The 56,834-nt window shown below is 62.4% G+C and carries 55 protein-coding genes, 1 tRNA gene and 1 riboswitch (2 of these 57 cut by a window edge); of the genes, 27 read left to right on the top strand and 29 right to left on the bottom strand.

Translation table 11 applies throughout. From position 1 onward, the window contains the following. From FVE66_RS01810 to glyA, 6 genes are all read right to left on the bottom strand, one after another. Positions 1-1,007, bottom strand: partial view of a pilus assembly protein gene (locus FVE66_RS01810; protein ID WP_151445674.1) — the 5' portion only. 2,152 nt of this gene lie to the left of the window's left edge; 1,007 of the gene's 3,159 nt are visible here — the first part of the coding sequence; its start codon is at positions 1,005-1,007; its stop codon lies off the left edge, out of view. Continuing rightward, positions 995-1,624 (bottom strand): pilus assembly PilX family protein, encoded by a 630-nt coding sequence (locus tag FVE66_RS01805; RefSeq protein ID WP_241672966.1) that lies wholly within the window; start codon positions 1,622-1,624, stop codon positions 995-997. Before FVE66_RS01805 ends, FVE66_RS01810 begins: the two co-directional genes overlap by 13 nt. Next, positions 1,621-2,577 (bottom strand): PilW family protein, encoded by a 957-nt coding sequence (locus FVE66_RS01800; RefSeq protein WP_161993155.1) that lies wholly within the window; start codon positions 2,575-2,577, stop codon positions 1,621-1,623. Before FVE66_RS01800 ends, FVE66_RS01805 begins: the two co-directional genes overlap by 4 nt. 70 nt (positions 2,578-2,647) lie before the next feature. Further along, on the bottom strand, positions 2,648-3,229 hold the full coding sequence (pilV, locus tag FVE66_RS01795) for a type IV pilus modification protein PilV (protein WP_151445672.1): 582 nt from the start codon (positions 3,227-3,229) through the stop codon (positions 2,648-2,650). Positions 3,230-3,332: 103 nt separating this feature from the next. Next, complete coding sequence (gene nrdR, locus FVE66_RS01790; protein ID WP_151445671.1) at positions 3,333-3,803, bottom strand: transcriptional regulator NrdR; 471 nt, start codon at positions 3,801-3,803, stop codon at positions 3,333-3,335. A 205-nt stretch (positions 3,804-4,008) separates the two neighbouring features. After that, positions 4,009-5,256: a serine hydroxymethyltransferase gene (gene glyA, locus FVE66_RS01785; protein WP_151445670.1), complete on the bottom strand. Its 1,248-nt coding sequence runs from the start codon at positions 5,254-5,256 to the stop codon at positions 4,009-4,011. An 87-nt stretch (positions 5,257-5,343) separates the two neighbouring features. After that, positions 5,344-5,457: riboswitch (ZMP/ZTP riboswitch) on the bottom strand. Positions 5,458-5,643: 186 nt separating this feature from the next. Here glyA and FVE66_RS01780 point away from each other — a divergent pair. From FVE66_RS01780 to FVE66_RS01740, 9 genes are all read left to right on the top strand, one after another. Further along, complete coding sequence (locus FVE66_RS01780; protein ID WP_151445669.1) at positions 5,644-6,396, top strand: SDR family oxidoreductase; 753 nt, start codon at positions 5,644-5,646, stop codon at positions 6,394-6,396. A gap of 3 nt (positions 6,397-6,399) precedes the next feature. Continuing rightward, positions 6,400-6,831 (top strand): tol-pal system-associated acyl-CoA thioesterase, encoded by a 432-nt coding sequence (ybgC, locus tag FVE66_RS01775; RefSeq protein ID WP_151445668.1) that lies wholly within the window; start codon positions 6,400-6,402, stop codon positions 6,829-6,831. Positions 6,832-6,919: 88 nt separating this feature from the next. Next, on the top strand, positions 6,920-7,615 hold the full coding sequence (gene tolQ, locus FVE66_RS01770; RefSeq protein ID WP_151445667.1) for a protein TolQ: 696 nt from the start codon (positions 6,920-6,922) through the stop codon (positions 7,613-7,615). Then, a complete protein-coding gene (locus FVE66_RS01765) occupies positions 7,615-8,046 on the top strand; it encodes an ExbD/TolR family protein (RefSeq protein WP_151445666.1) in 432 nt (143 codons plus the stop codon). Before tolQ ends, FVE66_RS01765 begins: the two co-directional genes overlap by 1 nt. A gap of 10 nt (positions 8,047-8,056) precedes the next feature. Beyond that, positions 8,057-8,956: a cell envelope integrity protein TolA gene (tolA, locus tag FVE66_RS01760; protein ID WP_151445665.1), complete on the top strand. Its 900-nt coding sequence runs from the start codon at positions 8,057-8,059 to the stop codon at positions 8,954-8,956. Between the two features lie 32 nt (positions 8,957-8,988). Continuing rightward, complete coding sequence (gene tolB, locus FVE66_RS01755; protein ID WP_151445664.1) at positions 8,989-10,254, top strand: Tol-Pal system beta propeller repeat protein TolB; 1,266 nt, start codon at positions 8,989-8,991, stop codon at positions 10,252-10,254. A gap of 47 nt (positions 10,255-10,301) precedes the next feature. Continuing rightward, positions 10,302-10,841: a peptidoglycan-associated lipoprotein Pal gene (gene pal, locus FVE66_RS01750; protein ID WP_151445663.1), complete on the top strand. Its 540-nt coding sequence runs from the start codon at positions 10,302-10,304 to the stop codon at positions 10,839-10,841. Between the two features lie 5 nt (positions 10,842-10,846). After that, complete coding sequence (ybgF, locus tag FVE66_RS01745) at positions 10,847-11,617, top strand: tol-pal system protein YbgF (RefSeq protein WP_151445662.1); 771 nt, start codon at positions 10,847-10,849, stop codon at positions 11,615-11,617. Between the two features lie 67 nt (positions 11,618-11,684). Beyond that, positions 11,685-11,760: transfer RNA gene (locus tag FVE66_RS01740), tRNA-Lys, on the top strand. 207 nt (positions 11,761-11,967) lie between these two features. On the opposite strand, the gene FVE66_RS01735 is transcribed toward FVE66_RS01740, so the two are convergent. Then, positions 11,968-12,654 (bottom strand): urease accessory protein UreH domain-containing protein, encoded by a 687-nt coding sequence (locus FVE66_RS01735; protein WP_151445661.1) that lies wholly within the window; start codon positions 12,652-12,654, stop codon positions 11,968-11,970. Between the two features lie 385 nt (positions 12,655-13,039). Here FVE66_RS01735 and FVE66_RS01730 point away from each other — a divergent pair, with 385 nt between their 5' ends. After that, the gene (locus FVE66_RS01730) at positions 13,040-13,729 is read left to right on the top strand and encodes a DUF4197 domain-containing protein (RefSeq protein ID WP_151445660.1); all 690 of its coding nucleotides are present in this window, start codon (positions 13,040-13,042) and stop codon (positions 13,727-13,729) included. 62 nt (positions 13,730-13,791) lie between these two features. Here the strand turns inward: FVE66_RS01730 and FVE66_RS01725 are convergent, their stop codons facing one another. Beyond that, on the bottom strand, positions 13,792-16,323 hold the full coding sequence (locus FVE66_RS01725; protein ID WP_161993154.1) for a RhoGAP domain-containing protein: 2,532 nt from the start codon (positions 16,321-16,323) through the stop codon (positions 13,792-13,794). Between the two features lie 525 nt (positions 16,324-16,848). Between FVE66_RS01725 and FVE66_RS01720 the strand changes: the two genes are divergently transcribed. The 8 genes from FVE66_RS01720 to FVE66_RS01685 all read left to right on the top strand — a co-directional run bounded on the left by FVE66_RS01720 (position 16,849) and on the right by FVE66_RS01685 (position 26,016). Next, positions 16,849-19,212 (top strand): putative bifunctional diguanylate cyclase/phosphodiesterase, encoded by a 2,364-nt coding sequence (locus FVE66_RS01720; protein ID WP_206668699.1) that lies wholly within the window; start codon positions 16,849-16,851, stop codon positions 19,210-19,212. 136 nt (positions 19,213-19,348) lie between these two features. After that, positions 19,349-20,326 carry a LysR family transcriptional regulator gene (locus FVE66_RS01715; protein ID WP_151445658.1) on the top strand — a complete coding sequence of 326 codons (978 nt, stop codon included), beginning with the start codon at positions 19,349-19,351 and terminating at the stop codon, positions 20,324-20,326. A gap of 104 nt (positions 20,327-20,430) precedes the next feature. Next, complete coding sequence (locus FVE66_RS01710; RefSeq protein WP_151445657.1) at positions 20,431-21,435, top strand: sulfate ABC transporter substrate-binding protein; 1,005 nt, start codon at positions 20,431-20,433, stop codon at positions 21,433-21,435. A 134-nt stretch (positions 21,436-21,569) separates the two neighbouring features. Next, positions 21,570-22,439, top strand: a complete 870-nt coding sequence (gene cysT, locus FVE66_RS01705; RefSeq protein ID WP_151445656.1) for a sulfate ABC transporter permease subunit CysT — start codon at positions 21,570-21,572, stop codon at positions 22,437-22,439. Next, positions 22,436-23,365 (top strand): sulfate ABC transporter permease subunit CysW, encoded by a 930-nt coding sequence (cysW, locus tag FVE66_RS01700; RefSeq protein WP_151445655.1) that lies wholly within the window; start codon positions 22,436-22,438, stop codon positions 23,363-23,365. Before cysT ends, cysW begins: the two co-directional genes overlap by 4 nt. Beyond that, positions 23,362-24,432 (top strand): sulfate/molybdate ABC transporter ATP-binding protein, encoded by a 1,071-nt coding sequence (locus tag FVE66_RS01695; protein ID WP_151445654.1) that lies wholly within the window; start codon positions 23,362-23,364, stop codon positions 24,430-24,432. Before cysW ends, FVE66_RS01695 begins: the two co-directional genes overlap by 4 nt. 16 nt (positions 24,433-24,448) lie before the next feature. Next, positions 24,449-25,399, top strand: coding sequence for a CysB family HTH-type transcriptional regulator (locus tag FVE66_RS01690; protein ID WP_151445653.1), 951 nt, complete (start codon positions 24,449-24,451; stop codon positions 25,397-25,399). A 194-nt stretch (positions 25,400-25,593) separates the two neighbouring features. Next, positions 25,594-26,016: a hemerythrin domain-containing protein gene (locus FVE66_RS01685; protein WP_151445652.1), complete on the top strand. Its 423-nt coding sequence runs from the start codon at positions 25,594-25,596 to the stop codon at positions 26,014-26,016. A 1-nt stretch (position 26,017) separates the two neighbouring features. Here the strand turns inward: FVE66_RS01685 and FVE66_RS01680 are convergent, their stop codons facing one another. Together FVE66_RS01680 and FVE66_RS01675 are read right to left on the bottom strand one after the other, a co-directional pair. After that, entirely contained in the window at positions 26,018-26,512 is a 495-nt protein-coding gene (locus FVE66_RS01680; protein ID WP_151445651.1) for a thioredoxin family protein, read from the bottom strand. Positions 26,513-26,608: 96 nt separating this feature from the next. Continuing rightward, entirely contained in the window at positions 26,609-27,196 is a 588-nt protein-coding gene (locus FVE66_RS01675) for a DUF302 domain-containing protein (RefSeq protein ID WP_241672965.1), read from the bottom strand. A 218-nt stretch (positions 27,197-27,414) separates the two neighbouring features. Here FVE66_RS01675 and FVE66_RS01670 point away from each other — a divergent pair, with 218 nt between their 5' ends. Beyond that, complete coding sequence (locus tag FVE66_RS01670) at positions 27,415-28,401, top strand: Bug family tripartite tricarboxylate transporter substrate binding protein (protein WP_151445650.1); 987 nt, start codon at positions 27,415-27,417, stop codon at positions 28,399-28,401. 79 nt (positions 28,402-28,480) lie between these two features. On the opposite strand, the gene FVE66_RS01665 is transcribed toward FVE66_RS01670, so the two are convergent. Both FVE66_RS01665 and FVE66_RS01660 read right to left on the bottom strand, forming a co-directional pair. Further along, complete coding sequence (locus FVE66_RS01665) at positions 28,481-29,596, bottom strand: YihY/virulence factor BrkB family protein (protein ID WP_151445649.1); 1,116 nt, start codon at positions 29,594-29,596, stop codon at positions 28,481-28,483. An 83-nt stretch (positions 29,597-29,679) separates the two neighbouring features. Continuing rightward, positions 29,680-30,684, bottom strand: a complete 1,005-nt coding sequence (locus FVE66_RS01660; protein WP_151445648.1) for an LLM class flavin-dependent oxidoreductase — start codon at positions 30,682-30,684, stop codon at positions 29,680-29,682. Between the two features lie 195 nt (positions 30,685-30,879). On the opposite strand from FVE66_RS01660, the gene fnr reads away from it, so the two are divergent. Next, on the top strand, positions 30,880-31,641 hold the full coding sequence (gene fnr, locus FVE66_RS01655) for a fumarate/nitrate reduction transcriptional regulator Fnr (RefSeq protein WP_151445647.1): 762 nt from the start codon (positions 30,880-30,882) through the stop codon (positions 31,639-31,641). A 45-nt stretch (positions 31,642-31,686) separates the two neighbouring features. On the opposite strand, the gene FVE66_RS01650 is transcribed toward fnr, so the two are convergent. The 12 genes from FVE66_RS01650 to FVE66_RS01595 all read right to left on the bottom strand — a co-directional run bounded on the left by FVE66_RS01650 (position 31,687) and on the right by FVE66_RS01595 (position 45,190). Continuing rightward, on the bottom strand, positions 31,687-31,929 hold the full coding sequence (locus tag FVE66_RS01650) for a hypothetical protein (protein WP_151445646.1): 243 nt from the start codon (positions 31,927-31,929) through the stop codon (positions 31,687-31,689). Between the two features lie 3 nt (positions 31,930-31,932). Next, entirely contained in the window at positions 31,933-32,484 is a 552-nt protein-coding gene (locus FVE66_RS01645; protein ID WP_151445645.1) for a FixH family protein, read from the bottom strand. Positions 32,485-32,497: 13 nt separating this feature from the next. After that, on the bottom strand, positions 32,498-33,889 hold the full coding sequence (gene ccoG, locus FVE66_RS01640; RefSeq protein WP_241672964.1) for a cytochrome c oxidase accessory protein CcoG: 1,392 nt from the start codon (positions 33,887-33,889) through the stop codon (positions 32,498-32,500). Between the two features lie 82 nt (positions 33,890-33,971). Next, positions 33,972-34,910, bottom strand: coding sequence for a cytochrome-c oxidase, cbb3-type subunit III (gene ccoP, locus FVE66_RS01635; RefSeq protein WP_151445644.1), 939 nt, complete (start codon positions 34,908-34,910; stop codon positions 33,972-33,974). Then, entirely contained in the window at positions 34,903-35,088 is a 186-nt protein-coding gene (locus tag FVE66_RS01630; protein WP_151445643.1) for a cbb3-type cytochrome oxidase subunit 3, read from the bottom strand. Before FVE66_RS01630 ends, ccoP begins: the two co-directional genes overlap by 8 nt. A 2-nt stretch (positions 35,089-35,090) precedes the next feature. After that, positions 35,091-35,705: a cytochrome-c oxidase, cbb3-type subunit II gene (gene ccoO / locus FVE66_RS01625; RefSeq protein WP_151445642.1), complete on the bottom strand. Its 615-nt coding sequence runs from the start codon at positions 35,703-35,705 to the stop codon at positions 35,091-35,093. Positions 35,706-35,730: 25 nt separating this feature from the next. Next, positions 35,731-37,155 carry a cytochrome-c oxidase, cbb3-type subunit I gene (gene ccoN, locus FVE66_RS01620; RefSeq protein ID WP_151445641.1) on the bottom strand — a complete coding sequence of 475 codons (1,425 nt, stop codon included), beginning with the start codon at positions 37,153-37,155 and terminating at the stop codon, positions 35,731-35,733. Between the two features lie 207 nt (positions 37,156-37,362). Next, the gene (gene ccoS, locus FVE66_RS01615; protein ID WP_151445640.1) at positions 37,363-37,551 is read right to left on the bottom strand and encodes a cbb3-type cytochrome oxidase assembly protein CcoS; all 189 of its coding nucleotides are present in this window, start codon (positions 37,549-37,551) and stop codon (positions 37,363-37,365) included. Between the two features lies 1 nt (position 37,552). Continuing rightward, on the bottom strand, positions 37,553-40,045 hold the full coding sequence (locus FVE66_RS01610) for a heavy metal translocating P-type ATPase (protein ID WP_151445639.1): 2,493 nt from the start codon (positions 40,043-40,045) through the stop codon (positions 37,553-37,555). Continuing rightward, on the bottom strand, positions 40,042-40,860 hold the full coding sequence (locus tag FVE66_RS01605; protein ID WP_421829122.1) for a sulfite exporter TauE/SafE family protein: 819 nt from the start codon (positions 40,858-40,860) through the stop codon (positions 40,042-40,044). Before FVE66_RS01605 ends, FVE66_RS01610 begins: the two co-directional genes overlap by 4 nt. Positions 40,861-40,891: 31 nt before the next feature. Continuing rightward, positions 40,892-42,325: an oxygen-independent coproporphyrinogen III oxidase gene (gene hemN / locus FVE66_RS01600; RefSeq protein ID WP_151445638.1), complete on the bottom strand. Its 1,434-nt coding sequence runs from the start codon at positions 42,323-42,325 to the stop codon at positions 40,892-40,894. A 174-nt stretch (positions 42,326-42,499) separates the two neighbouring features. Next, positions 42,500-45,190: a bifunctional acetate--CoA ligase family protein/GNAT family N-acetyltransferase gene (locus FVE66_RS01595; protein ID WP_151445637.1), complete on the bottom strand. Its 2,691-nt coding sequence runs from the start codon at positions 45,188-45,190 to the stop codon at positions 42,500-42,502. A 257-nt stretch (positions 45,191-45,447) separates the two neighbouring features. Here FVE66_RS01595 and FVE66_RS01590 point away from each other — a divergent pair, with 257 nt between their 5' ends. Further along, positions 45,448-46,287: a universal stress protein gene (locus FVE66_RS01590; RefSeq protein ID WP_151445636.1), complete on the top strand. Its 840-nt coding sequence runs from the start codon at positions 45,448-45,450 to the stop codon at positions 46,285-46,287. A 906-nt stretch (positions 46,288-47,193) separates the two neighbouring features. On the opposite strand, the gene FVE66_RS01585 is transcribed toward FVE66_RS01590, so the two are convergent. From FVE66_RS01585 to FVE66_RS01575, 3 genes are read right to left on the bottom strand one after another with little or no spacing between them, the layout of a single operon-like run. Further along, positions 47,194-47,826 (bottom strand): hemerythrin domain-containing protein, encoded by a 633-nt coding sequence (locus FVE66_RS01585; protein ID WP_151445635.1) that lies wholly within the window; start codon positions 47,824-47,826, stop codon positions 47,194-47,196. 27 nt (positions 47,827-47,853) lie between these two features. Then, complete coding sequence (locus tag FVE66_RS01580) at positions 47,854-48,300, bottom strand: universal stress protein (protein WP_151445634.1); 447 nt, start codon at positions 48,298-48,300, stop codon at positions 47,854-47,856. After that, positions 48,254-49,465 carry an NAD(P)H-dependent flavin oxidoreductase gene (locus FVE66_RS01575; protein WP_421829120.1) on the bottom strand — a complete coding sequence of 404 codons (1,212 nt, stop codon included), beginning with the start codon at positions 49,463-49,465 and terminating at the stop codon, positions 48,254-48,256. The genes FVE66_RS01580 and FVE66_RS01575 overlap by 47 nt, the downstream gene beginning before the upstream one ends. A gap of 237 nt (positions 49,466-49,702) precedes the next feature. Here FVE66_RS01575 and FVE66_RS01570 point away from each other — a divergent pair, with 237 nt between their 5' ends. After that, on the top strand, positions 49,703-50,713 hold the full coding sequence (locus tag FVE66_RS01570; protein ID WP_241672963.1) for a Bug family tripartite tricarboxylate transporter substrate binding protein: 1,011 nt from the start codon (positions 49,703-49,705) through the stop codon (positions 50,711-50,713). Between the two features lie 127 nt (positions 50,714-50,840). Here the strand turns inward: FVE66_RS01570 and FVE66_RS01565 are convergent, their stop codons facing one another. Continuing rightward, positions 50,841-52,211, bottom strand: a complete 1,371-nt coding sequence (locus FVE66_RS01565; protein WP_151445633.1) for an MBL fold metallo-hydrolase RNA specificity domain-containing protein — start codon at positions 52,209-52,211, stop codon at positions 50,841-50,843. A 68-nt stretch (positions 52,212-52,279) separates the two neighbouring features. Beyond that, a complete protein-coding gene (locus FVE66_RS01560; protein WP_151445632.1) occupies positions 52,280-53,263 on the bottom strand; it encodes a serine/threonine protein kinase in 984 nt (327 codons plus the stop codon). A gap of 128 nt (positions 53,264-53,391) precedes the next feature. On the opposite strand from FVE66_RS01560, the gene FVE66_RS01555 reads away from it, so the two are divergent. The 5 genes in view from FVE66_RS01555 to FVE66_RS01535 are tightly spaced (at most 17 nt apart) and all read left to right on the top strand, a layout consistent with a single transcriptional unit that may run on beyond the window. Further along, a complete protein-coding gene (locus FVE66_RS01555) occupies positions 53,392-53,814 on the top strand; it encodes a type IV pilin protein (protein ID WP_151445631.1) in 423 nt (140 codons plus the stop codon). Between the two features lie 5 nt (positions 53,815-53,819). Next, positions 53,820-54,392: a type IV pilus modification protein PilV gene (gene pilV, locus FVE66_RS01550; protein WP_241672962.1), complete on the top strand. Its 573-nt coding sequence runs from the start codon at positions 53,820-53,822 to the stop codon at positions 54,390-54,392. A 1-nt stretch (position 54,393) separates the two neighbouring features. Next, positions 54,394-55,779, top strand: coding sequence for a PilW family protein (locus FVE66_RS01545; RefSeq protein WP_151445629.1), 1,386 nt, complete (start codon positions 54,394-54,396; stop codon positions 55,777-55,779). Continuing rightward, positions 55,776-56,306 (top strand): pilus assembly PilX family protein, encoded by a 531-nt coding sequence (locus tag FVE66_RS01540; protein WP_151445628.1) that lies wholly within the window; start codon positions 55,776-55,778, stop codon positions 56,304-56,306. Before FVE66_RS01545 ends, FVE66_RS01540 begins: the two co-directional genes overlap by 4 nt. Before the next feature lie 17 nt (positions 56,307-56,323). Next, positions 56,324-56,834, top strand: partial view of a pilus assembly protein gene (locus FVE66_RS01535; RefSeq protein WP_151445627.1) — the 5' end (the start) only. The gene runs 2,570 nt beyond the window's last position; only the first 511 of its 3,081 coding nucleotides appear in the window; it begins with the start codon at positions 56,324-56,326; its stop codon lies off the right edge, out of view.

Below are 56,834 nucleotides of genomic sequence, written 5' to 3'. Positions count from 1 at the left end.
CTACCCGTTCCGCTTTTGGCGAGATAGTCGAGCGACTTCCGGTAAGCGCTGTCGGGTTGCTGTCCGGCGTTGGCGGGCGGATGCCGGTACAGGTTCTGCAGTACGCCGCCACGACGGCCGCCGGCGAATGAGTGAATGCCGGTTTCCTCGTCCCACTCCGCAAGCTTGTTGGGCTGCCGGATCCAGCTTGCAGGCAGGACCTCATCCACCCCGATGAAGCGAGCCGGGACTTCCGTTGCCTCGCGTGCCGCGCCTGACAGCAGGGCCACCCTGAGCCAGGCTGCGGCCCGATGCAATGCACCTTCCGGTTTGCGCAGCGTGCCATGGGCAACACACAGCCAGTTCCGGTCCGCCTCATCCTCGTCGCACACCTTCACGCGCAGAGGCAAGTCGGCCAGCAGCTTGTTGCCGGCCATCTTGCGGCAATCGTCAGCGATGGGCCGCTCACTCAGCAGCAAGCGGTTGCCGCAGGATTGCAGGTACAAGGCCGCCACATTGAACGGCGTCAGCCGGCCGATGCTGGTTGCTGCAGCGACACCGGCGACGGACTTGCGCAGGCTGGCCACGGCACCTCTGGCGCCGACATCGGCACGCTCCAGCAGCGTGGCCGTATCGGAGTCCAGCGTGCGGTAGCCCCCGGCCAGGCCGTAACGCAGCGTGTCGATCACCGTCATGCCGGCCCAGTTCAGGAAGTTGCCGCTGTAAGCGCCGCCATTGCAGTAGTGGCTGGCATCGGCATTCGACTCGACGGTGAAATAGCCCTTGGTCGTGCCGCTGAACCGATAGCACTTTCCGTGATGGAAATACCCTTCGTATTCGCGGACCGGCGCGTACTCGCCCGGCCAGCTGCTCTCCATGCTCGCGTACCCCGGTTCGAGCGCCAGCACCAGCAGCGCAGGCACGACGGCACGGCTATCGAAATGCGTCTGGGCCAGGTCGACCACCGGTTGGGCGCAGGCGCCAGCGGCCAGCAACATGGCGCCAACGCTGGCCGTCACCCGCAGCATGACGCCTCCCTGCGGTAATGCGATTGCAGCACGACATGCGTGGACGGGTTCGCTCCGAAGCCGATGGCCGTAATGCGAAACAGCCAGGAATCGCCTTCACCGTCCGCAGCTGCGCCGGGCAGCCGGTATGGAAGCAATTCAATGATGTAGCGTGGCAGGCGCGCCGGCAGCGAGGCCAGTCCGGTCGCCAGCGTGCGGCCGGTAAAGCGGCCATAGGCAACCGTCCGGGCCGTGGCTCTCCCCTGGTCGAGCAGGTCGACACTGGCCCAGACCGGGATGCCGGCATCGGCTGGCTGGCACAGGCCCTGCGCCAGGTTGTCGTCGCCGGCACCGCAGCCGGCAATGAATGTCGCCGGGCCTGGCTGGGCGAAAGCGATGCTGCGGCTTCGGGCCGGATCGGGCGACGCTTCGATATCCAGCTCGGCATCGCGCAAGGCGGCTTGGGCAGCATGGAATGCCAGCTGGCGGTCGCGCTCGGCGCGTGCGCCTTTCTCGCCCTCGGTGGCAATGTTGGCAGCCGCTGCGCCAAAAATCATCACCGCGGCAAGCAGCACCAGGCAAATCACCAGGGCCAGGCCGCGCTGCAGCTGCGGCATCACGTGGCGAGCGCCTTTCATGTCGGTTGTGCCGCCGCTGATTTTTTCCCGGCGCGATGCTTGAGCGGGATCGCCAGCGAGAACAGCCGGCGCAGCCGCTTGCGCTGTGACGCCGGCAAAGCACGCTCGTCAAAGCGCACGCCACGGTCGACGCTGGCGTTCAGGCTGGAATAGCGTGCGCCGAAAAAGTCGAGCACCTTGTCGCCTGCTGCTTCGGACGCAAACCCGGTGCCGCGCACCAGCAGGGCAACGCGCACTGCCACCACATCCTTCCAGATGCTGGCTCCACCGTTCGCCGCTGCCGCGGTCGCCTGATCCATCTTGTACAGCACATCGGCGCGCGCGTAGCGATCGGGCAGGCCGTCGCCATTGGCGTCGATCCCGTACAGCACCTGCATGCCCTCGACGCCCGGAACGATCGCTTCACCGTCCCAGCTCTGGCCATTGCGCGCGCGGTACTTGCACCGCAATTCCGGCTCGCCGCTGCTGTCGCGAGCGACATGGAAGATACTCCAGCCACGCCCTGCGTCGAGGTCATCCCGCGCCGGTTCGGGCACGGCAGCGCCGGCGCAGTTGACCATCGTGCCGTCGCCGTCGCCACTGCTGTCACCGCTGCCGAAGAAGCGCAGCGCCAGCACATCGCTGCCGTTCACGCCGGGTGACGATACCGACTCCAGTGCCGGACTGGCGTCCTGCTGGAGGGCATCATCAAGGCCGATGATCGAAGGACTGGAGGCAAGCTCGTCGACCAGCGCAGCACCCTGCGCGCTCCAGTTCTCGTATCCCGCCTGGCGCACTGCACGCTCGATCACGGCCAGCGCATACAGTCCGCTCTCGTCCAGTCGCACGCCAGCATCCTGCGCGCTGAAGCCGGCACGCGATGACATCAGCAGGCCGATTGCAGCCAGCGCGAGCAACATTGCGAGCACCAGGCACACCAGCATCTCGACCAGCGTCATGCCCGCCGCTCTCATTCCGGACCTCATACCGGGCGCTCGCCGCGGCGCGGATGCCGGAGAAGTTTTCGCAAAGGCCATGCGCGACTCAATCAACAGGAAGGACCAGCGACGGCGCTGGCGCTGCGGCAGTCGCCGCAGCGCTGTCCAACGGCGAGCGCCATCCGAGCTTGACCAGCAGTGGCGCGTTGCCGTCAGCGGCCAGGCTACAGCCCCATTCATAGCGGCGCGCCGTCTCGCTCCATGGACTGGCATCGCCGCAAACCAGCGCGCGTGCGCCGGGCAGCACCTCCGCCACCCGACGCTGCCAGTCCTGCAACTCGAATTGCTCCATCTCGGCGAGGCTGCAATCAGCAGAATGGCAATCGACAGACTGGTCCGGGTCGGCTGCCACGCTGGCGGCCTGAATATCCAGGTCGACATGGATGCCGTGCGCACTTGCCGTTGCCCCGGCCGCACCGGATTGCAGGCGGCTGCGCATCCTGATTCGCTCGGCCAGCTCCCCGGCCAGCACCGCTGCATGGCTGAATTGGGCCGAATGCCGGCTCAGGCGACTGGACTGCAACTGCACCCCGGCCGCGCAAATGACCACGATGGACAGGACGAACAGACAGACGAGGATCTCGATCACCGTAAAACCTCCCGCTTCGGATCGGGTCCGTATTCGCATGCGGCCTCCCCCCTGTTGTAATTATCTTTTTATTAACATTTCAATCAAAAAAAGGGCGCTGCCCCAAAGAACCGCGCCACCTTGCCCTGCTCCTGCCGCTGCGCTACCTGCCGGTTGATTTCCGGTCGTGCCCAACCTCTGCAATTGCGTCCTGGAACTCGGCCAGGTCCTCGAAGCTCTTGTACACCGAAGCGAAGCGGATATACGCGATCTTGTCCAGCCGCTTCAGTTCGCGCATGACGAGTTCGCCGATCTGTCCGGACAAGACCTCGCGCTCTCCACTGGACAGCAGCTTTTCCTCGATCCGGTGGATCGCGGCATCGACCGCATCAGCGCTTACCGGCCGCTTGCGCAATGCCAGCATCAGGCTCGCGCGCAGCTTGGCCGGCTCATACTCGCTGCGGCTGCCGTTTTTCTTCACCACGGATGGCATCGCCAATTCGATCCGCTCATAGGTGGTAAATCGCTTCTCGCACTTGTTGCAGCGGCGGCGGCGGCGGATCGTGTCCCCTTCATCCGACGCCCGGGTGTCGAGGACTTGCGTGTCGTCATGTTGGCAGTACGGGCATTTCATCGGTCAGCCCCTGGAAGATTCTGCGGACAGGCCGCAATGGAACCGCGAGCAGCGGCCCAAGTATAGCCACGGCCGGCAAGCCGGGACAACCGGATTGCCGGTTTGTTTGGAGGGGGGTGTGGTATTCCGCGGCCAATAGCCGCGGATCGAACGAATGGCAAAACAAATGGCGAGCGGATCATGTTGCATACCCGCTCACCGCACATCAGGATTGGTAGACCGGGAATGCGTCGGTCAGTTTCTTGACTTCCGCCCGGACTCGCTCGATGGTTGCTGCGTCGCGCGGATTATCCAGCACGTCGGCAATCAGTTCGCCCACTTTGGCAGCTTCCGCTTCCTTGAAACCACGGGTCGTCATTGCCGGGCTGCCGAGGCGAATGCCGGAAGTGACGAATGGTTTTTCCGGATCGTTCGGAATGCCGTTCTTGTTGCAGGTGATGTGAGCGGAACCGAGGATGGCTTCCGCTTCCTTGCCGGTCATGTTCTTGGAACGCAGGTCCACCAGCATCACGTGCGACTCGGTGCGGCCGGAGACGATGCGCAGGCCGCGCGAAATCAGCGTGCGCGCCAGCACGTCGGCATTCTTTACCACCTGCTGCTGATACACCTTGAATTCCGGCGCCAGCGCTTCCTGGAAGGCGACCGCCTTGGCAGCGATCACATGCATCAGCGGACCGCCCTGTATGCCGGGGAAGATCGCCGAATTGATGGCCTTCTCGTGCTCGGCCTTCATCAGGATCACGCCGCCGCGCGGGCCGCGCAGGGATTTGTGCGTGGTCGAGGTAACGAAGTCGGCGTGCGGCACCGGGTTTGGATAGACACCCGCAGCGATCAGGCCGGCGTAGTGGGCCATGTCAACCATGAACAGGGCGCCGACATCTTTCGCCACCCGGGCGAAGCGCTCGAAATCAATGCGCAGTGCGTAGGCCGAGGCGCCGGCGATGATCAGCTTGGGCTTTTTCTCGTGCGCCAGGCGTTCCATCGCTTCGTAGTCGATCTCTTCATTGGCATCCAGGCCATAAGAAACGACGTTGAACCACTTGCCGGACATGTTCAGCGCCATGCCATGGGTCAGGTGGCCGCCTTCGGCCAGCGACATGCCCATGATTGTGTCGCCCGGCTTGAGCATGGCGAAGAACACGCCCTGGTTGGCCTGCGAACCGGAGTTGGGCTGCACGTTGGCGGCTTCGGCGCCAAACAGCTTTTTCAGGCGGTCGATGGCGAGTTGCTCGGCGATGTCGACGTACTCGCAACCGCCGTAGTAACGCTTGCCCGGATAGCCTTCGGCATATTTATTGGTCAGCTGGCTGCCCTGCGCTTCCATGACTGCCGGCGACGTGTAGTTCTCCGATGCAATCAGCTCGATATGATCTTGCTGGCGCTGGTTTTCTTTCTGGATGGCGGCCCACAGTTCGGGGTCGACATTGGCGATGGTTTGGTCTTTGGTGAACATGAGTATTCCAGTCGAATAAGAGGGTGTTCTCAATCGATTGAGGCCGGGAAAAACAGAGGGTACGGCAGCCTCAAACGTTCCTGCCATCTTGGCTGCCCAGGCGCACGGCTGACGAATCTTGACGACCCTCACGCTCCCCGGTGGTTGCCCACCTTTCTGCCCGGCCAAGGACCGGTGCATTCGCCAGTTACGTGAGAGAAAATGGTGCGGTATTGTAGTTTATGGGGCGGCATCGGGCAACCAGGCCGGCCGGCCGAGTGCGGGCCGAGTGCGGCCAACAAGCTGGCCGGTGGCCTTGGGCACGGCCTGACATGCTGCTGCGCCGGGCGTTGCCGGCCGGCCATCGGCTACAATGCTTGCAGCACAGACACTGAAAAAGAGGCACAAATGATTGTCCTGGTTACCGGCGCAACCGCCGGATTTGGCGCAGCCATGGCGCGCCGCTTCGCCCGCGAAGGCCATCGCGTGATCGGTGCCGGTCGCCGCACCGACCGCCTGCAATCCCTGGCGCAGGAACTCGGCGAGCGCTTCCTGCCCCTGCAAATGGATGTCACCAGCAAGGAATCGGTACAGCTCGCACTGGCCAGCCTGCCCGCCGGCTGGGACGAAATCGATATCCTTGTCAACAATGCCGGCCTGGCGCTCGGTGTTACCCCTGCCCACACCTCCCTGCTGGAAGACTGGGAAACCATGATAGAGACCAATTGCAAGGGTCTGGTCACGGTAACCCGGCTGGTCCTGCCCGGCATGGTTGCGCGTAACCGGGGCATGATCATCAACATCGGATCGATCGCCGGTGCCTATCCGTATCCGGGCGGCAATGTATATGGCGCAACCAAGGCCTTCGTCGACCAGTTCACGCTCAACCTGCGCGCCGACCTGGCTGGCACCGCGGTGCGGGCCACGAACATCGCGCCGGGACTGTGCGGAGGCACCGAATTCTCCAACGTCCGGATGAAAGGCGACGATGCCGCTGCCGCCCGTGTCTACGAGGGAACGACGCCCTTGACCGCAGACGACATTGCCGAAAGCGCGTACTGGATTGCGACCCTGCCCGCCCATGTGAATATCAATTACATCGAGATGATGCCGACCTGCCAGGGTTTCGGCCCCATGAACATCAAGCGCGTGCAGCCCTGAGCGATGCCGGATTTTTTCTGGGACCTCCGTGTTTATTACGAGGACACCGACGCCGGCGGCATTGTCTTTTACGCAAACTACCTGAAGTTTTTTGAGCGGGCGCGCACCGAATGGCTGCGCGCTGCCGGGATCGGGCAGGACAGCCTGATGCGGGAGGAAGGCCGGATGTTCGTGGTTCGCAGCACCGCCGTCGACTACCACCGGCCAGCACGGCTGGACGACCAGTTGCGGATCTCGGTGGTGGTCGAAAAGCTGGGCCGGGCCAGCGTCGAGTTCTACCAGGAAGCCCGCCGCCAGGGCGAATCCGAGGTGCTGTGCAGCGGGCGGATCCGGGTCGGCTGCGTCGACATCGCGTCGCTGCGGCCCGGTGCGATACCGGCCAGCGTGATGCAGAAAATCGCCGCGCGGCCAGCCGGGCACCAGGCTACCGCGTGAAAACTTTCGTTACACATCGGGGAAAACACGGGTCGGAAGACTATTGTTTTGCCTCTACAATTGAACGACAAGACCAGAAGACACCCACATGACAGTCACTCAAGACCTTTCCTTCCTCAGCCTTATCTCCAATGCGTCCGTGCTGGTCCAGATGGTGATGGCGCTGCTGCTGCTGGTGTCGGTAATGAGCTGGACCTACATATTTCGCAAATTTTTCACGATCCGGGCGGCGCAGCGCCAGACCGAAGAGTTCGAACGGATTTTCTGGTCGGGCGGCAACCTGAACGCGCTCTACGAGCAATCGACCGCGGCCCATCCGCACCAGCACAAGGGTGCCCTGCCCCGCATTTTCGAAGCCGGCATGCGCGAGTTCAACAAGGCCCGCGCCGCCTATGCCGGCAAAGACATGCACGACAGCTCGGCCCTGCTGGACGGCGCCCGCCGCGCCATGCGCGCCGCCTACCAGCGCGAAATGGACGCACTGGAATCGCACCTGGCGTTTCTCGCTTCGGTCGGATCGGTGTCTCCCTATGTCGGACTGTTCGGCACCGTCTGGGGCATCATGAACGCCTTCCGTGGCTTGGCCAACGTGCAGCAGGCAACGCTGGCATCGGTAGCGCCCGGCATCGCCGAAGCGCTGATCGCGACCGCCATCGGCCTGTTTGCCGCCATACCGGCCGTGGTTGCCTACAACCGCTACTCGCATGACATAGACCGCCTCGCGATCCGCTTCGATACCTTCATCGAAGAATTCTCGAACATCCTGCAAAGGCAGGCGCGCTGATGAGCATGAACACCACCCGCGGGCGCGGCCGCCGCTTCAAGGCTGAAATCAACGTCGTGCCGTACATCGACGTGATGCTGGTGCTGCTGGTCATCTTCATGGTCGCCGCACCGCTTACGAACCCCAGCGTGATCAACCTGCCGCAGGCCAGCCGCTCGGCGCTGCCACCCACCGAATACATCCAGATCTCGCTCAAGCCCGACGCTGCCGCCACCATCGGCGTCAATCGCGGCCGTGGCGGCACGGTGGAAACGCAAGCGGCAAAAGGACGTCCGGACCTGCTCGGCAAGCTGGAAGCGCTGCACAAGGCCAACCCCGAGATGCCGGTAATGATCGCCGCGGACAAGGACATCCGTTACGACGAGGTGATCCAGACAATTTCCGAAGCCAAGAAAATTGGCATTGACCGGGTCGGCCTGGCCACCCGGTGAACCAGGCGTCATGACAGAAACCGCTCCTTACCGCATCCCCAGGGAACCCGGCCGCTGGCGCTCCTTGCTGCTGGCTGCGCTGGTACATCTGATGCTGGTCGGTTTCCTGTGGTTTGGCATCCGCTGGCAGAACCAGACACCGGTGGCGGTCGAAGCCGAAGTATGGGACACCCAAGTGAAGGAAGCCGCGCCAGCGCCGGCGCCCACCCCACCGCCGCCGGTCGAAACAAGGCCCGTGCCACCAGCGCCGGCACCAAAACCGCCCGAGCCCGCGCGCGTCGTCACGCCGCCGGCACCCAAGCCCGACATTGCGCTCGAGCAGGCGAAGAAACGCAAGCAAGCGGCCGAAAAGCTGGCAGAGCAGAAACGCCAGGAAAAAATCGCCGAGCAGAAACGACTGGCCGAACAGCAAAAGCGGCAACAGGCTGAAAAGCAGGCTGAAGCCGAGGCGGCCAAGCGCCGCAAGCAGGAAGAAGACCAGCGCAAACTGGCCGCCGAAAAGCAAAAGCAAAAGCAACGCGAAGCAGCCGAAACCCGCGCCGCCGAGGCCCGGCACCAGGAGAACCTGAAGCGAATGCAGGCCCAGGCTGGCGGCAGCGGCGACGCGCCGAAGTCGCAGGGACCGCGCTCGACCGACCCCAGCTATGTCCAGCGGGTCGGCGCAAAGATCAAGTCGAATACCGTGTTCAGCGTGCCGCAGGCATTGGCGGGCAATCCACCTGTCGAATATGATGTGCAATTGCTGCCGGACGGTTCGCTGCGCGGGCTTCGGAAACTACGTAGCTCCGGCGTGGCCGGTTTCGACGAAGCTGTAGCACGTGCAATCGAACGTTCGCAACCTTACCCCCCGGATCGCTCGGGCGCGGTGCCGGGTGGCTTCACCCTCTCGCACCGACCCAAGGACCAATGACAAGGACAACCACGAGGACGATGGCAAGGACAATGAAAAAAACCTATCCGTTTCTTGTTGCGCTGGCTGGCCTGACAATCGCCGGCAGCGCCGCCGCCCAGCTGCGGATTGACATTTCCGGGGTCGGCGCAAACCAGATCCCGGTCGCCATTGCCGGCTTTGCAGACGAAGCCCTGTCCCAGCAAAAGATCAGCGCCATCGTGCGCGACGACCTGCAACGCAGCGGACTGTTTCGCATCATCGACGCCGGCACGATGTCGGAAACCATGCCCGTCAACTATGGCGAGTGGAAAGGCCGCGGCACCGATGCACTGGCTGCCGGCAGCGTACTGCGGCTGGCCGACGGCCGCATCGATGTGCGCTACAAATTGTTCGACACGGTGCGCGGCTCGCAACTGTCCGCGCTGGCGCTGGCCGCCACGCCGCAATTCGCGCGCGTCACCGCGCACAAGATTGCCGACGACATTTTCGAGAAGCTGACCGGCACCCGCGGCGCCTTCTCCACGCGCATCGCCTACATCACCAAGACCGGTGGCGAGTACCGGCTCGAGATCGCAGACGCGGATGGCGAAGGCGTGGCGGTGGCACTTCGTTCCAGCGAACCGATCATCTCTCCCGCCTGGTCGCCGGACGGCACCCGCGTTGCCTACGTCTCTTTCGAACACAAGAAGCCGGTCGTCTATGTGCAGGACCTGGTATCGCGCAAGCGCACCGTCGTGGCGAACTTCAAGGGAAACAACTCCGCGCCCGCCTGGTCGCCTGACGGCGGGCGGCTGGCGGTTGCACTCTCGCGTGACGGCTTGACACAGGTCTATACGGTGAATGCCGACGGCACCGGACTGCAGCGGCTCACCAACAGCGACGGCATCGACACCGAACCACAATTTTCCGCGGACGGACAGGCGATCTACTTCACCAGCGACCGCAGCGGCGGCCCGCAGATCTACCGGATGAGCGCCAGCGGCGGGCCGGCACAGCGCGTCACCTTCAGCGGCAGTTACAACATAACGCCGCGCGTCTCGCCGGACGGCAAGACGCTGGCCTATATCTCGCGCCGCGACGGCCGCTTCCAGCTGTATTCGCTCGACCTTGCCAGTGGCCAGGAACTGCGGCTGTCCGACACCGCAAAAGACGAATCGCCCAGCTTTTCGCCCAACGGCAAATACCTGATGTACGCAACCGAGTCAGGCCGCCGCGGCAGCCTGGGCGTGGTCTCGACCGACGGCCGCGTGCGCTACAAACTGACGACCCAGGCCGGCGACATCCGCGAGCCGACCTGGGGCCCGTTCATGAAATGACCTGACCCGATATTAAAACCACTACCGGCAAACCAAAGGAGAATTCCATGCGTCGCTTCAGTACCTCAGTAATTGCTCTCAGCATGGCAGCCTTGCTGTCAGCCTGCGCCTCCGGCGTCAAGCTCGACGACAAGCCGCCAGTCGAGGATCGCGCCGGCACAGCGGCCGGCGGAGCCAGGGCCGGCGCCACCGATCCGCGCACCGTGTCCACCGTGACCGCCCCCCGCGCCGCCGATCCGCTCAATGATCCGCAAGGCGTGCTCGCCAAGCGCAGCGTCTATTTCGACCTCGACAGCTTCACGGTCAAGGATCAGTTCCGGCCTGTGGTGGAAGCACATGCGCGCTACCTGTCCAGCCATCGCGAGCGCAAGGTCGTCATCCAGGGCAATACCGACGAACGCGGTGGACGTGAGTACAACCTCGCCCTCGGGCAGAAGCGCGCGGAAGCCGTAAGGCGCTCGCTGTCGCTGCTCGGCGTCCAGGAGACCCAGATGGAAGCGGTTTCCTTCGGCAAGGAAAAACCGAAGGCACTCGGCAACGACGAAGCTGCCTGGGCTGAAAACCGGCGCGCCGACATCGTCTATTGATCGACATGAAGACAGCATCCATGACGGCACTGCGTGTCGGCCTGATCGCAATCGCCTGCTGCACCACGTTGCAGGCGCGTGCGGCGCTGTTCGAGGATGACGAGGCCCGGCGGGCCATCCTCGATCTGCGTAGCCGCGTCGACACCATCAGCAACCGGCTCGACACCAGTAACAACCGGCTCGAAGGCAAGGCCGACAAAGCGTCGACGCTGGAGCTGTCCAACCAGAACGAGCAGTTGCGCGCCGAGATTTCCCGCCTGCGCGGGCAGATCGAAGTGCTGACCAACGAGCTGGCCAATGAACAGCGGCGGCAAAAAAGTTTCTACGGCGACCTGGACACGCGGCTACGCAAGCTCGAACCCCAGCGCATGACCGTCGACGGCAAGGAAGTTGACGTCGGCCCGACGGAACAGCGCTCGTATGAAGCGGCCCTGTCACTGTTCAAGGCCGGCGACTACCGCGGCGCCGCCTCCTCGTTCGCCAGTTTCATTGCCAATAACCCGGCTTCCGGCTATGGCGGATCGGCGTACTACTGGCTCGGCAGTTCCCATTACGCGTTGCGCGACTACAAGAATGCGATTGCCGCGCACCAAGTGGTGGTGAACCGGTATCCGGAGAATCCGCGTGCCCCGGATTCGCTGCTGAACATCGCCTCCTCGTACACGGAGTTGAAGGACCGTGGCAATGCCCGCAACACGCTCGATGCGCTGATCACGCAGTACCCGACATCGCAGGCAGCAGCGGCGGCAAAGGAGCGGCTGGCGAAATTGCGGTAAAAAGTGAGAAAGTTACTCAGAGGGATTTGACATGATGGTTCTGACTCCTCTATAATTGCATTCTTTCGGGTCGTTAGCTCAGCTGGTAGAGCAGCGGACTTTTAATCCGTTGGTCGCAGGTTCGAATCCCGCACGGCCTACCACGAATACAGAAGGGTCCAGATGAAAATCTGGACCCTTTCGTGTTTCTGGAATACTGAAAAACGGGATAGCTTCTTTCCTGTGTTGATCCCTACTTCCGCCACCATCGGGCACCATCGCCGCCGCTGACTTCCGTCATGTGTCCACTGAGCATCTGGCTCAGCAATTCATTACTTTCCGCAGCCATCAGCCGAATCCGTATCCGAACCTCATCGCATGAGCGGACCTGGGATGCCGATTTGAATCATCACTGCTATTCCTAGCGCGGCCGTCACCATTCCGACCAGCGGCTGGAGCGTCGCCTGGATCGATTTCAATGCCGGCATCGACCGCTGCATCGGAAGTGCGATGGCGAACGAGAGCGCGGCCATGCTGGCCGTGGATCCGATCCCGAAGACCAGGATATAAAGCAAGCCGAGGAAAGTGGATCCGGCCGCGCCCAATGACAGCATCACCAGTGCCGCTGTTCCGGCCAGCCCATGCACCATTCCAACCATGAAGGCCATCAATGGCGAGGGCACACCATCCTCGCCAGTTTTCGCGCGGGGGTGATGTGCACGCTCCCGAACCAGCCGATCTGCCCGCGTCGGGCGCCAGCGCTGGCCGAGCGAGCGGCGCAATGCGTCAGCCCCCAGCAGTAACAGCATCGCGCCGACCACGAACTCGAGCGACTGCGCTACTTCTTCCGGAACCAGGGTATTGAAAAAAAGGACCGCCCCGCCGAACAAGAACAATGTTGACGCGTGCCCCAGGCCCCATGCGGCGCCGAGGCGGATAGTCTGGTCGACCGAGGATCCGGCCCGAGTGGCCAGTGACGCGACTGCGGCGACATGATCGGCTTCGAGTGCATGCTTGATGCCGAGCAGAAGTCCGGAAATCAGTAGAGTGGCCAACATGGGCGAGATCCTTGTGCACGGCGGCTATCCGAGGCCGTGGGTTATCCTGAGCGTGACATTTTTTCAATATCCGTCAATGCAATGCGCGTGCCATGTTCGCCGGGCGCAGACAGGACCCGGGTAGCGGGAGCAAGCCAGTACAAGGCAGAGAAAAGACCTGTCAACACCACTAGCCGCCTTGCAGCCGGATCGGATCGCCAACCACTCCCCGCGATGGTGCAAACTATCTGCAAGAAATCGGTGCAGCGCCCCTTGTTCCGCACGCAAGCGGGGCAAATTAATCCCCCTCGTTTCAGGGCGCAGTCCAGGGCGCTGGTGATTGGTGCAATCCCGGCTTCACAGGTAGACTGGACTTCCATCGTCATCCACATCATCGGAGCCCTGCATGTCCATGCTTCATCCCGCAAAATCGCTACTCCTGACGCTGTGCCTGTTCACCTCGGGCGCAATGGCAATCTCGCTCGCCGACCTGTCAAACCAGGATGCCAGCAGCGGCCTGAAGGCAGCACTGGAACAAGGCTCGGTTGCCGCAGTCGCCAAGCTCGGCGCGCAGAACGGCTTCCTGAACAACGAGAAGGTAAGGATCCCGCTGCCGCCCATCCTCGAACAAGCGCGCCCACTGCTGAAGATGACCGGTCGTGGAGAACAACTCGATGAACTGGTAGTCGCGATGAATCACGCAGCTGAGGCGGCTGTGCCGATGGCCAAGCCCTTGTTGCTCAATGCCGTCAAGTCCATGTCGGTGACCGATGCAAAGCAGATCCTGAGCGGCGGCGATACCTCGGTCACCAATTTTTTTCGCGAAAAGACCTCGTCCCAGCTCGCGGTGAAGTTCTTGCCGATCGTGAAGCAGGTTACCGATCGCTCCGACCTGTCCGGCAAGTACAACGGCGTCATGGGACAGGCGTCCCGACTGGGCCTGGCGTCGCAGACGGCGACCGTGGAGGAGTACGTGACGCAACGGGCTCTTGACGGCCTGTTTACCATGATCGCCGAAGAGGAAAAAGCGATTCGGCGCGATCCGATTGGCAGCGGCAGCAAGATCATCGGCAAGGTATTCGGCGCCATGCGCTGACAGGCTGGTGAAAAGGGGCCGGATGCGCACTCATCCGCCCCTGTATTTCCTGAATACCCGATTCAGCTTTCGCTCACCAGGGACGACGTGTCAGGCGGTGCGAAGTAATCTGCTGCGTTCAGCACCAGCTCCTTTGCTGCTTTCTTGGTCGCCGCAGCGGCCTTGGCGCCCGCCTGCGTCTTGTCTGCAAGCCCCGCAGCCCACAGTGTCGTCAACTCGTCTGAACTCAATCCGAGGAATGCGACCACGGCATTGTAGAAGTTGGACGCCATGGTCTCGCGCGGCAGTTCATCCTTGTGTTCGGTCTTCGTATTGGCTTCGATTGCCGCGAGGATCGATTCAAGCGAATGGAAGAATGCGTGCAGGTGCTGACGCTCTCCCGCACTCAGGCTGGCCTCGAGCAGACCTCTTGCCTGCTCGATCTTGCCGCCACTTATGGCCTCGAGAAGGGCAATTTTCCCGGGACCGGTAAACTTGTTCCTCATCTTTTCCCGCAAGTCCTCACAAGCCTTGAGAAGAGGAACGTCGATCATGTCCAGATGCCCCTTTGTTCCGAGGTTGGGCGTCAAATTCACATACCGTCCAAAAAATTCCAGGAATTTTCCATCTTTGTAACTCTGCTCGAAGCTGGACGGAACATCAACGTGCGCTCGAACAAATCCCTTCTGGAACACTCCCCGCATGGGCGCATCGTTACCATCGTAGGAGATGCCAGACCGCCTTGGGAGAAATGCGAAAGCATCGCGCACATCGCTCAGTGCAGACAACATTGGCACCCAATCGGGCATGCGCCTTCCGCCATCAATCACCGCCGAATATGTGGCCGAGTCCCGGATCGGCTGTACGCCTGGCTTGTCCTGCGAAAAATATCGTGGAGCATTCTTGATCAGGTGCTCGATCAGATTCACGGGACCCATGTCCGCCGGATTGTCGCTCCTCAACAAGCCAGGCCACATGACCATTGCCAGGTTCCTGGCTGTCATTGCTTTTCCCATGCCTTGCTGGGCCAGCATGATGTTGTGACAGAGGTTGACTGCCTTGCGCCAGATGGCAACTTCGTCAGGTGGCAGTTCGGCCAGCATTCCGGCAACGCGGTTTGCGGCCTCGTGCGCCCCCAAAGCGGGGATGGCGTTGTTCAACTCGAATACATCACCCACGGATAGGACCTTGTCCGAACGCTCCCTGAGCAAGGTCTTGACCGTCACGCCAAGTAATATCGCTGCATCGGAATCACCTGCCTTGAGCAAGCCTGACGCTGCCGCAGTCGAGTCGGCGATTCCCGACATCGTCCTGCCAAGGACGGCCTGGCTGGGGGATAAACGTAAAAGGCCTTCGGTGGCCAACATGTCGTTCACCAGCAGCGACGCGCTCACCTGGTCCAGAACCGATGCCACGCGCCCGGTCAGGGTCTTGTTCGTTTGCAGGATCGAGTTTTTCACAGCCTGGTTCAGGCTCGCCGCGAAACCGTTCACGGTAATCCCCTGCCCCTTCGCAATCCGTCCCATTCGCGTGTTTTTCCAGGCTGCCTCCCAATTCCCGCCCTGCATCGGGATGGACTTTTTCTTTTTCCCGGCCGCCAATTTCTGGGCACTGCCTTTGTCGGGTGACCTGTCCGGGCCGGGCAATCGGGAATGCTGCTTCTTGATGGATTTCGAGTCAGCGTTCGTCACCACGGAGATTGACGCCAGGTTTCCGTCCGCGCCGAATTTCACCGCATCTACAACGAGCGGGATGTCGAGGTTCGGGTCCAGCAGCTTTTGCAGATCAAGGATTACCTGCTGCTGGTAATAGTCCGGGATTTGTCCGGCGCTGTTGAAAACCAGAGCCCGGACATCATCCCATTTACTGGAAGGCGTTTTCGGCTTCCCACCCGATGACTGGACCGTGGACTGGGTGCGCGCAAACGAGTCCTTGGAATCGGCCGTGATTGATGAGCCCCGGGAGTCGAATACAAACGATGAGTCCGACGAATCGACGAGAGAGGATGACGACGCAGTATCAGACACACTTGCCGGGCTGGATGAATCGCTGCCCGCAAGATGTGCAGGCTTGACCGCATCTTTTGCACGTGGAGGTTTATACGGGCTGACGGTCGAATCGGCGTGTTTCTTTCGCAATTCGACCGTCGCCTCACTGTCGTCCGACCTGCTTCTGGAAATGAGGGATGCTTTGGCTTGCGCCCGGCGATCACTCGCTTGCGAACTGGCTCTGGCATCGGGTTTATCGCTGCTGCGCGAAGGTGATTGCCGGACGACGGGTGGTTTTGACTTCGCAGATTTCTTGCTGCTCGCCGTACCAGTGCCGCTGGACGACTGGTTTTTGACGTCCGAGCCAGCCCATAGACTGCTTGAACTGGACGGGGTCGATGTCCGGATTGAGTTCGACGACGTTGCCGAGTAGCGCCCATCCCTGGGGTTGCTCGGCTTGACCACCTTGCCGACTTCCTTCAGCGCGCCCTTCGTGGATGCCTTGACGATGCTTGGTGACTTGCCGCGGTTGACCTCGCCCGGCGTCAGATTGCCTGGGCTCCTGCCCGTGCTTGTCGAAGTTGCCGGGCTGCCGCCCGGTCGGCGCGATATGGAACGATTCGACATTTCACTCTCCTGTTGTGTGGGCGAGTGCGAACGCAGTTGGCCGGACTCACGGCGGAATAAGTAACAATTCTTGAATTTTTGTTCCATCACCGAACTCTTATTAGCCTTGGCGGGATTGATGAGCGCCGCCTGTAACCCGGATTCGCAGGGCCGGTGACACCGAAAGCTTCCCGTCAGACTAAGGGCTTAAGCTGGCAGCGCCACCCGCCGTGACATGTTCCTGCCCATTACGGATCGCGCAATGAAAATCTACCTGACTGCCATCACGCTCGCGCTGCTCTCGGCCGCGATCCTTATCAGCGCCTGCCTGCTCAAGCCGGTCTCGCATTTGCATCTGTTCGGCTAAGCCGAAGGGCTGCTGCAGCGTCCACAAGCGCGCTTGCGGGACCACACGCGAGGAGTCAATCCGGCGTCGCGCACCCGAAAACCGTCGTCCGCCGGCCGCGCCCCATGTAAAATCATTCGTCGCCCGGCCCCACCCGGCCCACTCTTCCCCCGGACGACGCCGACCACCGGGAACGCAGCTTGAATTTGATCAGGTTCCACTCGTTGCGACCAAGCCTTGCAGGACTGGTCCGCTCGTCGCGTGAAAGGCGCGGCGCGCATACCGTGCTCCTGGCTGCAGCCCTGCTCATCATCGTGCTGTGGGCGTCGATCGCCACAGTTCTGGTGCGCAGCCATACGGCTGCCTTCGAGTCCGAGCGGCGGGTGCTGCAGCGCATGTCACTGGTGGTCGAAGAACAGGCCCGCTACCTGCTCTCGACAGTGCAGGCATTCCTGTTCAACGCCGACCAGTTGTTCAAGTTGCGGCCAGACGCAGATCCACGCACCGACCCGGAATTCATGACCCTGGTCGAGAGCCTGCGGCGTCAATCCAATGGCTATATAGACATCCGGATGATCACCCAGGATGGCGATCTGTACCTCCTGCCCTCGCTCAGCAAGGAGCCGCTCGCCAATCTGCGTGACCGAAATTATTTCCAGGCCCAGTCCGACCCTGCCCTGCGCGGTCTGTTCGTTGGACATCCGGTCGTGGGCCGGGTAAGCGGGCGCTGGCTGCTTCCGATTTCCTATCCTCTCACCGGGAAGCCCCACGGAATCAGCGTCATTTTCGCGGCCATCGAAAGCCAGGCCTTCGACAAGCTTTACGAGGAGGGACGCACCAAGCCCAACGGCTCGATCGGGCTGGTCCATCGTGACGGAAGCATCATCGCCAGGGCGCCGGATGGACCGGCATTCCTGGGTAAATCCATCGCCAACGGTGAAATCTGGACCCGGCACCTGGCGCAGCGCGAACGGGCAACCGTACGTCTCCCGGCTGCCGTAATCGATTCGCAAGATCGCCTGACGACGTATGCAGCCCTGCGGGATTTTCCGCTGGTGGTGGTCGCTTCGTCGGCGGTTGAAGATATCCTGGCCGACTGGACCAATGCTTTGTATTGGTCGCTCACCTTCGGCGCGCTGTTCACGCTGCTCACCGTCATGGTCGCCTGGCGACTGATTCGCCTGCTGGCCAGCCTGGCCGAAGCGCGCGGGCAGGTGGAGGACCAGGCACTGCGCGACAGCCTCACCGGCCTGCCCAACCGCCGCATGTTCCAGGACCGGCTGGAGCAAGCCATCAAGAAGGCCGACCGCTTCCAGCACTCGGTTGCCCTGCTTTTCATCGACCTCGACCTGTTCAAGGAAGTCAACGACACGCTCGGCCACTCGGTGGGCGACCTGCTGCTGAAAAATGCCGCCACCCGCCTGCTGTCGAGCGTGCGCGAATCCGACACCATCGCCCGCTTGGGCGGCGACGAGTTCACCATCATCATGTCCGAGCTGTCAGGGCCGAGCAGCGTCGAACGCGTTGCCGAAGCCGTGTTGTCGCGGCTGGCGCAGCCATTCCGGCTTGGCGATGAGGTGGCCTGGATTTCCGCCAGCATCGGCATTACGTTTTACCCCGAAGACGCGCACAACGCCGAAGATCTGATCAAGAACGCAGACCAGGCGATGTACGCGGCAAAGAACGAAGGCCGCAACCGGCACAGCTATTTCACCCGCTCGATGCAAGTGACGGCGCAACACCGGAAACGCCTGCTCGACGACCTGCGCGATGCCCTCCAGCATGAGCAGTTCCTGCTGCATTACCAGCCCATCGTCGACTTGCGCAGCGGCCGCGTCGCCAAGGCGGAAGCGCTGATACGCTGGCAGCACCCGATGCGGGGACTCATCACGCCCGATCAGTTCATCCCCTTGCTGGAAGAGACCGGCATGATCTCCGAAGTCGGCGACTGGGTGTTCCGCGAGGCGGCCAACCAGGTGCATCGCTGGCGCACCATGCTCGATCCGGAATTCCAGGTCAGCATCAACAAATCACCGGCGCAGTTCCGCCACGGCGCCGGCACCATGGCGCGCTGGGAACGCTGCCTGGAGTCGCTGCAACTGCCTGGACGCAGCATCGCCATCGAAATCACCGAGGGCCTGCTGATGGATGTCAACGACCTGGCGACAACCAGCCTGATGCAGATTTCCCGGGCTGGCATCGCATTATCCCTGGACGATTTCGGAACCGGTTATTCGTCCCTCTCCTACCTGAAGAAATTCGATATCGATTACATAAAAATCGACCGCAGCTTCATTGGCAGCATGGAAAGCGATCCGGACGACGTTGCGCTGTGCGAAGCAATCATCGTAATGGCGCACAAACTGGGCCTGAAGGTGATTGCGGAAGGTGTCGAGAACGAGGCGCAGCGCAAATTGCTGGCGCTGATCGGCTGCGACTTCGGGCAGGGTTATTTCTTCTCGCCGCCGGTCGCCCCCGCTGACTTCGAAGCAGTGGTGCAAGCGATGCACGCGCAATCGGAACACGCGCAGGCCGGGCCGGGAAGCGCCCTGAGCGACAGGTAGCTGTCCGGCAAACCGGGAAGTGCCATAAGCCGGTATCATTCCCGCAAGTGTTGTGCGCAGCTGAGACCAGGCCCGTACCCGACAGGCTCAGGTCTTGCCACCACACGCCGCCCCCTATCAGCCGAGTACCCCGATAATGAGTTTCAAGAACCTGGACCTGAACCTGCTGCGCGTGTTCGACGCCGTGATGTCGGAGCAGAACCTGACCCGGGCCGCCGACCGGCTGGCCATGACGCAGCCGGCTGTCTCGAATGCACTCAAGCGCCTGCGTGACTCGCTGGGCGACGAACTCGTGGTCCGCACCGCGCACGGCGTGCGGGCCACGCCGCGCGCCGAGGAACTCTGGCCCACGGTGCGCGAAGCGCTGTCCTCGCTGCAGGCTGCCATCGCGCCGGCCGTGTTCGACCTCTCCAGGGTTGAAGCCACTTTCCGCCTGGCGATGGCGGACTCGACTGCGACCCTGTTCCTGCCGACGCTGGTCAATGCGATCGAACATGAAGCGCCGGAAATGCGCGTGCGCATGGTGCCCCTGACCACCCGCGACCCGCGCCCGCTGCTGCTGTCGAGCGACATAGACTTGGCCGTCGGTTCGTTTCCCGGGGTGCTGGCGCAGCTTGCGGCAGGACAGGGCGTGCTGTCCACGACGATCCGGCACCAGGGCTTGTACAGCGGCAAGTACGTCTGCGTGATGCGTGCCGGACATCCGCTGGCAGGCGGCGAGATGACATTGGACCGGTTTTGCGAAGCCCATCATCTGCAGGTAAGTTTCTCGGGCCGGGCGCACGGCATGGTCGATGACGAACTGTCCAAGATCGGACGCAAGCGGACCACCCTGCTGACCGTGAACCAATACTTTACGGCCGGACGCGTGATTGCCAACTCTGACCTGATCACCATCCTGCCCTACCACCTGATCGCCGCCACCGGCATGAAGGATGCGCTGGTCTGGAAGGAACTGCCGGTCACCTTGCCGGAAATGCACGTTGACATGCTCTGGCATGAACGCAATGCGCGCAACCGGGCGCACCAGTGGCTGCGCGAACAGATCCTGCGCGCCGTCGAGATCAGCCGGGAAAGTACGCCGCTGGCATCGGACAAGGCGCGCACAGCCTGACCGAGCAATATACGTTTTTCGCATATGGATTGAAGAAATCATTCGTTCCGTAAGCTATTGGTCGGGCTCTACCCTTGTGCTTCCGAATTCTGAAAGGAAGCACAATGAAACCTGCAAAGCTCCTCCTGGCAGTCCTGGCTGCCACCTTGACGCTGAGCGCCAGCGCAGCGGAAGTCAGCCTGCTCAACGTTTCCTACGATCCGACCCGCGAGCTCTACCAGGACGTCAACAAGGCCTTCGCCCAGCAGTGGAAAGCAAAAACCGGCGACGACGTAAAAATCAAGCAATCGCACGGCGGTTCCGGCAAACAGGCGCGCTCGATCATCGACGGACTGGAAGCCGACGTGGCGACCCTGGCCCTGGCCTATGACATCGACGCCATCGCCGAGCGCGGACTGATCAGCCGCGACTGGCAAAAGCGTCTTCCGCACAACGCCTCGCCATACACCTCGACCATTGTTTTCCTGGTCCGCAAGGGCAACCCCAAGGGCATCAAGGATTGGGGCGACCTGGTCAAGCCGGGCATCGCCGTGATCACGCCGAACCCGAAAACATCGGGCGGCGCTCGCTGGAACCATCTGGCGGCCTGGGGCTACGCACTCAAGCAGCCGGGCGGCAATGAAGCAAGCGCCAAGGACTTCCTGAGCCGCCTGTACAGGAATGTGCCGGTACTCGACTCGGGCGCCCGTGGATCCACTACCACCTTCGTGGAACGCGGCATTGGCGACGTGCTGCTGGCGTGGGAAAACGAAGCCTTCCTCGCGATCCGTGAACTGGGACCGGAGAAAGTCGAAATCGTGACGCCGAAATTGAGCATCCTGGCCGAGCCGCCGATCACGATCGTCGACAAGAACGTCGACAAGCACGGCACGCGCAAGGTCGCGGAGGCGTACCTCCAGTTCCTCTACACGGATGAGGGCCAGGAAATCGCCGGCCGCCATTTCTACCGGCCTGCACTGCCCAAGGCAGCGAAGAAATACGCCAGCCAGTTCGCGAAAGTGCAACTGTTCACCATTGCTGACGTGGGCGGCGACTGGCAGCAGGCGCAGAAGAAGCATTTCGCCGATGGCGGCATCTTCGACCAGATCTACGCTCCGCAACGCAAGTAAGCGAACCAGTTTTTCACTTGGCTGTCCGGGATTGGCATCAGACCTTTTTTGAATAAAGGAATGCCGAAACAATCGTTCTAGCTGATGCCATCCCGGCGGATCATTTCCCCTTTTTGACTGTAGAGCCGTCAACCATGTCGCCACCCTCTCGCGCGCTACCGCCGCCGTCGGCCCCGGCATTCCGGGTCCTGCCAGGATTCGGGCTCGCGCTCGGGTTCACGATCTTCTACCTGAGCCTGATAGTGCTGGTTCCGCTATCGGCCGTTTTCATCAAGACTTTCACGCTGAGCTGGGATGCATTCGCCAGCGTCGTCAGTTCCGACCGGGTGGTCGCCTCCTACAAGCTCACTTTTGGCGCTTCGCTGCTGGCGGCGCTGATCAACGTGGTATTCGGCGGCGTGCTGGCCTGGGTGCTGGTGCGCTATCGATTCCCCGGCAAGAAACTGATCGACGCGCTGGTCGACCTGCCGTTCGCACTGCCGACCGCAGTGGCCGGCATCGCACTGACCGCGCTGTATTCCTCCAACGGCTGGCTGGGCCGCATCCTGGAGCCCTTGGGGATCAAGGTGGCGTTCACGCCGCTGGGCGTGCTGATCGCGCTGGTTTTCATTGGCCTGCCCTTCGTGGTCCGCACGCTGCAACCCGTGCTGGAAGATACCGAGCGCGAACTGGAAGACGCTGCGGCCAGCCTGGGTGCCAGCCGCTGGCAGACCTTCACCAAAATAATTTTCCCGGCAATCCTGCCGGCACTGCTGACCGGCTTCGCGCTGGCATTTGCCCGCGCGACCGGAGAATACGGCTCCGTCATTTTCATTGCCGGCAACATGCCGATGGTGTCTGAAATCACGCCGCTGTTCATCGTCACCAGGCTCGAGCAATACGACTATGCCGGCGCCACCGCAATTGCGGTCGTCATGCTGCTCGTGTCTTTTTCACTGCTGCTGGCAATCAACCTGCTGCAGGCATGGACGCGCCGTCGCAACGGCGGGGAAGGAAGGAAATGAGCAGTACAGTAACTATTGATGCAGGCCTTGTATCCACCAAGGCCGAACTGCCGAAGCGGCGTGTCGCGCTGGCTCGCGCCACCGAAGATCCGCTCTGGGTCCGCATTGCGCTGACAACGATTGCATTGGCCTTCCTGGTCCTGTTCCTTATCATCCCGCTGGCGGCAGTATTTACCGAAGCACTGCGCAAGGGCTGGGATGTGTACCTGAGTGCGATCGTGGAACCGGACGCGATTTCGGCCATCAAGCTGACCTTGCTGGCGGCCGCTATCGCCGTACCGCTGAACCTGGTATTCGGCGTGGCCGCATCCTGGGCGATCGCCAAATTCGAATTCCGCGGCAAGAACATACTGCTGACCCTGATCGACCTGCCGTTTTCAGTGTCGCCGGTGATCTCCGGACTGATCTATGTGCTGCTGTTCGGCGCCCAGGGCTGGCTTGGGGGATGGCTGCAGGAGCACGACATCAAGATCCTGTTCGCGGTGCCGGGGATCGTGCTGGCAACCATATTCGTCACCTTCCCCTTCGTCGCCCGGGAGTTGATTCCGCTGATGCAGACGCAGGGCAACGAGGAAGAAGAAGCGGCGCTGGTGCTCGGCGCATCCGGCTGGCGCACGTTCTGGCATGTAACCCTGCCCAACATCAGGTGGGGCCTGCTGTACGGCGTGATCCTGTGCAATGCGCGGGCAATGGGCGAGTTCGGCGCCGTGTCAGTGGTATCGGGGCATATACGCGGACAAACCAACACGATCCCGCTGCAAGTCGAGATCCTCTACAACGAATACAACTTTGCCGCGGCGTTCGCGGTTGCCTCGCTGCTTGCCATGCTGGCACTGGTAACACTGGGATTGAAAAGCATTGTCGAATGGCGCATCGCCAGGGAATCCGCCGATTCCCGCGGGCCCGATCAGGAGCACAAATCATGAGCATCGAAGTCAGGAACATAAACAAGCAGTTCGGCAATTTCGTCGCACTCAATGACGTTTCCCTTGAATTCGCACAGGGCGAGCTGACTGCCCTGCTGGGCCCGTCGGGCTGCGGCAAGACGACGCTGCTGCGCATCATCGCCGGGCTTGAACATGCCGACAGCGGACAGATCCTGCTGGATGGCGAAGATGCCTCTGCACGCCATGCGCGCGAACGCCAGGTCGGGTTCGTGTTCCAGCACTATGCGCTGTTCAGGCACATGAGCGTGTTCGAGAACGTCGCCTTCGGGCTGCGCGTCAAGCCGCGCAAGGAGCGTCCGGACGAAGCGCAGATCCGCGCACGAGTCAGATCCCTGCTCGAACTGGTGCAGCTGGAAGGATTGGCCGAGCGCTATCCTCCACAACTCTCGGGTGGCCAGCGCCAGCGCATTGCACTGGCGCGCGCGCTGGCGGTCGAGCCGCAAGTACTGTTGCTGGATGAACCGTTCGGCGCGCTCGATGCCAAGGTTCGCAAGGAGCTGCGGCGCTGGCTGCGGCGGCTGCATGACGAACTGCACGTCACCAGCATCTTCGTCACCCATGACCAGGAAGAGGCGCTCGAAGTCGCCGACCGCATCGTGGTGATGAACAAGGGTCGCGTCGAACAGTCCGGCGCGCCGCAGCAGGTGTACGACCATCCGGCCACGCCTTTCGTGTTCGGATTTCTCGGCAGCGTGAACCTGTTCCACGGCCGCTTGCAGGACGGCGTGCTGGATGCGGGCGGTGCGCACTTCCCGTCCTCCCACGGGCCGGACCTGCAGTCGGAGCAGGCAGTCGGCTACGTGCGGCCACATGAACTCGAGGTCGACCGCTACTCGCCGGGAGCGACCGGGCTGGTGGTACAGCTGCGGCGCGCACACGCGATCGGTCCGCTGGCACAGCTGGAACTGGAACGCGATGACAATGCCGACCTGATCGAGGCGGTGATCCCGAACGAGCGGTTTATCCAGCTCAACCTGAAAGCAGGCGAAACGCTGGTCGTACGTCCGAAACGGCTGCAGGTTTTCACTGACCAGCGCGCCGGCTAGCACAAAGAGGGCAAGAATGAACTTTCAACAATTACGCTCAGTGCGCGAAGCGGCGCGCTGCGGCTTCAACCTGACTGAGGTGGCAAACGTCTTGTTCACCTCGCAACCGGGTGTCAGCCGCCAGATACGCGAGCTGGAGGATGAGCTGGGCGCCGAGATCTTCGAGCGCAATGGCAAGCGCCTGACCGGGCTGACGCAGCCGGGGAAGGATATCCTGCGCATCATCGAGCGCCTGCTGCTGGAAGCTGAAAACCTGCAGCGCGCGGGAAAGGAGTACGCGGGCATCAACTCGGGCACCCTGACGGTTGCCACCACCCACACGCAGGCGCGCTATGTCCTGCCGGCGGTGGTCCAGAACTTCAGGTCAGCCTTTCCCGATGTGCGCATTGCGCTCCAGCAGAGTTCGCCGGAGCATATCGCCGAATGGGTATTGTCGGGCAAGGCCGACATCGGCATTGCGACCGAAGGCATCAGCCAGTTCGACGGACTGGTTTCGTTCCCGTGCTACGAGTGGTCGCATCTGGTGGTGGTACCGGACGGACATCCTTTGCTGGGCTGCGAGCGGCTGACACTGGAAGACCTCTCGACCTGGCCCCTGATCACCTACGATGTCGGCTTCACTGGCCGCGGACATATCGACGAAGCATTCCACAAGGCGGGACTGGAAACCGACATCGTGCTGACCGCCATGGATTCGGACGTGATCCAGCAATACGTGGCGATGGGAATGGGCGTCGGGATCATTGCCTCGATGGCAATCAACGACGGCCGGCACGGCGGCCTGCATGCGATCGAAGCCGGGCATCTGTTCGCCCGCAATGTCACGCGCCTGGCGGTACGCCGCGGCACCTACCTCCGATCCTATGCGCTGGAATTCATCCTCCGGTTCGCGCCTTCGCTGGACCGGGCGCAGATCCAGGAGGCAGTCAGTGTTCGTGCTGACTCCGGGGGCGTGCGAGCGGCATAGGGCCAGTCATCAAATACAAGTTGCCGCCATCAATCGCTGCGATGTCTGCGAATTCTGCAATGGCTCACACTTTGCGAATAATCAAACCGGGCATTCCCGCGGGAAATACCATTGATCTGCGGAAAAGCAAAGCACCCGGATAATCCGCCGTTGCACACAGGTACAAGCATTGGATAACAAGCTAGAAGAGGTACGTGATGATCGCGCATTCCCTGCCCGCCAAGGCCCAGCCCGTTCCAAGCCTGTCCGAATGGTATCCGTTAATGCATGCCGACCTGGAACGGCTGCTGGCCGCGCCTGACTGCTGTTTCGAGGCGGGTTTTGGCGCTTTTGTCAGTCATCTGGAGGAGGCGTTCCGGATCGAAGAACAGTCGGCCGAAGAACTCGGCGCCGACTCGCTGAAAGAACATCGCCAGCTGCACGCGGAAATACTCCGGTTGATGCATCATGCACAGGCCCGCAATCTTGCCTGCGACTACGCCCTGTCCCGGAAAGTGATCCGGCTTCTGCCCGAGTGGTTCAACGCGCGCAGTCGCCGGGTCGATGCGCCGCTGACGGCGAGGATGCGGGAGGCGCATCCCGTGGCACGCAAACACCGCATGGGAACAGCAGCCTGAACTAGCTGCCACCCTTGCGCCTGGCCTTCATGGCCTGCTGCGCCGTCTCCAGCGCCCGATCCAGGTAAGCACCATAAAAACCCGCCATGCCGGATCCGACCAGAGGCTCCGCCAGCACGGCGCCACGCTCATCGAGCATCACGACGGTCGGCGTCGCGCGCACCTTGTAGCGCTTGCTGAAATCCGCAGCCGTCACGGCTTCACCCTTGAATCCCCTGATCTGCCGCTGGCTGGTGATATCGATTTCGCGGATCACCGGACCCAGCTTGCTGTCGGCGTCACGCGCCATCGGCGCCAGGTAGTTGTCGCGCACATCGGGGCAGTAAATGCAGCCCGGCATGGAGAACAGGACGAGCAGCGGCTGGCCCCGGCGCTGCACCAGTGCACTTTCTTCGCGCAGGTCGGCCGGTTGCTGCAGCATGGCCTCGACCGCAAAGGCTGCGGGCGCGCCAAACAGCAGCATCGACAATATCCATCGCTTCCACCATACCCTCATCCGCGATCCTTCAGGTCGCTGCTGCGGCACATCTGAAACGGGTCTTGCACATCATGACTCCTGGTCGGAAATTGTGGTCGGGACGCCGGCACGGGGCTAGAACTCCCCTTTCGCGCCCCGCTCCATCAGCTTCCAGACCGTATTGCGGACCTTGATTGCCGACGCCCGCAGTTCCGGTGGCAGCTTGCGTCCCATATTGACCATCATGTCCATGTTCAGCGTGTACATCCACAGGCCATCTTCCTTTTCAACCACCACGATGCGGCAAGGAAGGAAAGCCGCCATGTGCGGGCTGAAATCGACCATCTGCCGCGCCGTGGCCGGGTTGCAGTATGAATAGGCTTTCAGGAATTTCTGCTTCTGGCCGCTACGCGCCTCGAGTTCTTTCGACAGCGGCAACTCGCCCACGGCTCGCATGTTGTCCTCGGCGGCGACGCTGGTCAGCGCCGCCTCTATCTGCTCGACGGTCACGCCCGGCTCCACCTTGCGTTCCCAGGTGACTGCGGCTGCAATGTCGCCGCCCGAATCGACCCAGCGCTGCCATACATGGCCCATCTGTTCTCCGGCACCGTCTTCCAGGTTGCCGATCGTGCGCAGCGTTCCGCAGCCGCCAGCCAGCATTGCCAATACCAGTACCGCGCACGCGCGCGTGGTCCACCGCCTCGTCCACCACTTCGTCATCATTTTTCCACTTGCCTTTCGTTTCCCTGGCAGGCTTTCCCGGGCCGTAAGCCGACAGGTGCCGCGAAGTCGGGGAGTTTACCCTGTTTGAAAGCCGGTCACCGGCCAGCCCGGCAGCGTTGTCGCCTGGCACAACATCAAATGCACAAGCCATGAATGCTCACATATACTCGTTCGAACAATAATGCTTCACAAATGCTTTACCAACAGGAGGAGACAACATGTCGTATCGCATCACGCTTGCACATGTCCTGCTAGCCGCAGCCGCGCTGACCGCCACCGCATCAGCGCATTCCCAGAACGCAGCAACAAACTATCCCGCGAAGCCCATCAAGGTCATCGTCACCTTTACTCCGGGCGGCGCGCCGGACATACTCGGCCGCATCATCGCCGACCGCCTGACCGCCACTTGGGGACAGCCTGTGCTGGTCGAGAACAAGCCGGGCGCGGGCGGCAATATCGGCTCGGACATTGTCGCCAAGGCCGCCCCGGACGGTTACACACTGGTGGTCGGCACGGTTGGCACGCACTCCATCAACGGCGCGCTTTATCAAAAAATGCCCTATGACATGGTGAAGGATTTCGCGCCGGTGACGCTGCTGGCAACAACCCCGAACATGCTGGTCGTCAACCCGAGCCTGCCGGTCAGGAACCTCAAGGAATTCATCGATTTGGGCAAGAAGGAGGGCAAGATGACTTTCGCCTCCGCCGGTTCCGGAACCTCGATCCATGTCTCGGGCGAATTGTTCAAATCCATGACCGGCATCGACATGACCCATATCCCGTACAAGGGACGCGCAACCGCGATTCCCGACCTGCTCGGTGGCCGCGTAACCATGATGTTCGACAACATGCCCTCCAGCCTGCCACTGGTGAGGGAAGGCAAGCTCAAGGCGCTCGGCCTGACCAGTTCCAAACGCTCTGCCGCGGCGCCGGATATCCCGACCATTGCGGAAAGCGGACTGCCGGGATTCGAAGCGGTGTCGTGGTTCGCGATATTCACCACGGCCGGCACGCCGCGGCCGGTGGTGGACAAGCTGCAGTCCGAGATCGTGAAGATCATGAAATCACCGGACGTGACCAAGAGGCTGACTGACCTCGGCCTGGATCCGGTCGGATCGACGGCAGATGAACTGGCGGCCTTCCAGAAATTGGAAATCCAGAAATGGACGAAGGTGGTGAAGGATTCCGGGGCGAAGGTGGAGTAAGGCGAACAGGCTCCGCCGCCCTGCAGGGGGGTAGAGACGGGGGTGGGGTTCGGATCGGCCCAGTTCGGCTGATCCTGCTTCAACTCCCGGTGATCACCTGCGGTGCCGGCCCGGCATGGCTGCCGATCCGCCGCGCATACTCATGGGTGAACAAGGCCCCATAGAAAAATATCTGCGCCGAATAATAGATCCACACGATCAGGATCACGACCGAGCCTGCCGCGCCGTAGGCGCTGTCGATATTGGCATTGGCCACATACATGCTGATCGCGGCCTTGCCGATAGTAAACAGCGCAGCCGTGATCGCACCCCCGACCAGCACGTCCTTCCAGGCGATTTCGGTACTCGGGAGGTATTTGAAAATCGCTGCAAACAGCGCGGTTACAATCCCGAATGACGCCAGGTCCGACAACACCTGCACCAGCAGGTGCCAGACCGGAGGCGCTTCTCCCCGCGCGCTCCACAGGTTTTGCAATGCATCCAGCCCGGTGCTGACCACCAGCGAAATTATCAGCATCAGCGCCAGTACCGCCAGCAGCCCGAAGGACAGCACCCGCTGGCGCAAGAAACCCAGGACGCCGGATGCACTGCCCGCTGGCACCTCCCATAACTCATCGAGGCTGCCTTTCAGTTCGGCAAAGGCGCCGGTGGCACTGACCAGGACCAGCAAGCCGGAGATGATGCCGGCCAGGATGGTCGTATCCGGGCGCTGGGTGCCGGCCAGGATGGCCTGGATTGCCTCCCCACCCCTGGCGCCCATCAATCCCTGCATCTGCTCCACCAGCACGCCACGCACAGTGTCGGGGCCGAAGAATATTCCCGCCATCGCCACCACCAGCACCAGCATCGGCGCCAGCGAAAACAGTGTGTACAGGGCGAGCGCTGCGCCCTTGCTGGCGGCGCGCCGGCTGACCCAATCGCGGCCGGCCTGCGCGGCCACCTCTCCCAGCCCTTTCCACAGCGACGGCGCCTGCTGCTCCCATTGACCTCGCGCGCGCAGATCCGCCATGTCGACGCCGGGATGGATCGCCGTCTCGATGCGCAGCATGTTGTTGTTGAGGTCGCGCGTCTGCGAGCGGCCGAGATGACGATCGGGGATGCGCTTACGTTGTTTCCACAGCCCGTAAGCAGTGGCGCCGGCCATGGCAAGCGCCCACCACGCCTGCAGTTTTTCCTTGCGGCTGTATCGTTTCATGGCGCCCTGTCCTGGTCATCCTTTGATGAATAGACAATGACCGCTGGCATAGTTCCACCAGCGCAGGGGCCGTGCCGACCCGCTCAAACCATGCCGGCCGCCTTCGCGATCAGTTCGTAGGAACGGCGCCGGGCCATCGGATCGAAGGCCCAGGTATTGATGACGATCTCGTCCAGTCCGAGCTGCTGGCCCAGGACGGAAATTTTCTCGAGGACTTGCTCCCCGGTTCCGACCAAGGCCTTGCTGCGCACCGATGCAATACGGGCCAGGTCGGCCTCGCCATACGATTGCCGGTCGGCCTCCTCGGGCGAGATCAGCGGTAGCCGCAGGCCCTGCTCGAAGCCGACCCGCCAGTGCTCGCGCGTCTTCAGGAGATGGCGCGCCTCCTGCTCGGTGTCTGCGGCCAGGGCCCACACACATATGGTGGGAACCGGCGCCGGGTAACGCGGGCTCGGCCGGTAGTTCTGCCGATAAAGCTGCAGCGCCTGCTCGACCCCGCGTCCCTCGCTGAAGAAATAGGCAAAAGCGTAAGGCAGCCCGAAGTGCGCAGCCAGTTGCGCCCCATAGTCCGAACTGCCGAGTATCCACATTTCCGGGCTGGTCGGTCCGGTCGGATGGGCCGTGATATTCCGAAACGGATGCGCTTCCGGCAGCGGCTCGCCGGCTACCCAATGCTGCAAGGTGCGCACTTGCTGCGGAAACTGATCAGCCATGCCATCGTCGGACGGATTCAGTGCATACGCCGTCAACCGGTCCGAACCCGGTGCCCGGCCAATGCCGAGGTCGATCCGGCCCGGCGCGATCGCTTCCAGCACACGGAACTGTTCCGCCACCTTCAACGCGGAATAGTGCGGCAGCATGACCCCGGCGCTTCCCACGCGAATGCGTTGGGTGGTGGCGGCGATGGCCGCCATCAGCACCTCGGGCGCGGTGCCCACGATGCTGTCGCTGTTGTGATGCTCGGACACCCAGTAGCGGTGGTAGTTGAGCCGCTCACAGTGCCGGGCCAGCTGGACTGATTCGGCCACAGCGTCCGCTGCCGTGCTGCCCTGCGAAGCGGGGGATTGATCAAGGACGGAAAGTTTCATTAATCACAATAAAAACCAAAAAAGAGGAGAGGCCGTCAGTGCAAGCCAGGGCGGCAAACTGCAGCTATCGCACCGGATGCCGCGCCATCGTAGCAGGCTTATATGGCCGTACATGGAGGGTCAGAGTAACCGAACATCGCAAAATTAAGGTAAATTCGGGGCCAAGACGCATATCGACTTTGTCACCGGAACCTAATGAGCCAGCCCCTTCCCTTCCAGGACAAGCACCAGCCTATCAACGTCAACGCCCTGCGGGCCAGTTGCTCCGCATGCAGCATGCACCAACTGTGCTTGCCGATGGGACTGGCGGAAGAAGACATGGGACGCCTGGATGCAATCATCGGCCGGCGCCGGAAAGTCCCGCGCGACGGCGTCCTGTACCGGGTCGGCGACCCGTTCACCAACCTGTACGCAATCCGCCTTGGCCACTTCAAGACCTACCAGATCAACTACAACGGCGAACAGCAGATCACCGGCTTCCAGATGGCAGGAGAGTTGCTGGGAATGGATGCGATCAGCACCGACCGCCATCATTGCGATGCAGTCGCTCTGGAAGACAGCGAAGTGTGCGAGATTCCGTTCCCGCGGCTGGAGGAATTGTTCGGCCACATCCCTACCCTGCTGCATCACTTCCACCGGATGATGAGCCAGGAAATCACCCGTGAGCAAAGCGTGATGCTGTTGCTGGGAAACATGCGGGCGGAGCAGCGCTTCGCTGCCTTCCTCGTCAACCTCGCCTCGCGCTATGCTGCACGCGGCTATTCCCCCACCACGTTCCAGCTGCGCATGTCGCGCGAGGAAATCGGGAACTACCTGGGGCTGACAATCGAAAGCATCAGCCGCCTGCTATCCAGGTTCAAGAAGCAGGAACTGCTGCGGGTGAATAACCGGGAAATCGAGATGCTCAAACCGGAGATCCTGAAGGCAATCGCCGCCGGCACCGACCAGTGCAAGTAAGGTGGCGGCAGCCACGGCCATGACTGCGGCCGGCATTGTTGCCGGTCAGATCCGTGGATGGCTGCGGTCGTTGGGCACGTTGAGCAGGTAATAAGTCAGCATGCTGGCCAGCGCGCAGAAAATCCAGAAGAAGAAAAATCCCACCGTGTAGGCCGCAATGACCGGTACCTCGACGTGCGTGCCCACCACGATCAGGTCGTGCGGGTCGAACATCGAAAAGAAAAACCCTTCAGCGATGATCGCCACCAGGAACGACGGCCACAGGATTCCAATTGCCAGACGCATCATGAATCATCTCCCTTGCGCATTAGACGGTGCGAGGTCGGCCGAAATTATTATTTGCTTTTCCTGGGGCCATTTCCAGGTCCCGAGCAGCCGCCACTCCCGCGACTCATTTTCCACGAGTACCTGCCAGCGCGCAATCTCCAGCATGTCCAGGCGGGCGCTGAAGCGTCCATCCTGATCCGGCCGGACAGACAAGCTAATGTCTTTTTCCGGCTGGGTCGAATGGACCAGCCGGATCTTCAGGCCGCCGCTGCGCGCGGCCGGCGTACCGGTCACCGTACCGTTCAGCGTTCCGGCCGCCGCGTCGTAGCCAATGCGGGCCTGCATGTGCAGGCTGGACGCCACCCGGTCACGCCGCAAGTCCTGGTTGATTGCCTTGCCCTGCTTGTAATAGTCATCCACCACCAGCGCATCCTGGGACCGGATTGCCAGCCACGATGTATAGAGGCCGGCCAGCACCACCACGAAGGGACCCAGCATCAGCAGCCATGGCCAGCGGTGTGCGTACCACGGCTTGTTGTCCACGTTGCCCGGCTGTACTGATTGTTGCTTGTTCATGATTCCTGATCCTTCAACGCGGCACGATGAATACGGCATTTTCAGTGACCGACACCGACTGGTCACTGGTCGAGCGCAGCGTCACCTGTATCTTGTTCGATCCGGTCTTGCCCTTGCCGTGTTCGGCCCGGATCCGGATCGGCACGGCACGGCTTTCAGTCGACTGCAGCGTAACGAGGTCCGGTGTCGCCAGCTTCAGCGTGTCCAGTCCGCTGACGCTGATACGGTAGGTCTGGGCGGATTCGGAGGTGTTCATCACCTGCAGCCGGTAGACGTTCTCGATCATGCCGTCCTCGACCTCGCGCCCCATCGAGCCGCGATCGCGTATCACATCGAACTTCAGCGGCGTGCGTAACATCAGCGTGCTGGCGAACACTGCAACGATGGCCGCCAGTATCGCCGTATAGATCAACACCCGCGGACGCAGGGCCCGCTTGCGCACCTGCGCAATGGACCAATTATTCTTCAGTGCGTTCTCGGTGGTGTAGCGGATCAGGCCGCGAGGGAACCCGACCTTGTCCATCACTGTGTTGCAGGCGTCGACACAGGCGGCGCAGCCGATACACTCGTATTGCAGCCCGTTGCGGATGTCGATGCCGGTCGGGCATACCTGCACGCACATGGTGCAGTCGATACAGTCGCCCAGGCCTTTGCTCTCGACGTTCTTTGAGCGCGCACCGCGCGGCTCGCCGCGCTTCTCGTCATAGGAGACGATCAGCGTGTCCTTGTCGAACATCGAACTCTGGAAACGTGCGTAGGGGCACATGTATTTGCAGACCTGCTCGCGCATCCAGCCGGCATTGCCGTAAGTGGCGAAGCCGTAGAACAGTACCCAGAACCATTCCCACGGACCAAGGCCAAGGGTGGCGATCTCGGCCATCAGGGTGCGGATCGGCGTGAAATAGCCGACGAAGGTGATGCCGGTCCACAACGAGACTGCGCCCCAGGCCAGGTGCTTGGCAGTTTTCTTGGCGGCCTTGGATGCGGACATCGGCTGCTTGTCGAGGCGCATGCGGGCACTGCGCGGACCCTCGATCTTGCGCTCTATCCACATGAATATCTCGGTGTACACCGTCTGCGGACAGGCGAAGCCACACCAGACACGCCCGGCCACTGCCGTCGCCAGGAACAACAGGTAGGCCGAAATGATCAGCAGCGCCGCCAGGTAGATGAAGTCCTGCGGCCAGAGGACGATGCCCAGTATGTAGAACTTACGGGCGACCAGGTCGAACAGCACAGCCTGACGGCCGTTCCAGGTAATCCAGGGCAGGCCGTAGAACACCAGTTGCGTCAGCCAGACGAATACCCAGCGCAAGGTGGCATACCTGCCCTGTATCTCGCGCGGATAGATCTCCTCGCGCGCGGCATACATCTTGATCACTGAAACTTGCTCGTCGGCACTCATCTTGAATCCATCAAAGAAAAAATGGCCGTCGCATGGTCGCCACAGCCATTAAAAGCGGGCAGGACGGCCCGCTCCCCCTACTCTATTTTTGCGCCGTGGCGCCCTTCTCGTTCGACAGTCCCCAGACATAGGCACTCAGAAGGTGGACCTTTTCCTCGCCCAGGAAATCCTTGAACGCCGGCATCTGGTTACTGCGGCCTTTGCGCACGCCATCCATGATGGTGTCGACGCTGCCGCCATACAGCCAGACCTTGTCGGTCAGGTTGGGCGCGCCCAGCGCCGGGTTGCCCTTGCCCTCTGCGCCATGGCAGGCCGCGCAGGCAGCGAACTTGGTCTTGCCGAACACCGACTTGATCGGGTCATGGGTCGAGTCGGAAAGCGACAGCACGTAGTGAGCGACGGCCTCGATATCCTTTTCCGAGCCTACTGCTGCGCCCATCGGCGGCATGACGCCATTGCGGCCGTTCAGGATCGTGGTCTTGATCACGTCGGGCTCGCCGCCGTACAACCAGTCGCGGTCGGTCAGGTTAGGGTAGCCCTTGTTGCCGCGAGCGTCCGAACCATGGCATTGCGAACAGTAGGTCAGGAACAGGCGTTCGCCGATGGCGCGCGCCTGTGGATCGGCGGCAACCGCTTTCAAGTCCTGGGTCGCATACTTGGCGAACAGCGGGCCGTATTCGGCATTTGCCTTCTTCAGCTCCTCCTGGTATTCGCCTGTCGATTTCCAGCCCAGCGTGCCGGCAAAATTACCCAGCCCGGGGTACAGCACCAGGTAAGCGACGCCGAAAACGATGGTGATGTAGAACAGCCACATCCACCAGCGCGGCATCGGGTTGTTCAGCTCGGTCAGGCCTTCGTCCCAGCTGTGGCCGGTGGTTTCGGTCACGTTGCCCTGCGCATCGCGCTGCTTCGTGATCTTCACCTTCGACTGCGTATATAGCAGCAAGGCACAACCGGCGATGCCCAGCACCGTCAGCACGATGATGTAGATGCTCCAGAAGCCGTGTGTGAAATCAGCCATGCTGCGCTCCCGTCTTGTTATTGTCCTGTTCGTCGTCGGCGAACGGGAGGTTTGCTGCCTCGGCATACGCATCCTTGCGATGCGAACTGTAGGCCCAGGCGACGATGCCGATGAATGTTGCGAAGCTGACCAAGGTGAACAGCGAACGCATGTCGGTGAAAAGTTCTGCGATGTCCATGATTAGTTCCTGGCCTTGATCTGGGTTCCCATCCCTTGCAGGTAAGCGATCAGCGCGTCCTGCTCGGTCTTGTCAGCCAATTCCTTCGGTGCGTTGGCGATCTCCTCCTCGGTGTACGGATCGCCGAGGCGCTTGAGCGCGCGCAGGTGGGGAACGATGCTTTCCGGATTCAGCTTGTTCTTGGCCAGCCAGGGATAACCGGGCATGTTCGACTCGGGCACCACGTCACGCGGGTTGTCCAGGTGGGTACGGTGCCATTCATCGCTGTAGCGTCCGCCGACGCGTGCCAAGTCGGGGCCGGTGCGCTTGGAGCCCCACTGGAACGGACGGTCATAGACAAACTCACCGGCCACCGAATAGTGGCCATAGCGCTCGGTCTCTGCCCGGAACGGACGGATCATCTGCGAATGGCAGTTGTAGCAGCCTTCACGCACATAGATATCGCGGCCGGCCAGGCGCAGTGCCGAGTAAGGCTTCAAGCCGGCGACCGGCTCGGTGGTCGATTTCTGGAAGAACAGCGGAACGATTTCCGCCAGGCCACCAACACTGACGACCAGCACCACCAGCACGATCAGCAACCAGGGATTCTTTTCAATCCACTCATGTTTGAATTTCATCATTGCTCCTAAATGTTCGTTCCGGTCAGTGGGCCGCGGCCAGTGAAGGGATGCGCGAGTTGGCCGGCTGGCTGCCACGCAGCGTCATCACCGAGTTGTAAGCCATCAGGATCATCCCCCCCAGGTACAGCAGTCCGCCGGTGAAACGAATCACGTAGTACGGGTAGGTTGCCTTGACCGATTCGACGAAGGTGTAGGTCAGGGTGCCGTCCGTATTCACTGCACGCCACATCAGGCCCTGCATCACGCCGGCAATCCACATGGAGGCGATATACAGCACGATGCCGATGGTGGCGACCCAGAAGTGCACTTCGATCAAGCGCACGCTGAACATTTCCTTCTTGCCGCACAGGCGCGGCAGCAGGTAGTAGATCGAACCCATCGAGATCAGGCCAACCCAGCCCAGCGCACCGGAGTGCACGTGGCCGACGGTCCAGTCGGTATAGTGTGACAGCGCGTTGACGGTCTTGATCGACATCATCGGACCTTCGAAGGTCGACATGCCGTAGAAGGACAGCGACACGATCAGGAACTTCAGGATCGGGTCGGTGCGCAGCTTGTGCCAGGCACCCGACAGGGTCATGATGCCGTTGATCATGCCACCCCAGGACGGCGCCAGCAGGATCAGCGAGAACACCATGCCGATCGACTGGGTCCAGTCAGGCAACGCCGTGTAGTGCAGATGGTGCGGGCCGGCCCACATGTAGGTGAAGATCAGCGCCCAGAAGTGGACGATCGACAGCCGATACGAGAAGACGGGACGCTCGGCCTGCTTGGGAATGAAGTAATACATCATGCCGAGGAAGCCGGCGGTCAGGAAGAAACCGACCGCGTTGTGGCCGTACCACCACTGCACCATCGCATCCTGCACGCCCGGATAAGCCGAGTAGGACTTCATCAGGCCGGCCGGCATGACCGCACTGTTGACGACATGCAGCAGCGCAACGGTCAGGATGAAAGCGCCGAAGAACCAGTTGGCGACATAGATATGCGACACCTTGCGCTTGATCAGAGTGCCGAAGAACACCACCGCATACGAAACCCAGACCAGCGTGATCAGCACATCGATCGGCCATTCCAGTTCGGCGTATTCCTTGCCTTGGGTATAACCGAGAGGCAGGGAGACCGCAGCGGCGACGATCACCAGCTGCCAGCCCCAGAATGTGAAGGCGGCCAGCTTGTCGGAGAACAGCCGCACCTGGCTGGTCCGCTGGACGACGTAGTAAGACGTGGCGAACAGCGCGCAGCCGCCAAAAGCAAAGATCACCGCATTGGTATGCAGGGGGCGCAAGCGGCCGTAGGTCAGCCAGGGAATGTCGAAGTTGAGCGCAGGCCAGGCGAGCTGGGCGGCGATGATGACGCCGACCAGCATGCCGACCACGCCCCACAACACGGTAGCGACAGCAAACTGCTTCACGACCTTGTAGTTGTAATTGAGTGCGGTGTCCAAGGGTGATCTCCAGGGTAGGGAACTAACAGAATTGTGCCGAGCGTACCGACCGCAGCTCGCGAAAACCTTGATATGAATCAAATATGCCCAGTTGCATCGGTCCAAGGCAAGTATAGACGGACAAGATTGATAACTGACATTCGCGCAGGTGATTTCTGATATGCCTGTGCGGCCAGTGACGCCGGTGACGCCGATGACGCCGATAAGTTAACCGCCGCCCTGCCCCTTTGAATCTGGCTGCTGCTCAACCGGCGCCTTGTCGTCATCCTGCAGGACCCGCATACCAGGCCCGACCAGGTCGTCGAACTGCCCGCCATCCGACGCCCGGAAGAATATCCAGATCGCGATGAAAACCACCACGATCGACATCGGTATCAACAAATAAAGCGCTTCCATTTCAATCCTCGGTACGTGGCACCCGCGACAGGCGCAGGGCATTGGCGACCACGATCGCCGAACTGAGCGACATGCCGATGCCTGACAACCAGGGATTCAGCCAGCCCAACGCAGCCGCCGGTATCGCCACCAGATTGTAGAGCGAAGCCCACCAGAGGTTCTGTCGCACCACCGCCATGGTCCTGCCTGCGGTTTGCGCCGCACGCCACACCGCGTCCAGCCGACCGGACAGCAGCACGGTGTCGGCATGAGTCTGGGCCAGCGCGGCTCCGCTGCCCATGGCAAAGGACACATCGGCCGCCTTCAGCACGGCGGCATCGTTGATGCCGTCGCCCACCATTGCCACCACGGCGCCGCGCGCCTGCAGGGCCTGCACCCAGGCCAGCTTCTGCTCCGGCAGCTGTTGCCCGATCGCGTCGGCGATACCCAGCCTGGCGGCAACCCGGTCCACGGTCTGCTGGCGGTCGCCGGACAGCAGCACGACTTCCTTGCCGGCAGCCCGGAAATTGGCGACCACACGGGCCGCTTCCGGTCGCAATGCGTCGGCCAGTTCGAAACGAGCGATCCAGTCGCCTCCGGTCCCGAGGTAGACCGCGCTTGCGCCATCATCTTCCGTCATCTGCGGCAAACCCCGCCCGACCAGATCCGAAACAAATTCCTGGCGGCCGATCCGGAACATCCTGCCATCGACCGTTCCCGCCACCCCCTCGCCGGCAATGCTGTTCAAATCGGCGGCATGCAGCGGTGGCAAGCCTTCGGCTGCCTGCAGCAGCGCCCGCGCCAGCGGGTGCAGGCTGGACGCTTCCAGCGCTGCCGCGATCTGCAGCGCCCGCTCGCCGCTGGCGTCACCGAGCAGCGTGCAGCTCTGCAATACCGGCCGGCCCTCGGTCAGGGTGCCGGTCTTGTCGAACACCACATGCGTGGCCCTGTGCATGGTTTCCAGCACATGCGCTTGCACTACCAGCACGCCTTGGCGCACCAGCGCATCGGTGGCGGCGGCGAGCGCGCTTGGGGTAGCCAGGGACAGTGCGCAGGGGCAGGAGACCACCAGCACCGCAATGGCGATCGGCCAGGCCCGCGCCGGGTCGATGAACCACCAGGCAACGAATACGCACAGCGCCAGCAACAGCAGCGCCAGCACGAACCAGCCGGCGACCTTGTCGGCCCACAGGGCCAGTTGAGGCTTTCCCTGCCCGGCCTGCTCGATCAGCTTCACCAGGTTGGACAAGGTGCTCTCGCCGACGGCCCGCGTGACTTTCAGCAGCACCGGCTGGCTGGCATTGACCGCGCCACCGGGAATCGCATCCCCGGCGCTCTTGTGCTGCGGGCGGCTTTCCCCGCTCAGCAAGGACAGGTCGACCGAAGTACTGCCTTCGACCAGCACGCCATCCACGGCGAATGCTTCCCCCGGACGGACCCGGATCACATCGCCTGCCTGCAATTGCGCCGCGCTGACCACTTCGTCGGTGGCGGTGGCGGGGTAGCCCGCCAGACGGGTGGCGGACGCCGGCATTGCATGTTGCAGCCGCTCCAGCGCGGATGCCGCCTTGCGGCGGGCGATGACTTCCAGGTAACGGCTGCACAGCAGCAGGAAGATGAACATCGTCACCGAATCGAAATACACCTCGCCCTGCCCACGCACCGTGGCGACCGTGCTGCCAATGAAGGCAGCGGCAATGCCGAGCGCCACCGGTACGTCCATGCCGAGCGATCGACCCTTCAGGCTGGCCCAGGCGCCGGCGAAGAACGGCTGGGCCGAATACACCACGGCCGGCAGCGTCAGAAGCAGGCTGGCCCAGCGCATCATGGTCTCCATGTCGGCCTCCATGGTGCCATCGCTTGCCAGGTAGACCGGAACTGCATACATCATCACCTGCATCATGGCCAGGCCCGCGATGAACAACTGGCGGAACAGCTTCTTGCCGGCTTTCTGCAACTGGGCGCCTTGGCGCACCGGGTCGAACGGGTAAGCCGTATAGCCGATCTCGCGCATGCTTTGCAGCACTGCGCTCGGCTTGCAGGCGGCCGGGTCCCAGCGCAGGTGCAGCCGCTCGGTGGACACGTTCATGCCGGCCTGGGCCACGCCCGGCAGGCGCGCCAGCCGACGCTCGATCAGCCAGACGCAGGCAGCGCAGCGGATGCCTTCGACCGAAAACACGGCTTCGCGCAGATTGCCTTCGGCCCTGGTGGCGTAACGCTGCTGTTCTTCTTCCGCATCGAACAGCTTCAGTTCAGGCGGCACCAGCGCCTGGCCGCCATCCGCGGTATTGGAGAACGAGGTCCGGGTCCGGTAGTAGTCAGCGAAGCCGCTGTCGACGATGGTCTGCGCCACGGCTTCGCATCCCGGGCAGCACATCGGCTGCGGCTGCTGGTCGATGGCGACTGTCCAGTGCGTGTTCTCCGGAACCGGCAGGCCGCAATGAAAACAGGCAGCCTGCGCCGCCTGGGCTGTGGCCGAGGTCAGTGCGGCGGCATTCGACGTCGCGCTGCTCATCGATGCACCCCGGCTGCGGGAGGCGCGATGCAGAAAACATCCAGCCAGCCGGCCTGGAATCCGTTGGCCGCGCGCAGCATGCCGATCAGACCGAAGGCAAGCACCAGAGCGCCGGCCATGATGCGAAAGCGGCGCTGCCGGGCCAGGCCGCGCAGGCGCTCACCGGCCAGTCCCATCGCCATCAGGGTGGGCAAGGTCCCCAGTCCGAAAGCGAGCATCACGGCCGCGCCGCCGGTCGCAGTGCCGGTCAGCATGGCCGTGGTCAGCACGCTGTAGACCATTCCGCATGGAACCCAGCCCCACAGTGCGCCCAGCGCCAGCGCCTTGGCCGGACGGTCGATCGGGAGCAAGGGCTTCATCAAAGGCTGGATCCGGCGCCAGAGGCCCTGGCCCAGGGTTTCAAGAAAACTCAGGCCGCGCCATGCATCCATCAGGTACAGGCCGAGGGCGACCAGCATGCCGTTGGCCAGCCAGTACATGGCAAGACGCAGGCTGGCAAGGTCGAGCATCGCCTGCACCCCGCCCAGCATGCTGCCAGCCAGCGCGCCTGCCACCATGTAGCTGCCAATGCGGCCCGCGTTGTAGGACGCGACCCGCAACAGCCCGTCCGCCAACTGCGCACCACTGCCGGCATCGCCCGGGTCAGCTTTGATTGTCATGACTGGCACCGGAAATGGCGCACCTGGCGAACGTGCGGCACGCGGCTTGGCAGCAGCCGAGAAGGCGCTCACGATGCCGCCGCACATGCCTATGCAATGCACGCCGCCGAACAGGCCGACCAGGAAAATCGGTAGCAGGGAAAGGCCAGTCAGCACAGGCAAGGCAATATGAAGGTCAGATTGAAGGTCAGATTGTCTTTGAATAACGCAAGGGCACCGACTGCGGATCGGCACGGCGCTCGCTCAGGTAACGATCGAACGCCATGCAGATATTGCGGATCAGGAGCCGCCCCTTGGGCAGCACGGTGATCCATTCGTCATCGATCGTCAACAGGCCATCACGTTCGAAGCCGCGCAGCTTTTCGACTTCAGCCGCAAAGTAGGTCGAAAACGTGATCGGATACGCCTGCTCAAGCGACGACATCGACAGCTCGAAATTGCACATCAGCATCTGGATGATCGAGCGCCGCAGCACATCATCCATGCCCAGCTTGATGCCACGCGCGATCGGCAATTCATTGTTGTCGAGGTGATTGTAGTACGCCGCCAGTGTTTTCACATTCTGGCTGTAGGTGGTGCCAACGGCGCTGATGGCCGATACGCCGCATGACACCAGGTCAGCGTCGGCATGGGTGGAATAGCCCTGGAAATTGCGGTGCAAGCGGCCCTGCGCCTGCGCAATGGCAAGGTCGTCGCCCGGCTTGGCGAAATGATCCATGCCGATATAGACATAGCCCGCCTTGGTCAGCCGGCGGATGCACAGTGCCAGCATGTCGAGCTTGGCCTCTGCGGTGGGCAGCGCGGCATCGTCGATCTGCCGCTGCGCCTTGAACAGGTGCGGCATGTGGGCGTAGTTGTAGATCGAGATCCGGTCCGGGTCGGCAGCGATGACCTTGGACAGGGTCTGTCCCATCGAGATCACGTTCTGTTTCGGCAGGCCGTAGATGAGGTCGATCGACACCGAGCGGAATCCGGCCTCGCGCGCGGCGGCAATCGCATCGAGCGTCATGCTTTCCGGCTGGATGCGGTTGACCGCCGCCTGCACGTCCGGGTCAAAATCCTGCACGCCCATCGACAGCCGATTGAAGCCCTGGCGGCGCAGGCTCAGGATGCGCTCGCGGTCGACGGTGCGCGGATCGATCTCGATCGAATACTCGCCGATGGCATCCGGCGCAAAGGAAAACCAGCGCCGCAGATGGCGCATCAGGTCGTCCATCTGCTCATTGCTCAGGTAGGTCGGGGTGCCGCCGCCGAAGTGCAGTTGCTCGACCTGGTTGGCGCCGGCGAAAAGATGGCCCTGCATCTCGATTTCGCGCTTCAGGTAACCCAAGTAGGTGTCGGCCTTGCTGTGGTCGCGCGTGATGATCTTGTTGCATGCGCAGTAATAGCAAAGCGACTCGCAGAACGGAATGTGCAGGTACAGCGAGAGCGGATGGCGACCGCCCAGCCGGCGAACGGCGGCGACCGCCTGCAGGTAATCGCGATAGCCGAAGGATTCGGTAAAACGGTCGGCGGTCGGATACGAGGTGTAGCGAGGCCCGAGCTGACTGAGCTTGCCAATCAGCGCCGCATCGAATTCGATTGCCGGGCTGGTAGGCCCGATATGGTGGGACTGCGTCATCTTTCTCCACTCCTGCAGCGGGCAACGGCCCGAACGGGACGCCCTTCCCGAGCGTTTGAAGTGTAGGGAGCAGGATGCGCTGAATCCTTGATCCAGGTCAAAATCGCCCGGGTGTGCCTGGCTGGCAGTTGAAAAGCCGCCCGGTAACGGTTGCAGGCATTGCGAGAAAGGCAATCAGTCCGGGGCTGGATGCATGGGCAAGGTCAAGGGCAAGCGCAGGGTGACCGTGTCGTCCCCATGTTCCCCCGCGCGCACCTCGAAACCCAGACCGAGCACCAGCCGGATCAGCCCGCGGTTGTGCGCCAGCGCTTCGCCGATGATTTCCCCGGTGCCACGGCTGCGGCAGTAGTCGATGATCTTGTTCATCAGCAGGCTGCCCAGTCCGTGCCCCTTCATGTCGCTTCGGACAATCACTGCAAATTCAGCTTGCTGGTTGTCGGGGTCGGCAATCGCGCGCACCACGCCCAGGGTTTCGGAAGTGCCGTCAGCCCGGCGGCGGACTGCGACGAAGGCCATCTCGCGGTCGTAGTCGATCTGCGTCATCCTGGCCAGTTGCGATGGCGACAGTTCGCGCATCCGGGTGAACATGCGAAAGCGCACGTCGTCCGGGTCCAGGGCCTCAAAAAATCGTACATGTTCCTCGCCATCCTCCGGCCGGATCGGCCGCAGCAGCACGTCCTGCCCCCGCCACTGGATCGCCTCTTCCAGCTCCTCCGGATAGGGACGAATTGCCAGCCGGTCCGAACGTGACGGGCCGATGCGGACCCGGGCGTCGAGTGCGATCACACCGCGCTCGTCCGCCAGCAGCGGATTGATGTCGAGTTCGACCACCTGGTCCAGGTCGACGACCAGCGCCGAAATCCGCATCAGCGTGTCGCAGATGGCGTCGATATCGGCTGGCGGACGGTTCCGGTACCCCTGCAGCAGCCGTGCAACGCGGGTACGGCTGACCAGGTCGCGTGCCAGCACCCGGTTCAGGGGCGGCAGCTGGATGGCGGAATCCGACATCACCTCGACTGCCGTGCCGCCCTGTCCGAACAGGATCACCGGGCCGAATACCGGGTCGGTGGATACACCGACGATCAACTCATGCGCCAGTGGCCGGCGCGCCATGGCCTGCACCGTGAATCCGGAAAGTCGTGCGTCCGGGAAGGCGCCCTGCAAGCGCCGGCGCATCGCCTCGGCGCTGGCGCGCACCGCATTGCCGTCCTCCAGATCCAGCGCGACGCCGCCGACGTCGGACTTGTGGGTGATATCGGGAGACAGGATTTTTACCGCCACCGGAAAGCCGATCGCTTCGGCACATGCGACTGCTTGCTCCGGATCAGCCGCCACCCGGGTCTGGACGACAGGAATGTGATAGGCGTCGAGCAGTTGCTTGGACTCGGGTTCGGTCAGCATGGTGCGGCCTTCGGCCAGCGCGGCGTCGATCAGCTTGCGCGCCGCGGCCCGCTGCGGCGCAGGTTGCTCGGCCAGGGCCGGCGGCACCTGCATCAGCAGCATCTGGTTGCGCCGGTACTGCACGATCTGCATGAAGCCCTGCACCGCTTCTTCTGGCGTGTCGAATGTCGGTATGCCCGCCTCGCCGAATAGCTGGCGCGCTTCGCGCACCCCGTCCGCACCCAGCCAGCAGGCCAGCACGTTGCGGCTGGCATCGCGGATCAAGGGCACCAGCGCGCGCGCAATCTCGGCGCTCGGCACGATCGCCGTCGGCGCATGGATGAACAGGATGGCGTCGTTATCGTTACTGTCGAGCAGCGCCTGCATCGCCATCCGGTAGCGTTCGACCGGGGCGTCGCCGATGATGTCGACCGGATTGCCGCGCGACCAGGTCGACGGCAAGTGGCCGTCCATTTTCTGCAGCGTTGCCGGCGACAATTCCGCCAGCTTGCCGCCGGCCGCGATCAGGGCGTCGGTCGCCATCACGCCCGGGCCGCCGCCATTGGTCAGGATCGCCAGCCGTTCGCCGTGCAGCGGACGGGCCCGCGCCAGCGTCTCGACGGCGTCGAACAGGTCGTCGGTGGAAAGCACGCGCAGCATGCCGGCGCGCCGCAACGCGGCGTCATAGATCAGGTCGGAGCCCGCCAGCGCGCCGGTGTGGGATGCCGCCGCCTTTGCCGCTTCGGGTGCGCGGCCGGCCTTGACCACCATCACCGGCTTGCTGCGCGCTGCGGCGCGCGCAGCAGACATGAACTTGCGTGCGTGGCGCACGTCTTCCACGTACATCAGGATCGAGCGGGTATCGGGGTCGCTTGCCAGGTAGTCGAGCACGTCGCCGAAGTCGACGTCGGCGCTCTCCCCCATCGAAATGAACTTGGAAAAGCCGATGCCGCGCGAACGGGCCCAGTCCAGCACCGCTGTGACCAGTGCCCCCGACTGCGAAATGAAAGCGATGCGCCCGGGCAGCGCGCCGGTGTGCGCGAAGCTGGCATTGAGCCCGATGCCGGGCACCAGCATGCCAACGCAATTCGGACCCAGTATGCGCAACAGCTGCGGCCGTGCGGCATCGAGCATGTGCTGGGTCAGGCGCACGCCTTCCCCGTCGGGCACGCCCATGCCGGCGGTAATGACCACCGCCGCGTGCGTCCCCCGCTTGCCGAGGGCCCGGATGATTCCCGGCACCGTGACGGGCGGCGTGCAGATCACCGCCAGGTCGGGCGCATGCGGCAGGTCATGCAAATGCCGGTAGCATTTCACCCCCTGCAATTCATCGTACTTTGGATTGACCGGGTAGATTTCCCCTTTGAACCCGCCCTCCAGCACATTGCGCAGGACCGTGGCGCCAACACTGCCGGGACGACCGGAGGCGCCGATCACGGCGACCGAAGCCGGGTTGAACAGGTACGACAGGTTGCGTATGCTCATGCACGGGTCTCCAATTTGGGCTGGGCGATCGCAGTCGCCAAGCGGCAAGCGAGCAGAAAGCGCGCGCCCGAAGAGTTTTGACCTGGATCAAAATCCCCGGCACAGCACTTTTCGTGAATCATTCTGTGCTGGACGGATGCTGCTGCAATGCCTACGCTTGCAGGTTGAGCTTGCTGCGACGCTTGCTATTCAACTTTGCTATTTGCGCCTGCTATTTTTTGTTTAACCGAACCCTAGCACGAACACTGGAGAACGCGATGCCCTACAAGACGATACTGGTTCACGCCGACCTTTCTGCGCATTCCGCGCAGCGGGTGCGAGTGGCCGCAGCGCTCGCGGCAGAACACGATGCCCACCTGGTGCTGGCGGCGATGACCGGGCTGTCCCGCTTTGCGATGACCGGACTGGAAGTGGCCGGCGCCGACCCGGTGATGAACTCGCACCGCGCGCTGCTGCACCAGCGCGCCAACCAGGCGCTCGACGCCGCAGAGAAGATAGCAAGCCAGGCCGGCGTGGCCAGCGTGGAGCGGCGCCTGGTCGATGACGAAGCGGCGGGCGGCATCACACTGCAGGCGCGCTACAGCGACCTGGTCGTGATCAGCCAGGAAGACCGCGACGAACCCATCGTGGGCTCAGCCGAGAATTTTCCGGAATACGTGATCCTGAACTGCGGCCGCCCGGTGCTGATCATCCCCTTCGCGGGCCAGTTTTCGCAGGCAGGAAAACGGGTGCTGGTGGCATGGAACGGCACCCGCGAGAGCACGCGCGCGGTGACCGACGCCCTGCCCCTGCTGAAAAAGGCGGACAAGGTGGAAGTGGTGGTCTTCAATCCCGATGCGGACAGCGACCTGCATGGCCCCATGCCTGGCGCAGACATCGCCCTGTACCTGGCGCGGCACGGAGTAAACGCGGAAACCATGATCGAGACCGCCGCATCGGACCCCGGCGAGGCCTTGCTGTCGCTCGCCGCCGACCTGTCGTCGGACCTGGTGGTGATGGGCGGCTACGGGCATTCGCGCTTCCGCGAGATATTGCTGGGCGGGGTCACGCGCACGATCTTGAAATCGATGACGGTGCCGGTGCTGTTTGCGCATTGAGGAGGGGCGCTGCCGGCGGTAGCGCCTGATTACGTCGCCGTAATGAGATCACTGGCGGCCTGCCTTCCCTTTGAGGCTGATCATTACCCATATCCGTGGGTGAGCAGTTTTGTGGATTTGCGGCTCTCTGGCTTGCGGTTCGTGTGGCTGGGTTTGATGGCTGTGGTTGTGAAGCCGGGAGACACCCCGGCGGGTGTGTTCCTTTCTTTTAGAAAAAGAAAGGAACCAAAGAAAAAACGTCAAAACCCACTTGGCCAACGGCGGGGCCGAACGCCAACCAGACGCGAATGTCTGGGCTAATCCAGTGCGACGTTCGCGAGAAAAGATCTCAAGGCTGGGGTGCCGCTTACCTAATCAGCCAAACCCATGAAGTGCCTTATACCGATGACCGGCGCACCGTTGACTCTTAATGTTTTTCGAAGCTTCAAACAAGCGACGGGTCTGTTTCACGAACGGCAGAGAGCGGCAGAAAATCGCCTGCGACATCCGCGCCCCCTGACAATCCGCCCTCAAGAGCCAATTAGCGGCTTCGAAAATAATTGGGAGTCAACGAACGGTGGTGTGCGGTCGGCGGCATTGAAGCGGGTTGACTGATCCCGGTCAGAAGCGAACGTGTGGCAGGACCTTCCTCGCGAACGCCGCAATGGTTTCGCCCAGGCGTCCGAGTCTGATTGCCTATCGAAGCGTGCGTTGGCCAAGTGGGTTTTGACCTCTTTTCTTTGGTTCCTTTCTTTTTCTAAAAGAAAGGAACACACCCGCCGGGGTGTCTCCCGGCTTCACACCGACAGCCATCAAACCCAGCCACGCCAACCGCAAGCCAAAGAGCCACAAAATCGCTCACCCACAGTTATGGGCAACGATCAGCCATAAAAGGGAAAAGCCATAAAGTCGATCGGTCATTGATGCTCAGGAAACCGGATCCCCGAGCCCGATAGGCGCCGGGGCGATATTCACGATCAGGGTGAAAAGGCGCTCGAAGTCGCCCTTCAGGTCCTTCTTCTCGAGCGGATCGGTATTGGCAGCAAAGGCGTTGCCAATCGCGGCCCAGTCGGCCTGGTCCAGTTGTTGCTCTGCCCCCGGAATGATGGTCTCTTCCTCGACACGCATGTGGCCGAAATAAAATTCGGCGTACTGCTCGACCATTTCCATGAACGGCACATAGGCCTGCTCGCCGGCGAACTCCAGGCGGATCAGCATGTGCTCCAGCTTGTGCACCAGGGCCTCTCCCTGCGCATGCTGTGCTTCCAGCTTGTCCAGCGCACCGTCAAAGTCGTGGGTGCGATCGCGCAGACGCGCGAACAGGAACTGGTCTTCCTTTGGATGATGCAGGCGTTCCGGATATTCGCTGATGTAGAAAAGCATGGCGCGCAAGACTTTCAGGTCAGGCGCGACCTTGGTTTTCGCCATCTGGCGGGTCAGGTGCAGCATGCCGTGGATGACGGCGGCAAGCCTGCTGTGTTCATCGCGTATCAGCCGGACCGCGTCGCGGGCTGCATGGGAGGGCTGGACCGTACTGGTCGCGGCTGCAGTGCTGTTCATGTCTCTTCTCCAGATCGGATGATGCGTCTATTTCTTGAGCGGATACACCAGCACTGGCGCGACGGCGTGGGCCAGCACCTTTTGGGTCTGGCTGCCCATCAGCATGCGTTGCATGCCGGTGCGGCCATGGGACGCCATCCAGATCAGATCGCAGCCGAACTCGCCAACGGCATTGACGATCTCGTCGGCAGCGGAAAAGCCAGTGACTACCGTCGTCTTGCAGGACACGTTCTTCGTTGCGGCCAGTTCAGCAACATGCTGCACATGCTTCTCCGCTGCCTCGCGCAAGGATGCTTCGAAGCTGCTCATGTCCGGCACCACGCCGCCTTCGGCGCCGAGCGGAAAGGGGTATGCCTCTGCTACGCCGATCGCAACCAGGCTGGCACCGGTTTCGCTGGCAAACGACACTGCCGCCTCGATTGCACGTTCAGACAGCTGCGACCCATCGGTGGGCACGAGAATTTTCTTGAACATCGTCTCTCTCCTTATCCGGGGAACTCCCGGTCAACAAATATTGGATCAGGTCGCGCACCGGCCGTATGGCATTGCCGAACGGGAGTGGTTCGGAACCGCGGAAGAACAGCCCGCGCTCAACGTCGCCCTGCAAGGCAAAGGCCAGCTGCCGGTCAATGCAGAATTGTCCGGCGCGGGCAATGCCATCGCGCAGGCCGCATTGCTGCAGGCAGTCGAATCCGACCGTGCACTCGCGTACAGTGGCCCGCGACTGCAGCTTGGCCTCCTTGTGCAGGTAGTTGTCGAGCCAGGGCGTGCGCACGCCGCGCGCAGGCAGGCCGGCCACGCTCATGAAGGTGACAATGTCTTCCGGCTTCGCCTCGGCCAGCACGCGCTTGAAATTCGAATGCGCGTCGCCTTCCTCGCTGACCGCGAACGGCGTGCCGAGTTGCACCCCGGAAGCGCCCAAGGCAAGCAAAGCTCTCACCTGGGACGGGTCGTGTATGCCGCCGGCCACGATCAGGGGTATTTTTTCGGATTCGATGCCGAGGCCGCGGAACACCTCGAACGTGCCTTCCAGCACCTTTTCGAAGGCGAAATGCGGCGAATCGACATCTTCAATGCGAGCCGCACCCAGATGGCCAGCTGCATGGCGCGGATTTTCGATGACAATCGCGTCCGGCAACCGGTTCTTGCGCATCCACTTCTTCAGCAGCAACGAAATGCCGCGCGAATCGGACAAGATCGGTATCAGCGCCACATCCGGATAGGCGGCGGTCAGGTCGGGCAGGTCAAGCGGCAAGCCGGCGCCCGCAACCACGGCGTCGGCGCCGCTCTCGCAGGCCTGCCGCACCTGGCTGGCGTACTGTTCCAGCGCACGCATCACATTGACTGCAATTGCGCCCTGGCCTTGCGCGATCGCCTTCGCCGCCTGTATCTCGCGGTCGAGTGCCAGCAGGTTGGCGGCGTCGATCTCGGCCTTGTCGTGGCTGCGCGCGGTCTGCGCCATCAGGTCAGGATGATGGCGGCGCAGGTCGACGCTGGAAATCGTGCCCAGGGCATTTTGCCGCGCCACGCTTCCAGCCAGGCGGTGGGCCGAAATGCCCACCCCCATGCCGCCCTGCACGATCGGCAGCAGTGATTTATTGCGAAGACGGAGCAGCGGCAGATCGGTATGCAACACAATAGGCTTCCAGAAACGGTCGGGTTTGCGGCAGCGTAACAAACGGGGGTGCAAAAAAATTTGACTTGCATCAAAAAGCTACCGATCGCGATGGCCGGCCTGACACTGGCCGGATTGTCATCCTCTCGCAGATACCGGCCCAATCCCAAGCGGACTTCGGCTCGCAACTCGCCCTGCAACTTTCCCCTGCACTTCCCCCCTGTATCATGCGCATCTTGCGCCGCCCGGCCCGACCCACTCATGCTTTCCGACAAAGATATGATGCATAAGTACACCATTGTTTCCAGAACCGCTTGCCGCCTGGCAGTCACGTTTGGCTTGCTGCTGTCCGCCGCCCCGGTGCTTGCCCAGGAATGGCCATCCAGGCCAATCCACATGATCGTCCCCTTCGGTCCCGGCTCCACGCCGGACCTGCTGGCCCGCACGCTGGCAGAGAAGCTGACATCCCGCCTTGGCAAGCCGATCATTGTCGAGAACAAGTCCGGTGCTGGCGGCAATGTCGGTACCGGCCTGGTGGCAAAGGCAGCGCCCGATGGTTACACGATAGGCGTGACGATTTCCGGCCCGCTTGCCGCCAACACCATCCTCTACAAGAACCTTTCGTACCAGCCGCAGCGCGACATCGCGCCGGTCTCGATCGCCGCCACTCAGCCGAGCGTGCTGGTGGTGCCGTCGCGGCTGAACATCCGCACTGCCGCCGAATTGCTGGCCGCATTGCGTGCCAATCCGGGGAAATTCAACTATTCGTCGATGGGCAGCGGCAGCATTTCCCACCTCGCCGTGGAAGCCCTGGCCGCACAAAGTGCAACCGAGCTGGTGCACGTTCCGTACGCGAGTTCAGGCCAGGCCGTGACGGCGCTGCTGGCAGGTGATACGCAGCTGGCGGTGCTGCCGGCGGCGGCCGTGATGGCGCAGGTGAAAGCCGGCAAGCTGAATGCACTGGCGGTGGCGACGGCGCGCAGGTCCGCGGTCGTTCCGGAGTTGCCGACGCTGTCCGAAGCAGGCATACGCGATGTGCAGGCGGACGCCTGGATGGGGGTGATTGCGCCGGCGAAGACGCCGGCCGCGATCCTGAGCCGCCTTCAGAACGAAGTGATCGGGATCATGCGTGCCGAGGACGTGCGGCAGAAACTGCAGGCCCTATGGATGGAACCGGTCGGAAGCACGCCGGCGGAGTTCAGTGCGACGGTACAGGCAGACCTGGAGCGGTGGCGGCCGATCATCAGGAAGCACAATATCGTGCTTGATTGAGGATGATGTCGCGAATGCTTTTTCGCAGTAAAAGCGTGAACGGCCGAGCGACTCAATGGCTCCCTCCCTTTCAAGGGGAGGGAGCGTTCATGGCGTGCGTCGGGCTACGCCACGAATCAGGATGGGACTATGCCCCCGGCCCGCCAATCGTGAACGATTCCAGGTACTCCGGCACCCGGCAACGCCAGTGCAGTTGCTCTTCGATTTGCCGGCGCATGGTGTCCGCAGCATCCGGTTCGCCGTGCGTGATGAAGACCTGCCGCGGCGGGGTGGAAAATCCCTTCAGCCAGTCGATGATCTCGCTTGAATCCGCATGCGCTGACAGGTTGTCGATCTGCTCCACTTGCGCGCGCACCGGATAGTATTCGCCGTGGATCTTGATGGCGTCGGCGCCACCCAGCATCGCGGCGCCGCGCGTGCCACCGGCCTGATAGCCGGCGAACAGCACCGTATTGCGGCGGTCGCCGACAAAAGCCTTCAGGTGGTGCAGCACCCGGCCACCGGTAGCCATGCCGCTGGCTGCGATGATGACCATCGGCACCCGCCGCAGGTTGAGCGCTATCGACTCCTCCACCGATGTGACGATTTTCACGCTGTCCCATATGGCCCGGCACTGCTCGTGCGTCAGCTTGTGATCGCTGGAATGCCTGATATAGGTCTCGGTCGCGTTCACTGCCATCGGGCTGTTCAGGTACACCGGCAGCCCCGACGGTATCCCGCCGGACTGCTTCAGCATGTACAGGTAATGCATGATGATCTGGGCGCGGCCGACTGCGAAAGAGGGAATGACGGTGACACCGCCGCGCGCGGCGGTCTCGCGCACTATGCGCCCCAACTCTTCCATCGGATCGGTGGCGAGGTGTGGCTTGTTGCCATAGGTTGACTCCACCACCACGTAATCAGCCTGCGCGATGGTTTCTGGCGGCGCCATGATGGCGTCGTTGGGACGGCCCAGGTCACCCGAAAAGGCAATGCTGGTATCGCCATGGCGGATCAGCGCGCTGGCGGCGCCGAGTATGTGGCCCGCCCGCGAAAACCGCACTTCCAGTCCATCCACCTCGAAGGCCTTGCCGAACTTGACCGGCTCGAATGACTTCAGTGAATGCTCGGCATCGGCTTCGGTGTACAAGGGCAGCGCCGGATGATGCTTCGAAAAGCCGCGGCGATTCGCGTAGGCCGCTTCTTCCTCCAGCAAGTAACCACTGTCGGGCAACAATATCTTGCACAGGTCCCAGGTCGCTTCGCTGCAATAGATGCGGCCACGGAATCCGTTGCGCACCAGCAGTGGGATATAGCCGCTGTGATCGAGATGGGCATGCGTCAGGATCACCGCCTTGATCGACGACGGATCGACCGGCAGCGGATCCCAGTTGCGCAAGCGCAGTTGCTTGTAGCCCTGGAACAAGCCGCAGTCGACCAGCACGTGCTTGTTGTCGTAGGTCAGCAGGGTTTTTGATCCGGTGACAGTATTGGTTGCGCCGAGGAAGCGGATTTGCATGTTTGGTCGAAAGCGGAGGATGAGCAACAATTATAGGAGATGGCGCCGCCATCGCGGGCCTGTAGTGCCTACAGGGCCATCAGCGGCGGCTCCTGCATCAGTGCCACCTGCTCGCGCAACTCCAGCACCCGGTCCTGCCAGTAGCGCTGGGTGTTGAACCACGGGAAGGCCAGCTTGAATGCAGGATCGTTCCAGCGCGACGCCAGCCATCCGGCGTAGTGGATCAGCCGCAGCGTTCGCAGCGCTTCCACCAGGTGCAATTCGCGTGGCGAAAATTCGCAGAAATCCTCATATCCTGCCAGCACATCCTGCAATTGCAGGCGCATCTCGTCCCGCTCGCCCGAAAGCAGCATCCACAGATCCTGTACCGCCGGCCCGGTCCGGCTGTCATCGAAATCCACGAAATGCGGACCGGCATCGGTCCACAGTACGTTGCCGACGTGGCAGTCGCCATGCAGGCGGATCAGCGGGACCTTGCCCGCGCGCTCGTAACTGGCGCGCACAAGATCGAGCGCCTGCGTGGTGACGCTCTCCCAGGCCGGAAGAATGTCCGGCGGCAGGAAGTCATGTCGCAACAGGTATTCCCGCGGCGCTTCACCGAAGCTGGCAATGTCCAGCGCGGGCCGGACCAGGAAAGGCCGCGTCGCGCCAATCGCATGCAGCCGGCCGATGAATCGGCCCAGCCATTCCCGCGTCCGGCTGTCGCCCAGCTCGGGCGCCCGTCCGCCGCGACGGGGAAACACCGAAAAGCGGTATCCGGCATGGTGGTGCAAGCTCACGCCATCCCGCACGATCGCTGCCACCACCGGCACCTCGGCCTCGTCCAACTCAGCCACGAATGCATGCTCCTCCGCAATCTGCTCGTCGCTCCAGCGCTGCGGCCGATAGAATTTGACCACCACCGGCGGCCCTTCCTCCATGCCCACCTGGTAGACCCGGTTTTCATAGCTGTTGAGCGCCAGCAGGCGGCCATCGGCGGCAAAGCCGACGCTTTCCAGTGCATCCAGAACTGTATCCGGGCCCAGGGCCCCGAAGTCACATTGTGTATCCATTCGACCGATTGTAGTCCCGTAGCCTCACCCCATACCGTTTAGACCTGAAAAACGACCTATCGTCGGAGAAATGTTGCCGTAGAGAATCTCTCCTCTACTATTACCGAACAATACGTACAGGAGCGCACATGACCACCATCCATCACTTCCCTTCCACCTTGCGCCGCATGGCGGGATTTTCGTTGATCGAACTAATGGTCGTCGTGGTCATCGTTGGCATCCTGGCAGCGGTAGGCATTCCGAGCTACCAGCAATACGTGGTCAAGGGAAAGCGCTCCGCGGCCCAGGCGCAGATGATGGAAATCGCAAACCGGGAACAGCAAATCCTGCTGGCGAACCGAGCGTATGCCAGCAAGAGCGAACTGGAAACAGCCGGCTATTCAATGCCGGGCGAACTCAGCAGGGTATATACATGGGACGTGACGGTCGCCACCGGCACGCCGCCGACGTTCACCATCACATTCACACCGGTTTCCGGCGCTTCGCAAGCATCTGACGGCACTCTGACGCTGACCAGCGAAGGCGTGAAGTCGCCGGCCGGCAAATGGTAAGCCGCATGGCATCAGGGCGGCGCGCCGCGCGCCAGCACGGCGCCTCGCTGATCGAGGTGCTGGTCACCATCGTCATCCTCGGATTCGGCATGCTCGGGCTGGTCGGACTGCAATCCCGGCTGCAGGTATCGGAAATGGAGGCCTACCAGCGGGCCCAGGCGCTGATCCTGCTGGACGACATGGCGCAACGGATTACCGCCAATCGCAGCTTCGCCACCAGCTATGTGACCGGCACAACTACGCCGCTGGGCACTGGCAGCAACTGCACGCTGGACACCTCGGCAACGCGAGCCGTGCAGGACGTCTGCGAATGGACCAACGCCTTGCAGGGCGCGGCAGAGATGCAAGGCACGTCCAAGGTTGGCGCTTTCATCGGCGGCCGGGGTTGCGTGGAGAACCTTGGCAACGGTGAATACATGGTGACCATCGCCTGGCAGGGACTGGGGCCGCTGGTGGCGCCACCAGCCAGCATTGGCTGCGGCCAGGGGCAATACAACGGCGCCGCCGGTTCCAGCTGTGTCAACGATCTGTGCCGGCGCGCGATCACCACCATCGTTCGCATCGCGACACTGACCTGACATGAGACCTCATTTGTTACGTCCGCGCTGTTTCCCACCCCGCAGTTTCCACCCCTCTCGCCAGGCAGGGCTGAGCCTGGTCGAGCTGATGGTTGGGGTCGCCATCAGCCTGACCATCCTGGTCGCGCTGGTGACAGTGTTCGTCAACACCTCGCGCAACAACGCCGAACTGGCCCGCACCAACAGCCAGATAGAAAACGGCCGGTTCGCCATGCAGCTGCTGCAAGGCGAACTGACGCATGCTGGTTTCTGGAGCACTCATCTGCCCCAGTTCGACGACCTGACGCTGACCTCGATTCCTGGCGATGTTCCGGCCAGCGTGCCTGACCCCTGCCTGGCCTATACGGCTGCGAACTGGACCAGCAGCTACAAGTCAGGGCTCCTCGCAATCGCCGTCCAGGCCTATGACGCCGCCCCGGCCGGTTGCAGCGCCGTAGTGGTCGACCAGCAGCCCGGTACCGACGTGCTGGTGGTGCGCCATGCCGAGACCTGCGTTGCGGGAAGCGGCGGCAACTGCGCGGCGGATACTGCCGGCGCGCTCTATTTCCAGGCATCCCAATGCGCCGCTGAAATAGTGGGCTCGGCCCGCACCGGCAGTACGTCGACTACGCTCCGGATGGCGACCGCCGCTTCCGCCGTGGACGAAGCCTATGCCGGCATGACATTGCGCATCATCAGTGGAGCAGGCGCGGGACAGTCGCGCACGATCACGACCTATTCGGGCCCGACCCGGGACGCAACGGTGGACACGGCCTGGACCACGACCCCGGACGCAAGCTCGGTCTACTCGCTCGATCCTGTGCTCGACACCGCCGGCTTCAACCTGCGCAAGCGCGATTGCGCGACGGCGGCGGACAAGCGCAAATTCATTTCCACCATCTATTACGTGCGCAATTATGCCGCCAGTGCCGGCGACGGCATACCGACCCTGGTGCAGTCGCGCTTCGACCTGCAGGGCGGCACGCTGGCCCACCCGGCCACGGTGACGCCGCTGATCGAGGGCATAGAAGGCTTTCGCGTCGAACTGGGCATCGACAGCCTCTCCGACGCCGCCAGCGCAGTGAATTTTGCGCAGGCGGTGAGCTGGGCCAATCCCAGTGTGCTGACATCGCCGACCAACCGCGGCGACGGTATCGCGGACGGCGCTTTTGTCCACTGCAGCACCGCGGTGCCATGCACCGTCAGCCAACTGATGAACGTGGTCGCGCTCAAGCTTTACCTGGTCGCCCGCTCGCGTGAAAGCACGCCGGGCTATGCCGACACCAAGACCTACACGCTGGGCAACGCTGCCTGGTCGATACCGGGCGGTTCGTCGTCATTCAAGCGCCATGTGTTTTCCGGCGCAATACGCATGACGAACATATCCGGCAGGAGGGAGACGCCATGACGATTGCGCGCAGACGGCAACGCGGATGGCAACGAAGCGGGAAACCCTTGCAGCGGGGCGCGACCCTGATCGTCGGCCTGATCATGCTCGCGGTGATCACGCTGCTGGTGTCCTCCGCATTCAACCTCAGCACCACCAATCTCAAGGCGGTCGGCAACATGCAGCGGCGGGCGGAGGCAGTCGCGGCTGCCAACAAGGCCCTCGAGCAGGTAATCAGTTCGCCATTCACCACCGCACCGGCCGCCGACGAGATCAACGTGGACATCAACAACGATGGCTCCAATGACTATGTGGTCGCCATCGCCGCACCGACCTGCGTGATGGCGTCCCGCGTCAGCCAGGCATCCGGCACTGGCACGGCCAGCAGCCTCTCCCTCGGCCTGCCGGCTGCCGTCACTTTCTACAACACAATCTGGGACATTGATGCAACGGTCAGCGACATGGCCGGCAGCAGCGCATCGGTGCGCGTGCGCCAGGGCATACGCGTGCTCCTGAGCGAAACCCAGTACAGCGCCGTCTGCAGCTGACGGCACAGGAGCCTGCAATGACATTACGATTCAACAAATGGCTGGCAGCGGTGCTGCTGTTTGCCGTCCCCCTGCTGGCGACTGCCGAGGACATCGACCTGTTCCTGGGCGTGACCCCGTCCACCGCTACCGAAGTGCCTAACGTGCTGATCATCGTCGACAACACGGCCAACTGGAACACGGCGTTCACCAACGAAATGGCGGCGCTGGCCAATACGCTGAACGGCCTGACGGTGAACAAATTCCGGGTCGGCATCATGTTCGCGGCGGAGACCGGCAGCGGCAACAACAACGTCGATGGCGGCTATGTACGCGCAGGCATGCGCCTGATGAATACCGCCAACAAGGCAAAGTACAAGACCCTGGTCGAAAGCTTCGACAAGCTCGGTGACAAAGGCAATGGCGGAACATCGAGCCTGGTGATGGCCGAGGCCTACCGCTACCTGACCGGCGGCACGCCCTATGCCGGCAATGGCAAGGCCAAGACCGACTACAACGGCAACACCTCGGGCACGAGCGCAGACCAGG

Origin of the sequence: Lacisediminimonas profundi, from assembly GCF_008831265.1 — a bacterium.
Taxonomy (GTDB): domain Bacteria; phylum Pseudomonadota; class Gammaproteobacteria; order Burkholderiales; family Burkholderiaceae_D; genus Lacisediminimonas; species Lacisediminimonas profundi.
Note: the sequence above shows the minus strand (reverse complement) of the source record. Positions and strands in the feature narration are given on the sequence as shown.

Coding starts and splice junctions, on each gene's coding strand:
- FVE66_RS01805 (WP_241672966.1), bottom strand. CDS start 1,624: ATGAAAGGCGCTCGCCACGTGATGCCGCAGCTGCAGCGCGGCCTGGCC.
- FVE66_RS01800 (WP_161993155.1), bottom strand. CDS start 2,577: ATGAGAGCGGCGGGCATGACGCTGGTCGAGATGCTGGTGTGCCTGGTG.
- pilV (WP_151445672.1), bottom strand. CDS start 3,229: ATGCGAATACGGACCCGATCCGAAGCGGGAGGTTTTACGGTGATCGAG.
- nrdR (WP_151445671.1), bottom strand. CDS start 3,803: ATGAAATGCCCGTACTGCCAACATGACGACACGCAAGTCCTCGACACC.
- glyA (WP_151445670.1), bottom strand. CDS start 5,256: ATGTTCACCAAAGACCAAACCATCGCCAATGTCGACCCCGAACTGTGG.
- FVE66_RS01780 (WP_151445669.1), top strand. CDS start 5,644: ATGATTGTCCTGGTTACCGGCGCAACCGCCGGATTTGGCGCAGCCATG.
- ybgC (WP_151445668.1), top strand. CDS start 6,400: ATGCCGGATTTTTTCTGGGACCTCCGTGTTTATTACGAGGACACCGAC.
- tolQ (WP_151445667.1), top strand. CDS start 6,920: ATGACAGTCACTCAAGACCTTTCCTTCCTCAGCCTTATCTCCAATGCG.
- FVE66_RS01765 (WP_151445666.1), top strand. CDS start 7,615: ATGAGCATGAACACCACCCGCGGGCGCGGCCGCCGCTTCAAGGCTGAA.
- tolA (WP_151445665.1), top strand. CDS start 8,057: ATGACAGAAACCGCTCCTTACCGCATCCCCAGGGAACCCGGCCGCTGG.
- tolB (WP_151445664.1), top strand. CDS start 8,989: ATGAAAAAAACCTATCCGTTTCTTGTTGCGCTGGCTGGCCTGACAATC.
- pal (WP_151445663.1), top strand. CDS start 10,302: ATGCGTCGCTTCAGTACCTCAGTAATTGCTCTCAGCATGGCAGCCTTG.
- ybgF (WP_151445662.1), top strand. CDS start 10,847: ATGAAGACAGCATCCATGACGGCACTGCGTGTCGGCCTGATCGCAATC.
- FVE66_RS01735 (WP_151445661.1), bottom strand. CDS start 12,654: ATGTTGGCCACTCTACTGATTTCCGGACTTCTGCTCGGCATCAAGCAT.
- FVE66_RS01730 (WP_151445660.1), top strand. CDS start 13,040: ATGTCCATGCTTCATCCCGCAAAATCGCTACTCCTGACGCTGTGCCTG.
- FVE66_RS01725 (WP_161993154.1), bottom strand. CDS start 16,323: ATGTCGAATCGTTCCATATCGCGCCGACCGGGCGGCAGCCCGGCAACT.
- FVE66_RS01715 (WP_151445658.1), top strand. CDS start 19,349: ATGAGTTTCAAGAACCTGGACCTGAACCTGCTGCGCGTGTTCGACGCC.
- FVE66_RS01710 (WP_151445657.1), top strand. CDS start 20,431: ATGAAACCTGCAAAGCTCCTCCTGGCAGTCCTGGCTGCCACCTTGACG.
- cysT (WP_151445656.1), top strand. CDS start 21,570: ATGTCGCCACCCTCTCGCGCGCTACCGCCGCCGTCGGCCCCGGCATTC.
- cysW (WP_151445655.1), top strand. CDS start 22,436: ATGAGCAGTACAGTAACTATTGATGCAGGCCTTGTATCCACCAAGGCC.
- FVE66_RS01695 (WP_151445654.1), top strand. CDS start 23,362: ATGAGCATCGAAGTCAGGAACATAAACAAGCAGTTCGGCAATTTCGTC.
- FVE66_RS01690 (WP_151445653.1), top strand. CDS start 24,449: ATGAACTTTCAACAATTACGCTCAGTGCGCGAAGCGGCGCGCTGCGGC.
- FVE66_RS01680 (WP_151445651.1), bottom strand. CDS start 26,512: ATGAGGGTATGGTGGAAGCGATGGATATTGTCGATGCTGCTGTTTGGC.
- FVE66_RS01675 (WP_241672965.1), bottom strand. CDS start 27,196: ATGATGACGAAGTGGTGGACGAGGCGGTGGACCACGCGCGCGTGCGCG.
- FVE66_RS01670 (WP_151445650.1), top strand. CDS start 27,415: ATGTCGTATCGCATCACGCTTGCACATGTCCTGCTAGCCGCAGCCGCG.
- FVE66_RS01665 (WP_151445649.1), bottom strand. CDS start 29,596: ATGAAACGATACAGCCGCAAGGAAAAACTGCAGGCGTGGTGGGCGCTT.
- FVE66_RS01660 (WP_151445648.1), bottom strand. CDS start 30,684: ATGAAACTTTCCGTCCTTGATCAATCCCCCGCTTCGCAGGGCAGCACG.
- fnr (WP_151445647.1), top strand. CDS start 30,880: ATGAGCCAGCCCCTTCCCTTCCAGGACAAGCACCAGCCTATCAACGTC.
- FVE66_RS01650 (WP_151445646.1), bottom strand. CDS start 31,929: ATGATGCGTCTGGCAATTGGAATCCTGTGGCCGTCGTTCCTGGTGGCG.
- FVE66_RS01645 (WP_151445645.1), bottom strand. CDS start 32,484: ATGAACAAGCAACAATCAGTACAGCCGGGCAACGTGGACAACAAGCCG.
- ccoG (WP_241672964.1), bottom strand. CDS start 33,889: ATGAGTGCCGACGAGCAAGTTTCAGTGATCAAGATGTATGCCGCGCGC.
- ccoP (WP_151445644.1), bottom strand. CDS start 34,910: ATGGCTGATTTCACACACGGCTTCTGGAGCATCTACATCATCGTGCTG.
- FVE66_RS01630 (WP_151445643.1), bottom strand. CDS start 35,088: ATGGACATCGCAGAACTTTTCACCGACATGCGTTCGCTGTTCACCTTG.
- ccoO (WP_151445642.1), bottom strand. CDS start 35,705: ATGAAATTCAAACATGAGTGGATTGAAAAGAATCCCTGGTTGCTGATC.
- ccoS (WP_151445640.1), bottom strand. CDS start 37,551: ATGGAAGCGCTTTATTTGTTGATACCGATGTCGATCGTGGTGGTTTTC.
- FVE66_RS01610 (WP_151445639.1), bottom strand. CDS start 40,045: ATGAGCAGCGCGACGTCGAATGCCGCCGCACTGACCTCGGCCACAGCC.
- hemN (WP_151445638.1), bottom strand. CDS start 42,325: ATGACGCAGTCCCACCATATCGGGCCTACCAGCCCGGCAATCGAATTC.
- FVE66_RS01595 (WP_151445637.1), bottom strand. CDS start 45,190: ATGAGCATACGCAACCTGTCGTACCTGTTCAACCCGGCTTCGGTCGCC.
- FVE66_RS01590 (WP_151445636.1), top strand. CDS start 45,448: ATGCCCTACAAGACGATACTGGTTCACGCCGACCTTTCTGCGCATTCC.
- FVE66_RS01585 (WP_151445635.1), bottom strand. CDS start 47,826: ATGAACAGCACTGCAGCCGCGACCAGTACGGTCCAGCCCTCCCATGCA.
- FVE66_RS01580 (WP_151445634.1), bottom strand. CDS start 48,300: ATGTTCAAGAAAATTCTCGTGCCCACCGATGGGTCGCAGCTGTCTGAA.
- FVE66_RS01570 (WP_241672963.1), top strand. CDS start 49,703: ATGCTTTCCGACAAAGATATGATGCATAAGTACACCATTGTTTCCAGA.
- FVE66_RS01565 (WP_151445633.1), bottom strand. CDS start 52,211: ATGCAAATCCGCTTCCTCGGCGCAACCAATACTGTCACCGGATCAAAA.
- FVE66_RS01560 (WP_151445632.1), bottom strand. CDS start 53,263: ATGGATACACAATGTGACTTCGGGGCCCTGGGCCCGGATACAGTTCTG.
- FVE66_RS01555 (WP_151445631.1), top strand. CDS start 53,392: ATGACCACCATCCATCACTTCCCTTCCACCTTGCGCCGCATGGCGGGA.
- pilV (WP_241672962.1), top strand. CDS start 53,820: ATGGCATCAGGGCGGCGCGCCGCGCGCCAGCACGGCGCCTCGCTGATC.
- FVE66_RS01545 (WP_151445629.1), top strand. CDS start 54,394: ATGAGACCTCATTTGTTACGTCCGCGCTGTTTCCCACCCCGCAGTTTC.
- FVE66_RS01540 (WP_151445628.1), top strand. CDS start 55,776: ATGACGATTGCGCGCAGACGGCAACGCGGATGGCAACGAAGCGGGAAA.